Here is a 45,401-nt window from a genome sequence, read left to right as displayed (position 1 = left end):
CCAGGATATGTTCCAGCGCATTCACGGCGGGAACACCACGAAATGGGTGCTGATGGGCGGTCTGCTGGGCGGCATGTGCGGCGTACTCGGGTTTATCGAGCCGAATGCCGCAGGCGGCGGGTTCGGGCTGATTCCCATTGCGGCGGCAGGGAATTTCAGCGTGGGTCTGCTGCTGTTTATGTTTATCTCCCGGGTTATCACGACGGTACTGTGCTTCTCTTCCGGCGCGCCCGGGGGGATTTTTGCCCCGATGCTGGCGCTGGGCACGCTGCTGGGGACTGCGTTTGGGATGGCGGCTGAAGTGGGCTTTCCCGCCTATCACCTTGAAGCCGGGACGTTTGCGGTGGCCGGAATGGGCGCGCTGCTGGCCGCGTCCCTGCGTGCGCCGTTGACTGGCATCGTGCTGGTGCTGGAGATGACGGACAATTACCAGCTCATTTTGCCAATGATCATTACCTGTCTCGGCGCGACACTATTAGCCCAGTTCCTGGGTGGAAAACCGCTATACTCCACCATCCTTGCGCGTACCCTGGCAAAACAAGAGGCGGAGCGGGCCGCCACGCAGAATACTTGAATGAATTACCAGGGTATTAGATAATGAGACAAAGAATTGGGTGAATTTTACCCAATAGCAGTATTCATGGGAGCATAAGATGAGTGATGACGTAGTAGCTGTACCGCTCGAATTTACCGAAGCAGCAGCCAACAAAGTGAAAGTCCTGATTGCCGACGAAGACAATCCGGACCTGAAACTGCGTGTCTATATTACCGGTGGCGGCTGCAGCGGCTTCCAGTATGGTTTTACCTTTGACGATCAGGTTAACGATGGTGATATGACTATCGAGAAACAGGGCGTCGCGCTGGTGGTTGACCCGATGAGCCTGCAATATCTGGTGGGTGGTTCGGTGGATTACACCGAGGGTCTGGAAGGTTCGCGCTTTGTGGTCACTAACCCGAATGCGACAAGCACCTGCGGGTGTGGATCTTCGTTCAGCATCTAAGAGAGTGCGGGCTGATGCCGTTACTCCGTCCCTTTCTCACAGGGATAGGGCGTAAATACTCAAAACGGTAACCTTGCGGTTACCGTTTTGCTTTTACCTGCCATTATCATCCAGCGCAAACGTCGGCAGCTTCAGGTGCCAGCGTATCGCCGCTAAGCGTATCACCAGCGTCACGACCATCCCCAGCATCGCGGCATTTTCCAGCGGTAAGGCAAAGGTGTAGTACGCGGTAGCGTGAACAATCCCGCCCACGATGCAGGCCGTTGCGTAAATTTCAGTACGCAGGATCATCGGCACTTCACGCGCCAGAATGTCGCGAATGATCCCTCCGCCCACGCCGGTTAATACGCCCATGCAGATTGCCACCATCGGACCGGTACCGGCATTAAACGCCTTATTGACGCCAATACCGACAAACACGGCCAGACCCACGGCATCCAGTACCGGCAATATCCACTTGGGTAAGCGGCGGGGCTGGCGAATCAGCACAATGGTTAACAGGCAGGTGACCATCGCGACCACCAGATCGGTAGGATCTTTCACCCAAAACACCGGGCCATTTGCCAGCGCCATATCGCGGATAGTCCCGCCGCCGACAGCGGTCACGACGCCCAGCACCAGCACGCCAAACGGATCCATGCGTAGTTTTCCGGCGAGCAGAACGCCGGAGATAGCAAAAACGGCTGTGCCAAGAATATCCAGCCAATAAACGAGCATCGTTAAATCCTCGAAAAGGGTCTTATGTTAGTGACTCTCTGCCAGCGCGGCACAGAGCTGTTTTGCGGCGAGGATAATACGCGGGCTGGCGCGTTCAAACCAGTCGCTGTTGAGCGGGATTACCGGAATTTTTAGCTGCCTTTGCCAGAATTGTTCAATTTTAGGAATCTCGCTCGCATTTCCGACCACGACGATGGCCTGCGGCTGGCGCGCCAGGACCTGCTCGCGGCTCACCTGCGGCCAGGGTACCCGGCTGGCAGCAAAGATGTTTTCACCGCCGCAGACTTCCAGCACCTGGTTCTGAATCGACCCTTTTCCGGTGGTAAACAGCGGCTGGCTGCCAAACTGCAGGAAGATGCGCTTTTTAACAGGGGTATCGTATCGGGATTTCAGCGCGGCATAATCGCTCAGCATCTGTTTCGCCGCAGCCTCGGCTTTTTTGGGCGTAGGGCTATAGGGGGCCAGGGCGCGTAGCGCCTGAGCGACCTGCTCAATGCTGACGGCATCAATCCACATGACCTTTATGCCAAGCGAGGTGAGCTGGTTGACCTGCCGCTCGGCGTTGCCGCCGCGCCAGGCCAGCACGAGATCCGGTTTAAGCGCCACGATGCGCTCAAGGTTCATCCCCTGCCAGGTTGCCACCTGTTCAATACCCGCGGCCTGCGGTGGGTAATCCGAAAAGCTACTCACGCCAACGGGCGTGATCCCGGCGGCAAACGCCAGTTCCGTATTTGCGGGAGAGAGAGTAATCACGCGCGGTAACGCATAGAGCCACAGCGGTGCGAGAAGAAGCAGGGCGGCCAGCGCCCTGACGGTATGTTTAGCCACGTGCCAGATTCTGCACCAGGCGCTCCACCATCACGGTGGACTGTTTTGCCGCAACGGTCAGGAACTCGTCGAAGCTGATGTGGGACTGCTGGTCTGCCACGTCAGAGATGGCGCGAACCACCACGAAGGGTACGCTGAAGTTATGGCAGACATGAGCGATCGCGGTCGCTTCCATCTCAACGGCAACCGCCTGAGGGAAGTTATGACGGATTTTCGCCAGCCCAACTGAGCCGTTGATGAAGGCATCACCGCTGACAATCAGACCGCGTACCGCGTTGAGGTTGAGTTCTGCGATGCAGGTCTCTGCCGCCGCAATCAGCTTGTCGTCAGCTTTAAAACCAGCAGGGCAGCCCGGGAGCTGTCCGTACTCGTAACCGAACGCGGTGACGTCGGCATCGTGGTAACGCGCTTCGTCGGAGACAACGATATCGCCCACTTTCAGCGTCGGCGCCAGGCCGCCCGCAGAGCCGGTATTCACGATCACGTCCGGCTTGCAGCGCTCAAGCAGCAGGGTTGCACCCAGCGCAGCAGCCACTTTACCGATGCCTGATTTCAGCAGAGCCACGTCAACACCGTTCAGCTGGCCGGTGTAGATCTCACAACCTCCCAGAGAGAGGGTCTGACGGTTCTCAATTTTGTCACGCAGCAGCGTAACTTCTTCTTCCATTGCACCAATAATGCCGATTTTCATAGATTTACTCGCGATGTGCCTTGTTAAGATGCATAGTCTATCATGCGGTTAAGGGGAAACGCATTCTCACGCGGGGGAGCACATGTCACCAATCGATTTTCGTACCAAAATTAACTGGCACCGACGTTTCCGTTCGCCGCAGGGCGACAAGAGCGAACATGAGATCCTGCGTATCTTCGAGAGCGATCGCGGGCGGATCGTTAACTCGCCTGCCATCCGCCGTCTGCAGCAAAAAACTCAGGTGTTCCCGCTGGAGCGTAACGCCGCGGTGCGCACGCGCTTAACCCACTCGATGGAAGTGCAGCAGGTCGGGCGCTACATTGCCAAAGAGATTTTGAGCCGTCTCAAAGAGCAGCGTTTACTGGAAGCCTATGGTCTGGACGAGCTGACGGGGCCCTTCGAGAGCATCGTTGAGATGGCCTGCCTGATGCATGACATCGGCAATCCGCCTTTCGGCCACTTTGGTGAGGCGGCGATCAATGACTGGTTTAAGCAGCGGCTTTATCCTTCGGATGCGGTAAGCCAGCCCCTCAGCGATGACCGCTGCACCGTACGCGATTTACGCCTGCGTGAAGGTGAAGAGCGGCTGAACGATCTGCGTCGCAAAGTGCGCCAGGATTTGTGTCACTTCGAGGGCAACGCGCAGGGGATCCGGCTGGTCCATTCCCTGATGCGCATGAACCTGACCTGGGCACAGGTCGGCTGCATTCTGAAATATACGCGCCCCGCGTGGTGGATGGGGGATACGCCCCCGTCCCACAGCTATTTAATGAAAAAACCGGGCTATTACCTTTCCGAAGAGGCCTATATTGAACGGTTACGTAAAGAACTTTCATTGACGCCAAACGGCCGCTTTCCATTGACCTGGATTATGGAAGCCGCGGATGATATTTCCTATTGCGTGGCCGATCTGGAAGATGCCGTGGAGAAAAGAATCTTCAGCGTCGAGGAGCTTTATCAGCATCTTTATGCGGCCTGGGGCACCCATGAAAAAGGCTCGCTGTTTGCGCAGGTGGTCGAAAATGCCTGGGAAAAATCGCGCTCAAATACTTTAAGCCGCAGTACGGAAGACCAGTTCTTTATGTATTTGCGGGTCAATACATTAAATAAACTGGTGCCGTATGCGGCATCGCGTTTTATTGATAATTTGCCGCTCATTTTCAGCGGGGAATTCAACCACGCGCTGCTGGAAGATGACAGCAGTTTCAGTCAACTCCTTGAGCTTTATAAACATGTGGCGATGCGGCATGTATTCAGCCATCCGGATGTCGAGCAGCTGGAGCTGCAGGGCTATCGGGTAATTAGTGGGTTACTGGAAATTTATTCCCCGTTGCTTCAGCTGTCGGTCGATGAATTCAGCGAACTGGTGGAACACGAGCGCGTGCGCAGAATACCCATCGAATCGCGGCTTTATCAAAAACTCTCTACCCGGCATCGTCTGGCGTATGTTGAAGCGATTGGCAAGCTGGAACGCAACTCTCCCGAATGGCCGGTGATGGAATATTATTATCGCTGCCGTCTTATCCAGGACTATATCAGCGGCATGACGGATTTGTATGCCTGGGATGAATACCGCAAGCTGATGGCGGTGGAATAATTCCGGAGTTTTGTAAAGACGGCCAATAAATTTTTACCTTTTCCATAAACTTATCGCCGGAACTAAGCGGTATAAAACGAATCTGAGTTACACAGCAATTTTGCGTTACCTGTAAATCGAGATTGAGAAACATGAAAAAAACCACATTAGCAATGAGTGCACTGGCTCTGAGTTTAGGTTTAGCGCTGTCTCCTCTGACTGCTACTGCAGCCGAGACCGCGTCGTCGGCAGCAACCGCGCAGCAGATGCCAAGCCTGGCACCGATGCTCGAAAAAGTGATGCCATCGGTGGTGAGTATTAACGTTGAGGGCAGCACGACCGTCAATACGCCGCGTATGCCGCGTAACTTCCAGCAGTTCTTCGGCGATAACTCGCCGTTCTGCCAGGATGGTTCGCCATTCCAGAGTTCACCGTTCTGTCAGGGCGGCGGTGCCGGGGATGACAGCCAGGGCGGCGGCCAGCAGCAGAAATTCATGGCGCTTGGCTCAGGGGTAATTATTGATGCGGCGAAAGGCTACGTCGTCACTAACAACCACGTTGTCGATAACGCGAACAGCATTAAGGTTCAGCTGAGCGATGGCCGTAAGTTCGACGCCAAAGTAGTGGGTAAAGATCCGCGTTCCGACATCGCGCTGATCCAGATTCAGGATCCGAAAAACCTGACGGCGATTAAAATTGCCGACTCCGATGCGCTGCGCGTGGGCGACTATACCGTGGCGATCGGTAACCCGTTCGGTCTGGGGGAAACCGTGACCTCGGGTATCGTCTCTGCGCTGGGCCGTAGCGGCCTCAACGCTGAGAACTATGAAAACTTCATCCAGACGGATGCGGCGATCAACCGCGGCAACTCCGGCGGTGCGCTGGTGAACCTGAACGGTGAGCTGATCGGTATCAACACCGCTATCCTGGCACCGGACGGTGGCAACATTGGTATCGGTTTTGCTATCCCAAGTAACATGGTGAAAAACCTGACCTCGCAGATGGTGCAGTATGGCCAGGTGAAACGCGGCGAGCTGGGTATCCTCGGTACGGAGCTTAACTCCGAACTGGCTAAGGCGATGAAAGTTGACGCTCAGCGCGGGGCATTCGTCAGCCAGGTGATGCCGAATTCCTCCGCGGCGAAAGCGGGCATTAAAGCGGGGGATGTGATCACCTCCCTGAACGGTAAGCCGATCAGCAGCTTTGCCGCCCTGCGTGCCGAAGTAGGCTCAATGCCGATTGGCAGTAAAGTGACCCTCGGCCTGCTGCGAGACGGTAAGCCGGTTAACGTGAGCCTGGAGCTGCAGCAGAGCAGCCAGAATCAGGTGGATTCCAGCACCATCTTCAGCGGGATTGAAGGTGCCGAGATGAGCAACAAAGGCGCAGACAAAGGCGTGGTGGTGAACAACGTGAAAGCGAATTCACCGGCAGCCCGTATCGGCCTGAAAAAAGGCGATGTGATCATGGGCGCTAACCAGCAGCCGGTGAAAAACATCGCTGAACTGCGCAAAATTCTCGAGAGCAAGCCTTCCGTACTGGCGCTGAATATTCAGCGTGGTGATACCTCTCTTTATCTGCTGATGCAGTAATTCTCTTAAGCCCCTGTTCGCAGGGGCTTTCTCGTTTCTGTGATTCTTGCCACAACTCCATACTTCTCCCTCTCTCTTTGTGCATTCGCACAATGCAGCCGTCGCTGAACTTCTCTATGCTTGAGCTCTGCTCACAGGAGGGTTACATGGCTGGCTGGCATCTTGATACCAAAATGGCGCAGGATATCGTGGCGCGCACCATGCGCATCATTGATACCAATATCAACGTGATGGATGCCCGCGGGCGCATTATTGGCAGCGGCGATCGCGAGCGTATTGGGGAATTGCACGAAGGCGCGCTGCTGGTGCTTTCTCAGGGGCGGGTCGTGGATATCGACGATGCGGTAGCGAAACACCTGCACGGCGTACGCCAGGGCATTAATTTACCGCTGCGCCTTGAAGGCGAAATTGTGGGGGTAATCGGCCTCACCGGCGAGCCCGAGTCACTGCGAAAATACGGTGAGCTGGTCTGTATGACGGCTGAGATGATGCTGGAGCAGTCGCGCCTGATGCACCTGCTTGCCCAGGACAGCCGCCTGCGTGAAGAGCTGGTGATGAACCTTATTCAGGCGGAAGAGCATACGCCTGCGCTCAGCGAATGGGCGCAGCGTCTGGGGATCGATCTCAACCAGCCGCGCGTGGTAGCGGTCATTGAGGTCGATAGCGGCCAGCTTGGCGTGGACAGCGCGATGGCCGAGCTGCAGCAGCTGCAAAATGCGCTGGCGACGCCGGAGCGCGATAACCTGGTGGCGATCGTTTCTCTGACGGAAATGGTGGTCCTCAAACCGGCGCTCAATGCGTTTGGCCGCTGGGATGCCGACGATCATCGTCGTCGCGTGGAGCAGCTGATCTCCCGGATGGAGGAGAATGGTCAGCTGCGTTTTCGCGTTGCGCTGGGCAACTACTTTACCGGGCCGGGCAGTATCGCCCGCTCCTGGCGGACCGCACGCACCACCATGATGGTGGGTAAACAGCGTATGCCGGAAAGCCGCAGTTACTTCTATCAGGATTTGATGTTGCCGGTGCTGCTCGACAGCCTGCGCGGCGGCTGGCAGGCCAATGAGCTGGCGCGGCCATTAGTGCGCCTGAAAGCCATGGACAACAACGGCCTGCTGCGCCGCACATTGCAGGCCTGGTTCCGTCACAACGTGCAGCCGCTGGCGACCTCAAAGGCGCTGTTTATTCACCGCAATACCCTGGAGTATCGGTTAAACCGGATTTCGGAGCTGACGGGGCTGGATCTGGGGAATTTTGACGACAGGCTGCTGCTGTATGTGGCGCTGCAGCTGGATGAGCAGCGATGATGTTGTTTGCCGGGTGGCGGCTTCGCCTTACCCGGCCTACATGATGGTTTTCTCCCTCTCCCTGTGGGAGAGGGCCGGGGTGAGGGCATCAGGCCGCACCCAACTTATTTGTTGCGAGTTAATTTCTCAAGATCTGCTTCAATCTCGCTGATCTTATTCGTCACAACGCTTTCAAGGTGACGCAGATCGTCAAGGATCTTACGCTTAAGATCGACTTCGGTGCGGTCGCGCTGGCAGATCTGATCGAGTTCATCGATCACATAGCGTAGGTTAGGGCTGATTTCCTGTACTTCTTTGTAGCCCTGTCCTACACCGTCAGCCACAACGGTCTTACGCTGGCGTGGATATTTAAACTTCACGCTTTTGGCGAAAAACTCTCCTTTGTCCTTGTGAAAATAGATTTTCAGAATATCGTTATTGGCTTCCTGACGGAGGCTGTAACGATCAATTTCATCAGGATTGGTAATGCCCAGACTTTTCAGATTATCGTACATAGCGGGACCCTTGATCTCAACATAACCTTTGAATAATTAACGAAAAAATCTATTTTCGCCACCCTCAGATATAAAAAAAGCGGGGTTGCCCCCGCTTTTTGTTATACCCGATTAATCGATGGTGCGCAGCAATTCGTTGATGCCCACTTTACCGCGCGTTTTCGCATCCACTTTCTTCACGATAACCGCACAGTACAGGCTGTATTTGCCATCTTTAGACGGCAGGTTGCCGGAAACCACCACGGAGCCCGCCGGAACGCGGCCGTAGTGAACTTCGCCGGTTTCACGGTCATAAATACGGGTGCTCTGACCGATGTAAACGCCCATAGAGATCACGGAGCCTTCCTCAACGATCACGCCTTCAACCACTTCAGAGCGCGCGCCGATGAAGCAGTTGTCTTCGATAATGGTCGGGTTAGCCTGCAGTGGCTCCAGAACACCACCGATGCCCACGCCGCCGGACAGGTGAACGTTTTTACCGATCTGCGCGCAGGAACCTACGGTCGCCCAGGTGTCAACCATGGTGCCTTCGTCAACGTAGGCACCGATGTTCACGTAGGATGGCATCAGCACGGTGTTGCGCGCGATGAATGCACCCTGACGAACCGCCGCAGGCGGTACCACACGGAAGCCTTCTTTCTGAAAACGCGCTTCGTCGTAGTCAGCGAATTTCATTGGCACTTTATCGAAGTAGCGGCTATCAGCTCCGTCGATAACCTGGTTATCGTTGATGCGGAAAGAGAGCAGCACGGCTTTCTTCAGCCATTGATGAGTGACCCACTGACCGTCGATTTTTTCTGCCACGCGCAGCGCGCCGGAATCCAGAAGGGAAATCACCTGTTTTACCGCTTCACGGGTCACGGTATCCACATTTGCCGGGGTAATCTCGGCGCGACGCTCAAAAGCGGACTCAATAACGTTCTGTAACTGCTGCATTGTTCACTCTTTCCATTTCACTAAAAAACATATCACCCTTTATCGTTTGGATTGAGGGCTGCTGTCAACCGTTGTTGCACTTCAAGCTGCAGGTCATTATTAAGGGCACGCCGGTCCGCTGTCGCGATTATAAATAAATCTTCTACTCGCTCGCCAATGGTTGTAATTCGGGCCCCATGAAGCGAAATTCCCAGATCGGCAAAAACCTGGCCGACGCGGGCAAGCAGCCCTGGCTGGTCGAGCGCGATCAGCTCCAGGAACGATTTTCGGTCGGTGTGGGTCGGCAGGAAATTGACCTCGGTATCGACGGTAAAGTGGCGCAATTTCGCAGGCTGGCGACGCGGCTGCGGAGGCTGCCAGCTGCGCTGGGTAATCGCCTGCTCCAGACCAAAACGTATCCCTTCATGCCTGTCCGCCGAGAGCGGGCTGCCGTCCGGCTCAAGCACGATAAAGGTGTCCATCGCCATACCGTCGCGGGTGGTGAAAATCTGCGCGTCGTGAACGCTCAGATTACGCCTGTCCAGCTCGGCGCAGACCGCAGCAAACAAATAAGGCCGGTCCGGGCTCCAGATGAAAATCTCCGTTCCGCCGCGCGTGGCCTGCGGGCTTAGCAGGATCATCGGCTGGGACAGATCGTGCTTGAGCAGGTGCCGCGCATGCCACGCCAGCTGGTTTGGGCTATGGCGGACAAAATAGTTGGCGCGGCAACGGGCCCAAATCTGATGTAGCGCCTCTTCATCAATATTATCCATCCGCAGCAGTGCCAGCGCCTGAAGCTGGTGGTGACGTACGCGCTCGCGCATGTCCGGCGTGTTCTGCATCCCGCGACGCAGCTGTTTTTCTGTGGCGAAATACAGCTCGCGCAGCAGGCTCTGCTTCCAGCTGTTCCACAGGGTTTCGTTGGTGGCGCAAATATCCGCCACCGTCAGGCAGACCAGATAGCGCAGACGGTTTTCAGTCTGAACCTCTTCCGCGAACTGCTTAATGACCTCCGGGTCCTGAATATCCCGACGCTGCGCGGTGACCGACATCAGCAGGTGATGGCGCACCAGCCAGGCCACCAGCTGCGTTTCACGTGAGTTCAGGCCGTGCAGTTCGGCAAATTTCAGTACGTCCTGCGCGCCCAGCACCGAATGGTCACCGCCGCGACCTTTGGCGATATCGTGGAACAGGGCGGCAATCAGGATCAGTTCCGGATGGGTCAGGCGCGGCCACAGCTCCACGCACAGCGGGTGGCGGGAGCGCGTCTCTTCTTTCGCAAAGCTCTCCAGCTTGAGCATCACGCGGATGGTGTGTTCATCCACCGTGTAGGCGTGGAACAGATCGAACTGCATCTGCCCGACGATGTGCGACCACTGCGGCATATAGGCCCACAGCACGCTGTGACGGTGCATCGGCAGCAGGCCGCGGCTTACGGCACCCGGGTGGCGGAGCATGCTCAGGAACAGCGAACGGGCTTCCGGGATATAGCACAGCGGCTGCGTCAGATGACGGCGCGCATGGCGCAGATGGCGCAGGGTGGTGGAATAGATCCCGGTGATGGTGCTGTTGCGCACCATGGTATAGAACATCCGCAGGATCGCTTCCGGCTCGCGAATAAACAGCGTTTCGTCGCGCAGATCGATAAGCGTGCCGCGCAGCTGGAATTCGTCATCAATCGGGCGCGGTTTTTCGTCCGCCGTCAGAGCCAGAATGGCCTCGTCGAACAGCTGCAACAGCATCTGGTTCAGCTCGGTCACCCGGCGGGTGACGCGGAAGAAATCCTTCATCATGTGCTCAACCGGCTCGTTGCCTTCGCCCTGATAATTCAGACGCTGAGCCACGCTGAGCTGGCGGTCAAACAGCAGGCGGTTATCGTAGCGGGTGACTTCCAGATGCAGAGCAAACCGGATACGCCAGAGCAGGTGCAGGCACTCGTTCAGCTCGTTACGCTCGGCCTCGGTTAAAAAGCCGAAGCCGACCATCTCGTCCATCGAGGTGGCGCCAAAATGGCGGCGGGCGACCCACTGTAAAGTGTGGATGTCGCGCAGGCCGCCGGGGCTGCTTTTTATATCGGGTTCAAGATTATAGCTGGTGCCGTGGTAGCGCTGGTGGCGCTGATTTTGCTCCTCGACCTTCGCGGCGAAGAACTTTTCTGACGGCCAGAAGCCGTCGCTGAAGATGTGTTTTTGCAGCTCCAGGAACAGAGCGACGTCACCGATCAGCAGGCGGGTTTCAATCAGGTTGGTGGCGACGGTCAGGTCCGATAACCCTTCCAGCAGACACTCTTCCAGGGTGCGCACGCTGTGGCCGACTTCCAGCTTTACGTCCCAGAGCAGCGTCAGCAGTTCGCCAATTTTTTGCGCCTGTTCGTCCGGCAGCTTTTTGCGGCTTAGGATCAGGAGATCGATATCGGAAAGCGGATGCAGCTCACCGCGGCCATAGCCCCCGACGGCAACCAGAGCAACATCACTGATTTGCCCAAACCCGTAATCGATCCACAGGCGCTGCAGCAGCTGGTCTATAAATTCGGTGCGCGCTTCAATGAGCTGCTCGGCCGACACGCCTGCGTCGAACGCGCTGCCCAGCCAGCGATGGAAAACATCCATATGGGCTTTAATATGCGCGCAGGTCAGCTCGTGCGACGGCCAGACGCCCGGGTTATCGGGCTGGTCGGGGAGGGTGGGAAGTGCTGTGTTAGCATACTGTTCGGGTAAAAGATTACTCATCGTGCGCCACCCATAAGAAAAAGCTATAACCATTAAAAAAGCCGGCATTTGCCGGCTTTTTTATCATTCATCGTGCGTCAGTATCGCCGGGATGGTGTCATCCTTGCGCAACGTCATAATTTCGCAGCCGTTGTCTGTTACCACAATAGTATGCTCGTACTGTGCAGACAAGCTTCTGTCTTTGGTTTTCACCGTCCAGCCGTCTTTCATGGTACGGATGCGATAGTCACCCGCGTTGACCATCGGCTCAATGGTAAAGGTCATGCCTTTTTGCAGCACCACGCCGCCGTCATCTGCGTCATAGTGCAGGACCTGCGGTTCTTCATGGAAGACGCGACCAATGCCGTGACCGCAGTACTCGCGCACCACGGAGAAACCTTCTGCTTCCACAAACTTCTGGATTGCCGCACCGATGGTACGCAGGCGAATACCCGGTTTAACCATTTTCAGCGCCAGGTAGAGGCTGTCCTGGGTAACCTTGCAAAGACGCTCGCCAAGAATAGTCGGCTTGCCAACGATGAACATTTTTGAGGTGTCACCGTGGTATTCGTCTTTAATGACGGTCACGTCGATGTTAACGATGTCGCCGTCTTTCAGCAGTTTTTCATCGTCCGGAATACCGTGACACACCACTTCATTAATAGAGATGCAGACGGATTTCGGAAAACCGTGGTAGCCGAGGCAGGCGGAAACCGCGTGCTGCTCGTTTACGATATAGTCGTTACAGATACGGTCCAGCTCACCGGTGCTGACGCCCGGCTTCACAAACGGCTCGATCATTTCCAGCACTTCCGCGGCCAGACGACCGGCGACGCGCATCTTTTCAATTTCTTCAGGTGTCTTAATAGAGATAGCCATGTAATCTGTCCATCGGTGTCGATTTTTTCGACAATACTAGTCTAAGTGTCGTCAATGGTATCAGTCAGGCACGCTCCGTGCCAAATTGAGAATCATTAACAGCACACTCCGCCAACAACAGTTGGTTTCTGATCGTGTTTTGTGGTATAAAGCGCGCCGGACTTCCGATCCATCTCAGATACACAGGCTGGACGGAAGCGACAAATCTCACTTTGTGTAACAACACACACGTATCGGCACATATTCCGGGGTGCCCTTCGGGGTCGGTAATATGGGATACGTGGAGGCATAACCCCAACTTTCAATATAGAGGTTTTAAACATGGCAACTGTTTCCATGCGCGACATGCTCAAGGCTGGTGTTCACTTTGGTCACCAGACCCGTTACTGGAACCCGAAAATGAAGCCTTTCATCTTCGGCGCGCGTAACAAAGTTCACATCATCAACCTTGAGAAAACTGTACCAATGTTCAACGAAGCCCTGGCTGAACTGAACAAGATCTCTTCCCGTAAAGGTAAGATTCTGTTCGTTGGTACTAAGCGCGCTGCAAGCGAAGCTGTGAAAGATGCTGCTAACAGCTGCGACCAGTTCTTCGTGAACCATCGCTGGTTGGGCGGCATGCTGACCAACTGGAAAACTGTTCGTCAGTCCATCAAACGCCTGAAAGATCTGGAAACCCAGTCTCAGGACGGTACTTTCGACAAGCTGACTAAGAAAGAAGCGCTGATGCGCACTCGTGAACTGGACAAGCTGGAAAACAGCCTGGGCGGTATCAAAGATATGGGCGGCCTGCCAGACGCGCTGTTCGTAATCGATGCAGACCACGAGCACATCGCAATCAAAGAAGCTAACAACCTGGGTATCCCGGTATTCGCTATCGTTGATACCAACTCCGATCCGGACGGTGTTGACTTCGTTATCCCGGGTAACGACGACGCAATCCGTGCTGTTAGCCTGTACCTGAGCGCTGTAGCTGCTACCGTTCGTGAAGGCCGTTCCCAGGATCTGGCTTCTCAGGCGGAAGAAAGCTTCGTAGAAGCTGAATAATAAGGTTTTACCCCTTATTAGTACCGTGTATGAATAGGGGCCCATTACCGGCCCCTTTTTTCAATTTACACTGTTTGGCCCCCGGCCGGGCAGTTCACATCTCCCGAGGATTTAAGAATGGCTGAAATTACCGCATCCCTGGTAAAAGAGCTGCGCGAGCGTACTGGCGCAGGCATGATGGATTGCAAAAAAGCGCTGACTGAAGCGAACGGCGACATCGAGCTGGCAATCGAAAACATGCGTAAATCCGGTGCGATCAAAGCAGCTAAAAAAGCAGGCAACGTTGCTGCTGACGGCGTGATCATCACTAAGATCGACGGCAACTACGGCATCATTCTGGAAGTTAACTGCCAGACTGACTTCGTTGCTAAAGATGGCGGTTTCCAGGCATTTGCTAACAAAGTTCTGGACGCAGCTGTTGCGGGCAAAATCACTGACGTTGAAGTTCTGAAAGCACAGTTCGAAGAAGAACGTGTTGCGCTGGTTGCTAAAATCGGTGAGAACATCAACATCCGTCGCGTATCTTCTCTGGAAGGCGACGTTCTGGGCTCTTACCAGCACGGTGCACGTATCGGTGTTCTGGTTGCGGCTAAAGGCGCTGACGAAGAGCTGGTTAAACAGCTGGCAATGCACATCGCTGCAAGCAAACCAGAATTCGTTAAGCCAGAAGACGTGTCTGCTGAAGTGGTAGAGAAAGAGTACCAGGTTCAGCTGGACATCGCGATGCAGTCTGGTAAGCCAAAAGAAATCGCAGAGAAAATGGTTGAAGGCCGCATGAAGAAATTCACCGGCGAAGTTTCTCTGACTGGCCAGCCATTCGTAATGGACCCAAGCAAGTCTGTTGCTCAGCTTCTGAAAGAGCACAACGCTGACGTAACTGGCTTCATCCGCTTCGAAGTGGGCGAAGGCATCGAGAAAGTTGAGACTGACTTCGCAGCAGAAGTTGCTGCAATGTCCAAGCAGTCTTAATGATTGAAAAGGAGCCGCCTGAGGGCGGCTTCTTTTTGTCACCCGTCACAGGAAATCAGACAGGCTCCAGTATCGCTGTGCTGATTTGCGGCATATCATGTCGCCAGAATTAACCCCCATCTTAATCGTTGACAGTCTCAGGAAAGAAACATGGCTACCAATGCAAAACCCGTGTACAAACGCATTCTGCTTAAGCTGAGTGGCGAAGCGCTGCAGGGATCGGAAGGCTTCGGTATTGACGCAAGCATCCTTGATCGCATGGCACAGGAAATCAAAGAACTGGTCGAACTGGGTATCCAGGTTGGCGTGGTCATTGGCGGTGGCAACCTTTTCCGTGGTGCTGGTCTGGCGAAAGCGGGGATGAACCGCGTAGTGGGCGACCACATGGGCATGCTGGCAACCGTCATGAATGGCCTGGCAATGCGTGATGCACTGCATCGCGCCTATGTGAATGCCCGCCTGATGTCCGCGATTCCGCTGAATGGCGTTTGCGATAATTACAGCTGGGCAGAAGCCATCAGCCTGTTGCGCAATAACCGCGTGGTGATCCTCTCCGCCGGTACGGGTAACCCGTTCTTTACAACCGATTCCGCCGCCTGCCTGCGCGGTATCGAGATCGAAGCCGATGTGGTACTGAAAGCGACCAAAGTAGACGGCGTGTTTACTGCCGACCCGGCAAAAGATCCTTCTGCCACCATGTACGATCAGCTGAGCTACAGCGAAGTGCTGGATAAAGAGCTGAAAGTGATGGATCTTGCCGCCTTCACGCTGGCTCGCGACCACAAACTGCCGATCCGTGTCTTCAACATGAACAAGCCTGGCGCACTGCGTCGCGTGGTCATGGGCGAAAAAGAAGGCACTTTGATCACGGAATAATTTCCGTTGACGATAAATACAGGTAAGATTCTGCTTTATTTTGTAGTGGTATCTTACCCGGGCGCGCCTTTGGCGTTGTCATGAATTAAACGCGACTATACTTAGCACACCTGTAGCGCTGTGCTGGCGGATAGTCTGCCTGAGACAAGTTTTCAAGGATTCGTAACGTGATTAACGACATCAGAAAAGATGCTGAAGTACGCATGGACAAATGCGTAGAAGCGTTCAAAAACCAAATCAGCAAAATCCGTACTGGCCGTGCTTCCCCAAGCCTGCTTGATGGCATCATCGTAGAATACTACGGTACGCCAACGCCTCTGCGCCAGCTGGCGAGCGTGACGGTTGAAGATACCCGTACGCTGAAAATCAACGTCTTCGACCGCTCTATGAGCCCGGCCGTTGAGAAAGCGATTATGGCCTCTGACCTCGGACTGAACCCAAGCTCTGCGGGCGCAGACATCCGTGTTCCACTGCCTCCGCTGACGGAAGAGCGTCGTAAAGATCTTATCAAAGTGGTTCGTGGCGAAGCTGAGCAGGGTCGTGTATCCGTGCGTAACGTCCGTCGCGACGCGAACGATAAAGTGAAAGCACTGCTGAAAGAAAAAGAGATCAGCGAAGATGACGATCGTCGTTCTCAGGACGACATTCAGAAAATGACCGACGCGGCCATCAAGAAAATTGATGCGGCGCTGGCAGAAAAAGAAGCGGAACTGATGCAGTTCTGATTTCTGTCGTACACTGATAAACGCCGTTCAGAGGGACTTCGGGTCTTGCTGGCGGCGTTTTGCTTTTATCTGGTCTAACTTTTTTCGGGCATCTCATGAAGCATTTAACACTCCTCGGCTCAACCGGCTCTATCGGTTGCAGCACTCTCGACGTCGTTCGCCATAATCCTGAACTTTACACCGTGACAGCGCTGGTGGCCGGTAAGAATGTGCAGCGAATGGCCGAGCAGTGCCTGGAGTTTGCGCCCCGCTATGCGGTGATGGATGACGAAGAGAGCGCGCGTCTGCTGAAAGCACAGCTGCGTGAAAAGGGCTGCCGAACCGAAGTGCTGAGCGGCCATCAGTCGGCCTGCGAGATGGCGGCGCTGGACGAGGTGGATCAGGTGATGGCGGCCATTGTCGGCGCGGCAGGGCTGCTGCCGACGCTTGCCGCGATTGATGCCGGTAAGGATGTTTTGCTGGCCAATAAAGAGTCGTTGGTCACCTGCGGACGCCTGTTTATGGATGCGGTGAAGCAGCGCGGCGCGCGTCTTTTGCCGGTCGACAGCGAGCACAACGCGATTTTTCAGAGTTTACCGCAACCTTTTCAACAGAACCTGGGGTACGCTGACCTGGAGCAGAATGGCGTGGTGTCTATTCTGCTTACCGGGTCTGGTGGCCCGTTCCGCGAAACGCCACTGTCTGAACTGCGTGCGATGACACCGGATCAGGCGTGCCGTCATCCGAACTGGTCGATGGGGCGTAAAATCTCCGTTGATTCTGCCACCATGATGAACAAAGGTCTGGAATACATTGAAGCGCGCTGGCTATTTAATGCGTCAGCGAAACAGATGGAAGTACTGATTCACCCGCAATCGGTGATTCACTCGATGGTGCGTTATCAGGATGGCAGCGTGCTGGCACAGCTGGGCGAGCCGGATATGCGTACGCCGATTGCCCATTCAATGGCGTGGCCAAAACGAGTGAAATCTGGCGTGAAGCCGCTTGATTTCTGCAAGCTAAGTTCCCTGACGTTTAGTGAACCAGACTACGACCGCTATCCTTGTCTGAAGCTTGCGATGAATACCTTTGACCAGGGGCAGGCGGCGACGACGGCACTTAATGCAGCCAATGAAATTACCGTTGAGGCATTTCTGAATCAGCAAATTCGTTTTACCGATATCGCGTCGTTAAATTTATCGGTACTGGAGATGATGGATTTGCGCGAACCACAAAGCGTGGAAGAGGTGCTGGCAGTGGATGCAGCTGCGCGTAATATTGCGCGTCAACAGGTGACACGTCTCGCAAGCTGGTGATAAAGCAAGCACTAGTCGTCGTGCTATTTGTTAGCGTTGGGCTTCAGTGATATAGTCTGCGCCACCTGATCGCAGGTATTTGACTTAATGTGGTCAGGTGAGCCGTGGTTTGACACGGCTTTTTTATGTATAGGCTTCAGTATTCCTGAGTACCGTTAAATCCTTTTCAGGGACAAAAAACGCGTTATGTTGTCTGCGAATCAACCAATAAGCGAAAATTTGCCAGCTCATGGCTGCCGTCATGTAGCAATCATTATGGATGGCAATGGCCGCTGGGCGAAAAGACAAGGGAAGATACGAGCCTTTGGGCATAAAGCGGGGGCGAAATCCGTTCGCCGCGCCGTTTCTTTTGCCGCCAACAACGGCATTGATGCGTTAACGCTCTATGCTTTTAGCAGTGAAAACTGGAATCGACCTCTGCAGGAAGTGACTGCGTTGATGGAATTGTTTGTGTGGGCGCTAGACAGCGAAGTAAAAAGCCTGCACCGCCACAACGTCCGCCTGCGTATCATTGGCGATACCAGTCGTTTCAACTCACGTTTGCAGGAACGGATTCGTAAAGCAGAAGCGCTGACGGAAAATAATACCGGTCTTACGCTGAATATTGCGGCGAATTACGGTGGACGCTGGGATATTATCCAGGGCGTTCGGCATCTGGCCGAACAGGTTCAGGAAGGGCTGTTGAGACCCGACCAAATTGATGAAGAGGCGCTGAGCAAGCAAATCTGCATGAATGAACAGGCACCTGTGGATTTGGTAATTAGGACAGGGGGAGAACATCGCATAAGTAACTTTTTGATATGGCAAATTGCCTATGCCGAACTTTACTTTACAGATGTTCTTTGGCCCGATTTTGATGAACAAGACTTTGAAGGTGCGCTGCATGCCTTTGCCAATCGAGAGCGTCGTTTCGGCGGCACCGAGCCAGGTGGCGACAAAGCCTGATGGGGGTAGCTTTTGCTGAAGTATCGCCTGATTTCCGCTTTTGTATTAATACCTATTGTCATTGCGGCGCTGTTTTTACTGCCCCCGGTGGGATTCGCTATTGTCACGCTGGTGGTGTGCATGCTCGCCGCGTGGGAATGGGGACAGTTTAGCGGCTTTACCTCGCGCACTCAGCGAGTATGGCTTGCGGTACTTTGTGGCTTTATCCTGGCCATAATGCTGTTTACGTTGCCTGAATATCACCATGATATTCATCAGCCCCTGGTTGCCGGTTCCTTGTGGATATCGTTGGCCTGGTGGGTTGCCGCGCTGTTGCTGGTTCTTTTTTATCCGGGTTCAGCGGCATTATGGCGTAATTCAAAAGTGCTGCGACTGATTTTTGGCTTGCTCACAATTATTCCTTTTTTCTGGGGTATGGTTGCGCTGCGAGCCTGGCACTACGACGAAAACCACTACAGCGGTGCGATCTGGCTGCTTTATGTGATGATTCTGGTCTGGGGGGCTGACTCCGGGGCCTATATGTTTGGTAAACTGTTTGGCAAACATAAGCTGGCACCGAAGGTTTCCCCGGGCAAAACCTGGCAAGGATTCATCGGCGGCCTGTTTACGGCAGCGATCATCTCCTGGGGCTACGGCGTCTGGGCGAATCTTGAAGTAGCACCGTCAATACTGCTGGTGTGCTCGATTTTTGCTGCGCTTGCCTCCGTGCTCGGTGATTTAACCGAAAGTATGTTTAAGCGTGAAGCAGGGATTAAGGACAGCGGACACCTGATTCCAGGGCATGGCGGTATACTGGATCGCATTGATAGCCTGACAGCGGCTGTTCCAGTGTTTGCGTGTTTGCTTTTACTGGTATTCGGGACGATTTAACGGAAGGTTTTATGCTGAGCATTCTCTGGAATCTGGCGGCGTTCATTGTTGCACTGGGTGTACTGATTACCGTGCATGAATTTGGCCATTTCTGGGTTGCTCGCCGCTGTGGCGTGCGCGTAGAGCGGTTTTCCATCGGCTTTGGGAAATCACTCTGGACGCGCACCGACCGCCACGGCACGGAATTTGTCATCGCCCTTATCCCGCTGGGCGGCTACGTCAAAATGCTCGACGAACGCGTCGAGCCTGTCGCTCCTGAGCTGCGACACAGCGCATTCAACAATAAAACCGTTGGACAACGCGCCGCCATCATTGCTGCCGGACCGGTAGCCAACTTCATCTTTGCTATTTTCGCTTACTGGCTGGTGTTTATCATCGGCGTCCCTGGCGTACGTCCGGTGGTGGGTGAAATTGCCCCCAATTCCATCGCGGCGAATGCGCAAATTACATCCGGGATGGAACTTAAAGCGATTGATGGCATCGAAACCCCTGATTGGGATGCCGTGCGACTGCAGCTGGTAGCTAAAATTGGCGATCCGCAGACCACCATCAGCGTGTCGCCGTTTGGTTCAGATACGCGTCAGGACAAAGTACTCGATTTACGTCACTGGCGTTTCGAGCCAGACAAAGAAGATCCCGTCGCTGCGCTGGGCATTCGTCCACGCGGCGCGCAGATCGAGCCGGTATTAGCCGAAGTACAGGCAAATTCGGCGGCGAGCAAAGCGGGTTTGCAAGCGGGCGACAGGATCGTTAAAGTCGATGGTCAACCATTAACAGAGTGGATGACCTTTGTTACTCTGGTGCGCGATAATCCGGGAACGTCTCTCGCGCTGGAAGTTGAAAGGCAGGGTAGTCCGCTTTCGCTGACGCTGATCCCGGATACGAAGTCGGTCGGCAAAAAGGCAGAAGGGTTCGCAGGCGTTGTGCCAAAAGTGATCCCGCTGCCAGATGAGTACAAGACAATACGCCAGTATGGGCCGTTCAGCGCCATCCTTGAAGCCACGGATAAAACATGGCAACTGATGAAGCTGACGGTCAACATGTTGGGGAAATTGATAACCGGTGATGTGAAACTGAACAACCTCAGTGGGCCAATTTCGATTGCTCAGGGGGCTGGGATGTCAGCGGAATTCGGGGTGATTTACTATCTCATGTTCCTCGCGCTCATTAGCGTGAACCTTGGGATAATCAACCTGTTCCCGCTTCCCGTTTTAGACGGGGGTCATCTGCTGTTTTTGGCGATTGAAAAGCTAAAAGGCGGACCGGTATCCGAGCGAGTTCAAGACTTTAGTTATCGCATTGGCTCGATTTTGCTGGTGCTGTTAATGGGGCTTGCACTTTTCAATGATTTCTCTCGGTTGTAAGAGAGTGTTAGGAAGAACGCATAATAACGATGGCGATGAAAAAGTTGCTCATAGCGTCGCTGCTGTTTAGCAGCGCCACCGTATACGGTGCTGACGGGTTCGTAGTGAAAGACATTCATTTCGAAGGCCTCCAGCGTGTCGCCGTTGGTGCGGCCCTCCTCAGTATGCCTGTACGCCCCGGCGATACGGTTAATGATGATGATATCAGTAACACCATCCGTGCTCTGTTTGCCACCGGCAACTTTGAGGACGTCCGCGTCCTGCGCGATGGTGATACGCTGCTGGTACAGGTAAAAGAACGTCCGACGATCGCCAGTATCACTTTCTCCGGTAACAAGTCGGTGAAAGATGACATGCTCAAGCAGAACCTTGAAGCATCCGGTGTTCGTGTGGGTGAATCCCTGGACCGCACAACCCTTTCAGACATTGAAAAAGGTCTGGAAGACTTCTATTACAGCGTCGGTAAATACAGTGCCAGCGTGAAAGCGGTTGTCACTCCGCTGCCGCGTAACCGTGTTGACCTGAAGCTGGTCTTCCAGGAAGGTGTTTCTGCGAAGATCCAGCAGATCAACATTGTCGGCAACCACGCGTTCAGCACCGACGAACTGATCTCCACCTTCCAGCTGCGCGATGAAGTGCCATGGTGGAACGTGGTAGGCGATCGCAAATACCAGAAACAAAAACTGGCGGGCGACCTTGAAACCCTGCGCAGCTACTATCTCGATCGTGGCTATGCGCGTTTCAACATCGACTCGACTCAGGTCAGTCTGACTCCGGACAAGAAAGGCATCTACATTACGGTTAACATCACCGAAGGCGAGCAGTACAAGCTTTCTGGTGTTGAAGTGAGTGGTAACCTTGCGGGGCATTCTGCTGAAATCGAATCGCTGACCAAAATTCAGCCGGGCGATCTGTACAGCGGTTCCAAAGTAACCAAAATGGAAGACAGCATTAAGAAGCTGCTCGGCCGCTATGGTTATGCCTATCCGCGCGTACAGACTCAGCCGGAAATCAATGACGCGGATAAAACCGTTAAGCTGCACGTGAATGTGGATGCGGGCAACCGTTTCTACGTGCGTAAGATCCGCTTCGTCGGTAACGACACCTCCAAAGATTCCGTTCTGCGTCGCGAAATGCGTCAGATGGAAGGCGCATGGTTGGGAAGCGACCTCGTTGATCAGGGTAAAGAGCGTCTGAACCGTCTGGGCTATTTTGAAACGGTGGATACCGATACCCAGCGCGTACCGGGCAGCCCGGATCAGGTTGATGTCGTATATAAAGTGAAAGAGCGCAACACCGGTAGCTTCAACTTCGGTGTGGGTTACGGTACTGAAAGCGGCGTCAGCTTCCAGGTCGGCGTGCAGCAGGATAACTGGCTGGGTACGGGTTACTCTGTCGGTATTAACGGCACCAAAAACGACTACCAGACCTACTCTGAGTTCTCTGTGACTAACCCATACTTCACCGTAGACGGTGTGAGCCTGGGCGGTCGTATCTTCTATAACGACTTTAAAGCAGATGACGCGGACCTGTCTTCATACACCAACAAGAGTTACGGTGTAGACGGTACGCTTGGCTTCCCGGTTAACGAATACAACACCCTGCGTGCAGGCTTGGGCTACGTGCATAACGACCTGTCCAACATGCAACCGCAGGTGGCAATGTGGCGTTACCTGGACTCTATTGGTCAGTCGGCAAGTAAGTCCAGTGATAATAACGGTTTCTCTGCCGATGACTTCACCTTTAACTACGGCTGGACCTATAACCGCCTTGACCGTGGTTACTTCCCAACGGAAGGTTCTCGCGTCAACCTGAACGGTAAAGTTACCGTGCCGGGTTCCGATAACGAGTTCTACAAGGTCACGCTGGATACCGCATCCTACTTCCCGATTGATGACGATCATAAGTGGGTAGTCCTGGGTCGTACCCGTTGGGGCTATGGAGATGGTCTGGGTGGCAAAGAAATGCCATTCTACGAAAACTTCTATGCGGGTGGTTCCAGCACCGTTCGTGGCTTCCAGTCCAATAACATTGGTCCGAAAGCGGTCTACTACGGCGGGAACGACAAAGACAACTGTTATAAGTCTTCCTCCTCCGAAGTCTGTAGCTCTGATGATGCGGTGGGCGGTAACGCCATGGCCGTTGCCAGCCTGGAGTTCATCACGCCAACGCCGTTTATCAGTGATAAATACGCGAACTCTGTCCGTACGTCCTTCTTCTGGGATGCCGGTACGGTATGGGATACCAACTGGCAGAATACAGCCCAGATGCGTGCGGCAGGCGTTCCAGATTATAGCGATCCGAGCAATATTCGCATGTCTGCCGGTATCGCATTACAATGGATGTCACCGCTGGGGCCGTTGGTTTTCTCTTACGCCCAGCCGTTTAAGAAATATGATGGAGATAAGTCGGAGCAATTCCAGTTTAACATTGGTAAAACCTGGTAATAATCCGCAGCAAAGGAATGCGTTGGCAGTGTAGCGCTGACAACTGGCGATCGGTAACTCGGTCGCCTTGCCACGCAAAGAACGGTACCTTCTGGTGCCAATGGGATGGTAAGGAGTTAATTGTGAAAAAGTGGTTATTAGCTGCAGGTCTCGGTTTAGCGATGGCAACTTCTGCTCAGGCAGCAGACAAAATTGCAATCGTCAACATGGGTAATTTGTTCCAGCAGGTTGCACAGAAAACGGGTGTTTCTGCGACTCTGGAAAACGAATTCAAAGGCCGTGCAAGCGAACTGCAGGGTATGGAAAACGATCTTCAGTCCAAAATGCAGCGTCTGCAGCGTGATGGTTCTACCATGAAAGCAAGCGACCGCAGCAAGCTGGAAAAAGACGTAATGGCTCAGCGCCAGGCGTTCTCTCAGAAAGCGCAGGCTTTCGAGCAGGATCGTCAGCGTCGTTCTAACGAAGAACGCGGCAAGCTGGTGACTCGCATTCAGACCGCTGTTAAATCAGTGGCTGCCGATCAGAACATCGATCTGGTTGTTGATGCGAACGCTGTAGCTTTCAACGGCAGCGATGTTAAAGACATCACCGCTGATGTTCTGAAACAGGTTAAATAAGTAATGCCTTCAATTCGACTGGCTGATTTAGCTCAGCAGTTGGATGCAGAATTACACGGTGATGGCGATATCGTCATCACCGCTGTTGCGTCCATGCAATCTGCTAAAGCTGGCACGATTACCTTCATGGTAAGCCCTAAGTACCGTGAGCAACTGGCTCAATGCCAGGCGTCAGCTGTTGTTCTGACGCAGGACGATCTTCCATTTGCCACTGTAAGCGCGCTGGTAGTGAAAAACCCCTACCTGACGTATGCACGCATGGCTCAAATTCTTGATACTACGCCGCAGCCGGCCCAGGACATTGCTGCCAGTGCAGCGATTGACGCGACGGCCAGGCTTGGTAGCAACGTCGCCGTTGGCGCAAATGCGGTTATCGAATCCGGCGTTGTGCTGGGCGATAACGTCGTCATTGGCCCGGGCTGCTTCGTTGGGAAAAATACGAAAATCGGCGCCGGGACCCGTTTATGGGCCAATGTGTCCGTTTATCATGATGTTGAAATTGGCGAAAATTGCCTTGTCCAGTCCAGCACCGTAATTGGTTCTGATGGCTTTGGTTACGCTAACGATCGCGGTAACTGGGTTAAGATTCCGCAGCTTGGTCGCGTTATTATTGGCGATCGCGTAGAGATCGGCGCCTGTACCACCATTGACCGTGGCGCGCTTGACGACACGATCATTGGCAATGGTGTTATCATCGATAACCAGTGCCAGATTGCGCATAACGTTGTGATTGGCGACAATACCGCGGTTGCGGGTGGCGTCATCATGGCAGGCAGCCTGAAAATTGGCCGTTATTGCATGATTGGCGGTGCGAGCGTGATTAATGGCCATATGGAAATATGCGACAAGGTCACTGTGACGGGAATGGGCATGGTAATGCGTCCTATCACTGAACCTGGCGTCTATTCCTCAGGTATTCCGCTACAACCCAACAAGGTATGGCGTAAAACAGCAGCTCTGGTGATGAACATTGATGATATGAGCAAGCGCCTCAAGTCTCTTGAGCGTAAGATCGATCAACAAGATTAAGCGTCATCCGTTGAACGCTATTTTTCCCGGCCTGTCGGCTTTCTAATAAACCGGCAGGCCGTGTTATTATTGTTATCAGTACATTTTGACAGGAAGAGTATTTTGACTACTGACACTCATACTCTGCATATTGAAGAGATTTTAGAACTTCTGCCGCACCGCTACCCGTTTCTGCTGGTAGACCGTGTGCTGGATTTTGAAGAAGGTCGTTTTCTGCGCGCAGTGAAAAATGTTTCCGTGAACGAGCCGTTCTTCCAGGGGCATTTCCCTGGTAAGCCTATCTTCCCGGGTGTGTTGATTCTGGAAGCGATGGCTCAGGCTACCGGTATTCTGGCGTTTAAAAGCGTCGGCAAACTGGAGCCAGGTGAGCTGTATTACTTCGCGGGTATTGATGAAGCGCGCTTTAAGCGCCCTGTCGTGCCTGGTGATCAGATGATCATGGAAGTCACTTTTGAAAAAACGCGTCGTGGCCTGACTCGCTTCAAAGGCGTAGCGCTGGTTGACGGCAAAGTTGTTTGCGAAGCGACGATGATGTGTGCTCGTAGCCGGGAGTCCTGATACGTGATTGATAAATCCGCCTTTATTCATCCTACCGCTATTGTGGAAACCGGTGCCATCATTGGCGCTAACGTCCACATTGGCCCGTTTTGTATTGTTGGACCCCATGTCGAAATTGGTGAGGGTACAGTACTGAAATCTCACGTTGTCGTGAATGGTCACACGACCATTGGCTGCAATAACGAGATCTATCAGTTCGCTTCCATCGGCGAAGTTAACCAGGATCTGAAATATGCTGGTGAGTCGACCCGTCTGGAAATTGGCGATCGTAACCGTATTCGCGAAAGCGTCACCATTCATCGTGGAACAGTACAGGGTGGTGGGTTGACGAAGGTGGGCAGCGATAACCTGTTTATGGTTAATGCGCATATCGCGCACGACTGTACCGTGGGTGACCGCTGTATTCTTGCCAACAACGCAACGCTGGCAGGACACGTATCGGTTGATGACTTCGCAATTATTGGCGGCATGACCGCAGTCCATCAGTTCTGCATCATTGGTGCGCACGTGATGGTTGGCGGATGCTCCGGTGTGGCGCAGGACGTCCCACCGTATGTGATTGCGCAGGGCAACCATGCCACGCCGTTTGGCGTGAACATCGAAGGCCTCAAGCGTCGTGGTTTTAGCCGCGAAGCGATTACTGCCATCCGCAACGCGTACAAACTGCTGTACCGTAGCGGTAAAACGCTGGAAGAGGCGAAGCCGGAAATTGCCGAGCTGGCGAATAAGCACCCGGAAGTGAACGCGTTCATGGAATTCTTTGACCGTTCAACAAGGGGTCTGATTCGTTAATGGTCGACAGTCGTCCGCTTACGATAGCCCTGGTCGCCGGAGAAACCTCCGGCGATATTCTTGGTGCCGGTCTCATCCGCGCGCTTAAGGCGCGTGTACCCAATGCTCGCTTTGTCGGCGTTGCTGGCCCGCTGATGCAGGCCGAAGGCTGTGAAGCCTGGTACGAAATGGAAGAGCTCGCCGTGATGGGCATCGTTGAGGTGCTGGGACGGCTACGCCGTTTGCTGCACATCCGCGCCGATCTCACCCGCCGTTTTACCGAACTCAAACCCGATGTGTTTGTCGGTATTGATGCGCCTGATTTCAACATTACCCTCGAAGGGAATCTGAAAAAGCAGGGTATCAAAACGATTCACTACGTCAGTCCGTCCGTCTGGGCGTGGCGACAGAAACGCGTTTTCAAAATCGGACGGTCCACCAACCTGGTGCTGGCTTTCCTGCCTTTCGAAAAAGCGTTTTACGACAGATTTAATGTTCCGTGCCGTTTTATCGGCCATACCATGGCGGATGCGATGCCATTGGATCCGGATAAAAACGCGGCGCGCGACGCGCTGGGCATCCCGCATGATGTGCACTGTCTGGCACTGCTCCCAGGCAGCCGTGGTGCAGAAGTTGAGATGCTGAGCGCCGATTTCCTCAAAACAGCGCAAATTCTTCGCCAGACCTATCCGGATCTTGAAGTGGTTGTTCCGCTGGTAAATGCCAAACGCCGCGAGCAGTTTGAGCGCATCAAAGCGGAAGTCGCCCCGGATCTTCACGTCCGTCTTCTGGACGGGAAAGGGCGGGAAGCGATGTATGCGAGCGATGCCGCGCTGCTGGCCTCCGGTACGGCGGCGCTGGAATGCATGCTGGCGAAATGCCCGATGGTGGTCGGCTATCGCATGAAGCCGTTCACTTTCTGGCTGGCAAAGCGTCTGGTTAAAACGGACTATGTCTCCCTGCCAAACCTGCTTGCCGGGCGCGAGCTGGTGAAAGAGCTGCTGCAGGATGAGTGCCAGCCGCAGGCGCTTGCCGATGCGCTGCTGCCGCTGCTCGCCAACGGCAAGACCAGCCACCAGATGCACGATACCTTCCGCGAACTGCATCAACTGATCCGCTGTAATGCTGATGAGCAAGCGGCTGATGCGGTGCTGGAGCTAGCAAAATGATGGAATTTGTTTATCCTCACACTCGCCTTGTGGCGGGCGTGGACGAAGTGGGTCGCGGCCCGTTGGTCGGGGCAGTGGTGACCGCCGCGGTGATCCTCGATCCGGATCGCCCGATTATCGGGCTGAACGACTCTAAAAAATTGTCAGAAAAGCGCCGTCTGGCGCTGTTTAGTGAGATCCAGGAGAAGGCGCTGGCCTGGAGCCTGGGGCGCGCTGAACCGCATGAAATAGACGAACTGAATATTTTGCATGCCACGATGCTGGCGATGCAGCGTGCGGTAGCAGGTCTGAAAATTTCCCCGGAATATGTCCTGATTGACGGCAACCGCTGTCCGGCATTGCCCATGCCATCAATGGCGGTCGTTAAAGGCGATAGCCGGGTCGCAGAAATTAGCGCAGCTTCTATTATTGCCAAAGTGACGCGCGACGCCGAAATGGCCGCGCTGGACCTCACTTATCCTCAGTATGGTTTCGCCCAGCATAAGGGATATCCCACACCTTTCCATCTGGAGAGGCTGGCTGAACATGGCGCAACCGAACACCATCGGCGCAGTTTTGGCCCGGTGAAGCGCGCGCTGGGACGGGTGTCCTGAATCAATACGCAAGCAATTAAGTAACGCGGAATCTGAAGATGGCTGAACCACGTTTCGTACACCTGCGGGTGCATAGCGACTACTCCATGATCGATGGGCTGGCGAAGACCGGGCCGCTGGTAAAAAAGGCGGCCTCCCTTGGCATGCCCGCGCTGGCGATCACCGATTTTACCAACCTGTGTGGCCTGGTGAAGTTCTATGGAACGGCGCACGGCGCGGGGATAAAGCCCATCGTCGGGGCGGATTTTCATGTGCAGAGCGATCTTATCGGCGATGAAATGACGCAAATCTCCGTGCTGGCGATGAACAACACGGGCTATCAAAACCTCACTCTGCTTATCTCAAAAGCCTATCAGCGCGGATATGGCGCGCTGGGGCCGTGGATCGACCGTGACTGGCTGGCTGAACTGAACGAAGGGCTGCTGCTGATCTCGGGTGGCCGTATGGGTGACGTCGGCAAATGCCTGCTGCGCGGCAATAGCGCGCTGGTGGATCAATGCGTTTCGTTCTATGAAGAGTATTTCCCGGATCGTTATTATCTGGAGTTGATCCGCACCGGTCGTCAGGACGAAGAGAACTATCTGCATGCGGCGGTTGCACTTGCGGAAGAACGCGGTCTGCCTGTTGTCGCGACAAACGATGTGCGGTTCCTCGAGCCGGGAGATTTTGACGCTCACGAAATTCGCGTGGCGATCCACGATGGCTTCACGCTCGACGATCCGAAGCGGCCGCGTAATTACTCCGCGCAACAGTACATGCGCAGCGAGGAGGAGATGTGTGAGCTCTTCTCCGATATCCCCGAAGCGCTGGAAAACAGCGTAGAGATTGCCAAGCGCTGCAACGTCACCGTTCGCCTCGGCGAATACTTCCTGCCGCAGTTCCCGACGGGTGACATGACCACGGAAGATTTCCTGGTCGCGAAATCAAAAGAAGGCCTGGAAGAGCGTCTGGAATTCCTGTTCCCGGATGAAGAAGAGCGTAAAAAGCGTCGCCCTGAGTATGACGAACGCCTGGACATTGAACTCCAGGTAATCAACCAGATGGGCTTCCCGGGCTACTTCCTGATCGTTATGGAGTTCATCCAGTGGTCGAAGGATAACGGCGTGCCGGTTGGACCGGGCCGTGGCTCCGGTGCGGGCTCGCTGGTGGCGTACGCGCTGAAAATTACCGACCTCGATCCGCTGGAATTCGACCTGCTGTTCGAACGTTTCCTTAACCCGGAACGTGTCTCGATGCCCGACTTCGACGTCGACTTCTGCATGGAGAAACGCGATCAGGTCATTGAGCACGTGGCCGATATGTACGGCCGTGATGCGGTATCGCAGATTATTACCTTCGGTACGATGGCGGCGAAAGCGGTTATCCGCGACGTGGGCCGCGTGCTGGGCCACCCGTACGGGTTTGTCGATCGTATTTCTAAGCTGGTGCCGCCCGATCCGGGCATGACGCTGGCAAAAGCGTTTGAAGCCGAACCTCAGCTGCCGGAAATCTACGAAGCTGACGAAGAGGTCAAAGCGCTGATAGACATGGCGCGCAAGCTGGAAGGCGTCACGCGTAACGCCGGCAAGCATGCGGGGGGCGTGGTTATCGCCCCAACTAAAATTACGGATTTTGCACCGCTTTACTGTGACGAAGCGGGCCAACACCCGGTAACCCAGTTTGACAAGAACGACGTAGAATACGCCGGGCTGGTGAAGTTCGACTTCCTGGGTCTGCGTACGTTGACCATCATCAACTGGGCGCTGGAGATGATTAACGCCCGCCGCGAGAAGAACGGCGAACCGCCGCTGGATATCGCGGCCATCCCGCTGGATGACAAGAAAAGTTTCGATATGCTGCAGCGCTCGGAGACCACCGCCGTCTTCCAGCTTGAATCCCGCGGCATGAAAGACCTGATTAAACGTCTGCAGCCCGACTGCTTCGAAGATATGATCGCACTGGTCGCCCTGTTCCGTCCGGGCCCGCTGCAGTCAGGGATGGTAGATAACTTTATTGACCGTAAGCACGGTCGAGAAGAGATTTCTTACCCGGACGTTCAGTGGCAGCACGAAAGCCTGAAGCCGGTGCTGGAGCCCACCTACGGCATTATCCTGTATCAGGAACAGGTCATGCAGATTGCTCAGGTGCTTTCCGGCTATACGCTCGGCGGCGCGGACATGCTGCGTCGTGCGATGGGTAAGAAAAAGCCGGAAGAGATGGCTAAGCAGCGTTCCATCTTTGAAGACGGGGCGAAGAAAAACGGCGTTGACGGCGAGCTGGCGATGAAAATCTTCGATCTGGTGGAGAAATTCGCCGGGTACGGGTTTAACAAATCCCACTCCGCCGCCTATGCTTTGGTGTCGTATCAAACGCTGTGGCTGAAGGCGCACTATCCTGCTGAATTTATGGCGGCGGTAATGACGGCCGATATGGACAACACCGAGAAGGTGGTTGGCCTGGTGGACGAGTGCTGGCGCATGGGGCTGAAGATCCTGCCGCCGGATATTAACTCAGGGCTCTACCACTTCCACGTCAACGACGACGGAGAGATCGTTTACGGGATCGGCGCGATCAAAGGCGTGGGCGAAGGTCCGATCGAGGCGATCATCGAAGCGCGTAACAACGGCGGATATTTCCGCGAGCTGTTCGATCTTTGCGCTCGTACCGACACCAAAAAACTGAACCGTCGCGTGCTGGAAAAACTGATCATGTCCGGCGCGTTTGACAGACTCGGGCCGCATCGCGCCGCGCTGATGAATTCCCTCGGCGACGCGCTGAAAGCGGCGGATCAGCATGCAAAAGCGGAAGCCATTGGTCAGGCGGATATGTTCGGGGTGCTGGCGGAAGAGCCAGAGCAGATCGAGCAATCTTATTCCAACTGCCAGCCGTGGCCAGAACAGGTGGTACTGGATGGGGAGCGTGAGACGTTAGGCTTGTACCTGACTGGGCACCCGATCAACCAGTACATCAAAGAAATTGAGCGCTATGTCGGCGGCCACAGGCTTAAAGACATGCATCCGACAGAACGTGGTAAAATTACCACGGCTGCGGGGCTCGTGATTGCCGCAAGGGTTATGGTCACCAAGCGTGGCAATCGTATCGGCATCTGTACGCTGGATGACCGTTCCGGGCGTCTGGAGGTGATGTTGTTCACCGACGCGCTGGATAAATACCAGCAATTGCTGGAAAAAGACCGCATACTTATCGTCAGCGGACAGGTCAGCTTTGATGACTTCAGTGGGGGGCTTAAAATGACCGCCCGCGAAGTGATGGACATTGACGAAGCCCGGGAAAAATATGCTCGCGGGCTTGCTATCTCGCTGACGGACAGGCAAATTGATGACCAGCTTTTAAACCGACTCCGTCAGTCTCTGGAACCCCACCGCTCGGGGACAATTCCAGTACATCTCTACTATCAGAGGGCGGATGCACGCGCGCGGTTGCGCTTTGGTGCAACGTGGCGTGTCTCTCCGAGCGATCGTTTACTGAACGATCTCCGTGGCCTCATTGGTTCGGAGCAGGTGGAACTGGAGTTTGACTAATACAGGAATACTATGAGTCTGAATTTCCTTGATTTCGAACAGCCGATTGCTGAGCTTGAAGCGAAAATCGATTCTCTGACAGCGGTAAGCCGTCAGGATGAAAAACTGGATATTAACATCGACGAAGAAGTGCATCGTCTGCGCGAGAAAAGCGTAGAGCTGACGCGCAAAATCTTTGCCGATCTCGGCGCATGGCAGGTGGCCCAGCTGGCTCGCCATCCACAGCGTCCGTACACCCTGGATTATGTCCGCCTGGCGTTTGACGAATTTGACGAACTGGCAGGCGATCGCGCATACGCTGACGATAAAGCTATCGTTGGCGGTATCGCGCGTCTGGACGGACGCCCGGTGATGATCATTGGTCATCAGAAAGGTCGTGAAACCAAAGAGAAAATCCGTCGTAACTTCGGTATGCCAGCACCAGAAGGCTACCGTAAAGCCCTGCGCCTGATGGAGATGGCTGAGCGTTTCAACATGCCAATCATCACCTTCATCGACACCCCGGGTGCATACCCTGGCGTGGGCGCGGAAGAGCGCGGTCAGTCTGAAGCTATCGCGCGCAACCTGCGCGAGATGTCTCGCCTGAAGGTGCCGGTCATCTGTACCGTTATCGGTGAGGGTGGTTCCGGCGGTGCGCTGGCAATTGGCGTGGGCGATAAAGTGAATATGCTGCAGTACAGCACCTATTCCGTTATCTCTCCGGAAGGCTGCGCGTCCATTCTGTGGAAAAGCGCCGACAAAGCGCCGCTGGCTGCAGAAGCCATGGGCATCATTGCGCCGCGCCTGAAAGAGCTTAAGCTGATCGACTCCATCATCCCGGAACCGCTGGGTGGTGCGCATCGTAAGCCGGAAGTGATGGCGGCTTCTCTGAAAGCGCAGCTGCTGGCTGACCTGGCAGATCTGGACGTGCTGAGCAAAGAAGATCTGCTCAACCGCCGTTACCAGCGTCTGATGACCTACGGTTACGCGTAAGCCTCACAATTATCTGAAAAGCCGCACAATGTTGCGGCTTTTTTTATAGCTGCCGTTTACCTTAACTATGCTTAGCTAATGTTTTTCAAGGAGGTAAACCGTGAACATCATTGCCATTATGGGGCCGCACGGCGTCTTCTATAAAGACGAGCCCATCAAGGAGCTTGAGCAAGCCCTGCAGTCGCGCGGGTATCAGCTAATCTGGCCGCACAACAGCGCCGACCTGCTGAAGTTCATCGAGCATAACCCGCGTATTTGCGGCGTGATCTTCGACTGGGACGAATACGATCTCGAACTGTGCAGCGATATCAACAAGCTGAACGAATATCTCCCGCTGTACGCGTTTATTAATACCCACTCAACCATGGACGTCAGCGCCAACGATATGCGTATGGCGCTGTGGTTCTTTGAATATTCCCTCGGCGTGGCGGAAGATATTGCGACCCGAATTCAGCAATATACGAATGAATATCTCGATAACATCACTCCGCCGTTTACCCGCGCGCTCTTCACCTACGTGAAGGAGGGCAAATATACCTTTTGTACGCCAGGTCATATGGCGGGAACGGCCTATCAAAAAAGCCCGGTGGGCTGCCTGTTCTATGATTTCTTCGGTGGCAACACGCTGAAAGCGGACGTGTCGATTTCAGTCACCGAACTAGGCTCTCTGCTGGATCACACCGGCCCGCATCTGGAAGCCGAAGAGTATATCGCCCGCACCTTTGGCGCCGAACAGAGCTATATGGTGACCAACGGCACGTCGACCTCGAACAAAATCGTCGGGATGTACGCTGCGCCTGCTGGCAGCACCTTGCTGATTGACCGTAACTGCCATAAATCGCTGGCACATCTGCTGATGATGAGCGACGTCGTACCGCTCTGGCTGTCGCCCACGCGTAACGCGCTCGGTATTCTTGGCGGTATTCCGCGCCGGGAGTTCACCCATGACGCCATTGAACGTAAGGTTGCGGCAATTCCTGGCGCAAGCTGGCCTGTCCATGCGGTGATCACCAACTCCACCTACGACGGTCTGCTGTACAACACGAACTGGATCAAACAGACGCTGGACGTGCCGTCGATCCACTTCGATTCCGCATGGGTGCCATACACTAATTTCCATCCGATTTACGCCGGCAAAAGCGGCATGAGCGGTGAACGCGTGCTGGGTAAAGTGTTCTTCGAAACGCAGTCGACCCATAAAATGCTGGCGGCGTTTTCCCAGGCTTCGCTTATTCACATCAAAGGCGAGTACGACGAAGACACGTTCAACGAAGCCTTTATGATGCATACCACCACCTCACCGAGCTATCCGCTGGTAGCCTCCATAGAAACGGCCGCGGCGATGCTGCGCGGCAATCCGGGCAAACGACTCATCAACCGTTCGGTAGAACGCGCGCTGCATTTCCGCAAAGAGGTTCAGCGACTGAAAGATGAAGCCGACGGCTGGTTCTTTGATATCTGGCAGCCGGAAGAGATTGATGAAGCAGAATGCTGGCCCGTCTCGCCCGGAGAAGACTGGCATGGCTTCCGGGATGCCGATAGCGACCATATGTTCCTCGACCCGGTAAAAGTGACGATCCTGACGCCGGGCATGGATGAGCAGGGCAAGATGAGCGATGAAGGTATTCCGGCCGCGCTGGTCGCGAAATTCCTTGATGAACGTGGCGTGGTGGTGGAGAAAACCGGTCCCTATAACCTGCTTTTCCTGTTCAGTATTGGTATTGATAAAACCCGGGCGATGGGGCTGTTGCGCGGCCTGATGGAGTTTAAGCGCGCCTACGATCTCAACCTGCGGGTGAAGAACATGCTGCCGGATCTCTACGCGGAGGATCCTGACTTCTATCGAAATATGCGCATTCAGGATCTGGCTCAGGGGATCCACAGGCTGATCCGTCAGCACGATCTGCCGCGTCTGATGCTTCAGGCGTTCGATGTCTTACCGGAGATGAAGTTTACCCCGCACAAAGCATGGCAGCGCCAGGTGAAAGGGGAGGTCGAAACCGTCGAGCTGGAAAACCTGGTCGGGCGCGTATCGGCTAACATGATCCTGCCTTACCCGCCGGGCGTTCCGCTCCTGATGCCGGGAGAGATGATTACCGAAGAGAGTCGGGCCGTGCTCGATTTCCTGCTGATGCTCTGTTCGGTTGGGCGGCACTATCCCGGTTTTGAGACGGATATCCACGGTGCGAAGCGCGACGAGAACGGCGTTTACTGGGTGCGAGTCCTAAAATAAGGGTGACTGCTTGCCAGGTGCGGGTTTTCGGTTGTAACGTTCAGGCATCATAAAAAGGAGAAGCTATGCTGGGTTTAAAAGCTGTTCATCATATTGCGATCATTGTGACCGACTACGCGAAAAGTAAGGCCTTCTACTGCGACATCCTCGGCTTTACGCTCATGAGCGAGGCCTACCGCGAGGAGCGTGACTCCTGGAAGGGCGACCTGGCGTTAAACGGGCAATATGTGATTGAGCTGTTCTCTTTTCCTTTTCCGCCTGCGCGTCCGTCCCGCCCGGAAGCCTGTGGCCTGCGTCATCTTGCCTTCAGCGTCGATGACCTGGATAGCGCGGTAAAACATCTGGAAGCGCACGGCGTGACGTGCGAAGCGATACGCGTCGATCCGTTCACCGACAAGCGTTTTACCTTTTTCAACGACCCGGACGGCCTGCCCCTGGAGCTTTATCAGCAGTAATGGTTGTCCTGTGTGATAATGCCCGCTCAGTTCGGGCATTTTTTATGTGTAATCTCCTATGACCTTACCCGCTATCGCACAAGCCGTTTCACCGTACCGCCAGCTGCTGGTGGGGTTTAGCGGTGGCCTCGATTCTACCGTGTTGCTGCATCGCCTTAAGATTTGGCGCGATCGGGAACCTGACGTCCAGCTTCGGGCGATGCATATTCACCACGGATTAAGTCCTCACGCAGAGGCGTGGGTGGCGCACTGCGAAGCCTTATGTGCGGCCTGGGCGATCCCGCTCATCGTGGAGCGAGTGACGCTTGCGGAGGAAGGGCTGGGCATCGAGGCTCAGGCGCGGAAAGTCCGCTATGCCGCGTTTGCCGGGGCATTACTTGCTGGAGAAGCGCTGGTCACGGCTCAGCATCTTGATGACCAGTGTGAAACTTTTCTGCTGGCGCTTAAGCGGGGCAGCGGGCCGGCGGGACTTTCTGCCATGCCGGCGCGTTCTGAATTTGCCGGCACAACATTACTGCGTCCGCTGCTTGGCGAGACGCGAGCCTCGCTGGAAGCCTGGGCGCGAGAACATCAGCTGAACTGGATCGAAGATGAGAGTAACCAGGATGACGGCTATGACCGTAACTTCCTGCGCCTGCGCGTCCTCCCGCTTTTGGGCGAGCGCTGGCCGCATTTCGCCGACGCGACGGCAAGAAGCGCCATGCTGTGCGCCGAACAAGAGTCGTTGCTGGATGAACTGTTGAGCGACGAACTGGCTGGGCTGATTTCTGCCGACGGGGCGTTGGCAATCGCACCGATGAAAGCGATGAGTCCGGTACGTCGCGCCGCGCTGCTACGACGCTGGCTGGCCTTTCATCGCGCCGCGATGCCGTCGAGGACAATGCTGAGCCGTATCTGGGAAGAAGTCGCTCTGGCGCGGGATGATGCCTCCCCGTGTGTCCACCTGAACGGTTTTGAGGTTAGACGCTATAAGGGGGAGCTCTGGTGGATAAAATCCATGCCCTCGCTGACCGATGTGGTGCTCGACTGGCTTTCTCCTGACGCACCGCTGATATTGCCCTGTGAGGCAGGACGCGTTTCTCTCCTGTCGTCTGGTCATGTGCGGCTGCCGAAGCCCGGTGAACCGGTCACCGTGCGCTTTAAGGCTGGTGGCATGCTCCATATCGTCGGGCGCAACGGGGGACGGAAGCTGAAGAAAATATGGCAGGAGTGTAACGTGCCGCCGTGGCTGCGTGACACCACGCCGCTACTGTTCTACGGTGAAACGTTTATCGCTGCGGCAGGGGTTTTCATCACGGAAGCGGGGTGGTCAGAAGAGGGTGTCCGTTTTGAGTGGCAAAAAGCGTAACGGGCAGCCAGGCTGCCCGTTAGTGTCATCAGGATTCGCTCACCACGACGGTGCCGATTTGCGGGTGGCTGAAGCTGGCTATTTTGTCCAGACGCAGCTCACGCGTCGCACCGGCATCTTCCACTATCAGGTATTCCACATTCTTACGTGAAACCAGATCGCTGGCCTTCGCCTTCAACACTTCGCCATCTTTTAGCTCCAGCGTCAGTAATAAATGATGCTGGCAGGCGAGTTCGAGGTTGTCATAGTCATCACAATTGATGGGTTGATAAGTATCATTCATCGACATAATCGCTCACCAGTAAATTCGCCGCAGCATACGCTGCTTTTTCCCTGACCGACTCTGAAAGGCTCTCATCAGAGGCCACTTCATTAAGCACTTTCAATACACAGCCCAACGCGTCCGGGACATACCCCAGATCTCCGCTGGCGATTTCCGCATACCGTTTGCGAATTAACTCACAATAATTATTCACATCCCCTCCCGCCAGCGCACTGACTTACTGTGAGATATCATTAAGCCTACGAAGATAAACTCGGTTTAGCAAGGTGACTATACCATACTCATTTAAGCAATATCAGGGCCTTGATAGCGGTGTATTTAACACCCTGTAACAGCCTTTTGCCGCGGTTTTCGCTACAATGTGCGCCTGATTCGAATGGAGTTCTCTCATGGCGCTGAAAGCGACAATTTATAAAGCAGTGGTCAATGTGGCCGATCTGGATCGCAACCAGTTCCTCGACGCGTCGCTTACGCTGGCACGCCACCCCTCCGAAACCCAGGAGCGCATGATGCTGCGCCTGCTGGCGTGGATTAAGTACGCTGACGAGCGTCTGCAGTTTACCCGTGGGTTAAGCGCAGAAGACGAGCCTGAAGCCTGGCTGCGCAACGATCATCTGGGTATCGATTTGTGGATAGAACTCGGCCTGCCGGACGAGCGCAGAATTAAAAAGGCCTGCACCCAGTCCGCTGAAGTGGCCTTATTCACATATAATCAGCGCGCTGCGGAGATTTGGTGGCAGCAAAACAAGAGCAAGTGCGGACAGTTTAAAAATCTCACGGTCTGGTATCTGGATGATGAGCAGCTGGCGCAGCTGAGCGACTTTGCCAGCCGGACCATGGTGTTGCAGGCGACGATTCAGGATGGCGCCATCTGGCTCTCTGATTCTCAGAATAATCTGGAAATTCATTTGACGGCGTGGCAACCCGCGTCATGATCGTCTTGTCCCGAAACGTCAGCATCCCTGACAACGAGCTGGAGATCACCGCCATCCGTTCGCAGGGGGCTGGCGGGCAGCACGTCAACAAGGCGTCGACGGCTATCCATTTGCGTTTTGACATTCGGGCCTCAAGCCTGCCAGAGTATTATAAAGAAAGCCTGCTTGCCGCCAGCCATCACCTGATCACCAGCGATGGCGTGATTGTGATCAAAGCCCAGGAGTACCGCAGCCAGGAGCTCAACCGGGAAGCGGCGATAGCCAGGCTGGTGGCGGTCATCAAAGAGTTAACGACGGTACAAAAAAGCCGCCGGGCAACGCGGCCAACCCGCGCATCGAAAGAGCGTCGGTTGTCCTCGAAGGCCCAAAAATCCACAGTGAAAGCACTACGCGGTAAAGTTCGTCGCCCGACAGAGTGACGAAAGGGAACACACTTTTCATAAGGAATTCATTGTGAAAAAAGTATTATGGTCAGCGCTGGCAGCGAGTACGCTGTTTGCGCTTTTTGGGTGTAATAACCGCTCCGAAACGCAGGTTTTACAACCCACGCAAACGGAAGAATTAAAACCGATGCAGCAGAGCTGGCGCGGCGTATTGCCTTGCGCGGACTGCGAAGGCATTGAAACGTCTCTGTTCCTGCAAAAAGACGGCACCTGGGTGATGAACCAGCGCTATCAGGGCGCAAAAGAGCCTTCTTCTTTTGCAACTTATGGAACATGGGCGCGTACGGCCGAGAAGCTGGTCCTGACGGACACCACCGGTGAGAAAACCTTTTTCCGCGCCAAAGGTGAGGGGATGGAGATGCTTGACCGCGAAGGCAACCCGATTGAATCCCAGTTCAACTACACGCTTGCGCCGGTAAAAGCGGCTCTGCCTGCCACGCCGATGGCAATGCGGGGGATGTACTTCTATATGGCGGATGCGGCGATCTTTACCGACTGCGCAACCGGCAGGAAGGTTAGCGTGGCAAACAATGCGCAGCTTGAACGTGATTACGCAGTGGCACGCGGTAATGACAGCAAGCCGGTATTGCTGACGGTTGACGGTCACTTTACGCTGGAGCCAAACCCGGATAGCGGGGAGATGGTGAAAACGCTGGTGGCAGATAAAGACGCGAAGTTTGTTGCGGGTAAAGACTGTAACAGTAAATAAGCTGACGCTGAGCCATTAAAAAACCCCGCCTGAGCGGGGTTTTTTGTTTAGCCTTTGATGGCTTTCACCAGGTAATCAAGAATGTCGCCGGTCTTGATCATCTGTTTTTCGCCGCTGCGACGGTATTTGTATTCAATCTCATCGCTGTCGAGGTTGCGGTCGCCGATGACGACGGTGTGCGGGATACCGATCAGTTCCATATCGGCGAACATTACGCCTGGACGCTCTTTACGGTCATCCATCAGCACTTCGATACCCTGAGCGCGCAGCTCGGCATACAGCTTCTCGGCCAGCTCCTGCACGCGGTAAGACTTGTGCATGTTCATTGGCAGAATGGCCACCTGGAACGGCGCAATATTGTCCGGCCAGACGATGCCGCGTTCGTCGTAGTTCTGCTCAATCGCCGCAGCCACCACGCGCGTCACCCCGATACCGTAGCAACCCATGGTCAGGATCTGGTTACGGCCATCTTCACCCTGAACAGCCGCGTTCAGCGCGCGAGAGTATTTATCACCCAGCTGGAAGATATGACCCACTTCGATGCCGCGCTTAATCATCAGGGTACCCTGGCCGTCCGGGCTTGGATCGCCTGCAACCACGTTACGGATGTCAGCCACTTCCGGCGTCGCCACGTCGCGATCCCAGTTGATGCCGAAGTAGTGTTTACCGTCGATGTTCGCACCTGCAGAGAAGTCGCTCATTGCAGCAACCGTGCGGTCAATAACAACCGGCACCGGCAGATTGACTGGACCCAGTGAACCTGGACCCGCATTCACCACGGCGCGGATTTCCGCTTCCGTTGCGAAGGTCAGCGGACTGGCTACCTGCGGCAGCTTCTCGGCTTTCACTTCGTTCAGCTCATGATCGCCACGCACCAGCAGGGCAACCAGCGGATAAGCGCTACCTTCAGTGGATTTCACCAGCAGGGTTTTCACGGTTTTTTCGACAGGCAGATTGAACTGTTCAACCAGCTCGGCAATGGTTTTCGCATTTGGCGTATCAACCAGCGTCATCTCTTGCGTTGCCGCGCCGCGCGGTTCTTTTGGCGCCAGCGCTTCTGCAAATTCGATATTCGCCGCGTAGTCTGAAGAGTCAGAGAAGATCACATCGTCTTCACCGCTCTGCGCCAGTACCTGGAACTCATGGGATGCGCTACCGCCGATGGAGCCGGTATCAGCCTGCACAGCGCGGAAATCCAGACCCATGCGGGAGAAGATCTTGCTGTATGCCGCGTACATTGCGTCGTAAGTCTCTTGCAGTGATTCCTGAGAGGTATGGAAAGAGTAAGCATCTTTCATCAGGAATTCGCGAGAGCGCATGACGCCGAAACGTGGGCGAACTTCGTCACGGAACTTGGTCTGGATCTGGAAGAAGTTCAGCGGCAGCTGTTTGTAAGAGCTCAGCTCGTTACGAATCAGGTCGGTAATGACTTCTTCATGCGTTGGGCCGAGAACGAAAGGACGCTCGCCGCGATCGACAAAGCGCAGCAGTTCAGGACCATATTGCTCCCAACGGCCGCTCTCCTGCCACAGGTCAGCGGGCTGAACCACAGGCATGGACACCTCGATAGCACCGGCGTTGTTCATCTCTTCACGCACGATGTTTTCGACTTTTTTCAGGACGCGCACGCCGGTCGGCAGCCAGGTGTATAACCCGGAGGCCAGCTTGCGGATCATCCCGGCGCGCAGCATCAGCTGATGGCTGATCACTTCGGCGTCGGCAGGCGTCTCCTTCAGAGTGGAGAGCAGATATTGGCTAGTACGCATGTTGTTACGGTTCCATTTCGACGATTGGAACAGGCTGAAACACCAGCCTGACACAAAAAAAGTGGTTTAGTTTACCAGTGTGGCAAAGATGCCAAAAGAGAGGAGAACAAAATTACCTGGGTTCAAGGGCAAACACTTCAAAACCTGCCCCGGTGACGCGCCAGCGAACGTTGAAATCAAGCAGCCAGACGGCGTACGTTTTTCCTTCTTCCTCTTCTTTACGGTAGGCCGGACGAGGGTCCTGTGCCAGAACTTCAGTGATGAAATCCCGTAAGCGAGGATAGCGTTTCTCCAGCTGACCGAGCTGCGCGGTTATCTCTGGCGTAAAATAAACAGGCATGTCCGCCTGCGGTGCGTCCTGAGCATAACTTGCACGCGCGTCCGGGAGCGCTTCGGCGAAGGGCAAATAGGGTTTGATGTCGATTACCGGCGTGCCGTCTACCAGGTCCAGACTACCTAACTCCAGTATCACCCGATCTTTCTGGCAGCGTATGCCTTTCAGTTCAACCAGCGACATTCCAACCGGGTTTGGGCGAAAGGTCGAGCGAGTCGCAAACACGCCCATTCTCGCATTTCCGCCAAGACGAGGAGGCCGCACGGTAGGCCGCCAGCCGCCTTCCATCGTCTGGTGAAACACGAACACCACCCATAAATGGCTGAAAGCCTCGAGCCCGCGTACAGCATCGGCCTGATTGTAAGGCGCAATCAGGTGAAGCTCACCGCTTCCGCTGGTGACCAGACCGGGCTGGCGGGGGACGGCGAACTTCTCTTTATAAGGAGAGTGGATAACGCCTATCTGCTCGAACTGAAATGCACTCATTTAGCCGTGATGTTCAGCGCAGAACCGATGCAAACCGCCTGACGATAGCAGCCCGGCGTGCCGCTGGTGACTTCGCAGCTGTGCAACAGAACCGCGTTGGCTTTCATTTTTGCGGCATTAATCTGCATACGTTTACGCGCTGTCGGAATATTCGGTGGTGAGTCCTGATTGGTCGCCTGACAGGATTCGCCGCTTACTTCGCCCAGTTCACGGAACGGTTTACCGACGAGTTCGTCTGCTTTCGTGATAATGCGAACCGGTGCAGGGCGAACCACTTTCGGTTTCGTAGGCTCTGTTTTTGGCGGGGTTGCCGTGCTTTGAACAGGTTCAACGGGAGATCTGCTTAGCATAGAACAGCCGCTCAGCATGAGTGCTAAAAGACAGATCGGTAAAGCACGCATAATAGTTCCTCAATGGATGATCAAAACGTCAGATATTGAATCAGTTGACTGCACAAATGACAAGACGGGCATAAGCCCGTCCTGATGATATTACACTGAGGTGAGATTACCAGCCTTTAACAGCGCCGCCGTTAAACACTTTGTTGGCTTCCTGGTAAACTTCATCAGACTGATAAGCCTGAACGAATTTCTTCACGTTTTCCGCGTCCTTGTTGTCTTCGCGAGTCACGATCAGGTTAACGTACGGTGAGTCTTTATCTTCTACGAAGATACCGTCTTTGGCTGGCGTCAGGCCAATCTGGCTGGCGTAAGTGGTGTTGATAACGGCCAGGGCAATCTGCGCATCGTCCAGAGAACGCGGCAGCTGCGGTGCTTCCAGTTCAACAATTTTCAGATTTTTCGGGTTCTCGGTAACATCCAGAACGGTTGGCAGCAGGCCAACACCGTCTTTCAGTTTGATCAGGCCCACTTTCTGCAGCAGCAGCAGGGAACGGCCAAGGTTGGTTGGGTCGTTAGGCACGGCAACCTGAGAGCCCGGCTGCAGCTCGTCCAGCGATTTAATTTTCTTAGAGTAACCGGCAATTGGATAAACAAAGGTGTTACCGACGCCCACCAGTTTATAGCCACGATCTTTGATCTGCTGATCAAGGTATGGCTTATGCTGGAAGGCGTTAGCGTCGATATCGCCTTTGCTCAGCGCTTCGTTCGGCAGAACGTAATCGTTGAAGGTCACCAGCTCAACGTCCAGGCCATACTTCTCTTTCGCCACTTTCTGAGCAACTTCAGCAACCTGTTGTTCTGCACCCACGATAACGCCCACTTTAATGTGGTTTGGATCTTTTTCGTCCTGACCGCAACCCACCAGTGCCAGAGAGCCGATCAGCGCGCCTACTGCTGCAAAGGTCTTTAATTTAAACGCCATGTTTTATCCTTAACTCGTAGAGTTTGTGTTGTGTGTAACGTTATTTGTGAGTAACGGTCCGGACGATGCGATCGCCAGAGAACTGGATTAAATAAACCAGAACAACCAGCAATACCAGAACGGTATTCATCACGGTAGCGTTATATCCAATATAGCCGTACTGGTAACCAATCTGGCCTAAACCGCCGGCGCCAACTGCGCCACCCATTGCGGAATAACCGACCAGCGTGATGAGCGTGATGGTTGCCGCGTTCACCAGGCCCGGCAGTGCTTCCGGGAGCAGAACTTTGCGGACGATCTGCATCGGTGTTGCGCCCATCGCGCGTGAGGCTTCGATCAAACCGGTTGGAATTTCCAGAAGGGCGTTTTCCACCATACGAGCGATAAACGGCGCAGCCCCCACGGTCAGCGGAACAATGGCCGCCTGCAGTCCGATAGACGTTCCGACGATCACGCGGGTAAACGGAATCATCCACACCAGCAGAATAATGAAGGGAATAGAACGGAAGATGTTCACCAGCGCAGAGAGCGTACGGTACAGTTTCGCGTTCTCAATGATTTGACCTGGACGCGTCACGTACAGCAATACGCCAACCGGCAGGCCAATCAAAAAACCAAAGAAGCCAGAGACAAAGGTCATTGCCAGCGTTTCCCAAACGCCGCGAACCAGCAGCCACATCATCGGCTCAGACATAACCCAGTACCTCTACTTTTACGTGGTGTTCTTGCAGCCAGGCAATCGCGGCCTGGGTTTCTTCTTGTGTGCCGTGCATTTCTGTCAGCATGATGCCGAACTTCACGCCACCTGCGTAATCCATCTGCGCGCTGATGATGTTGTTGTTCACGTTAAAGCGACGCGCGGTTTCGGAAAGCAGGGGAGCGTCAACGGACTGACCGGTGAACTCCATACGCAGCATCGGGACGCTGTCTGCTGCGGGTTCGGTTTTCAAACGCTCCAGATAATCTTCCGGAATATCCAGATGCAGCGTGGACTGGATGAACTGCTGTGCCAGCGGCGTCTTCGGATGCGAGAACACTTCACTTACCGTGTCCTGCTCGATCAGTTCACCGTTGCTGATGACCGCCACGCAGTCGCAGATGCGTTTCACCACGTCCATCTCATGCGTAATAAGGAGGATCGTCAGGCCCAGGCGACGGTTAATGTCTTTCAGCAGTTCCAGAATTGAACGCGTGGTTGCCGGATCCAGTGCGCTGGTGGCTTCATCACACAGAAGTACCTTAGGGTTGCTTGCCAGCGCGCGGGCAATGGCCACACGCTGCTTTTGCCCACCGGACAGATTTGCCGGGTGGCTATCATGCTTGTCGCCCAGACCCACGAGGTCGAGCAGCTCGGTAACGCGACGCTTTACTTCTTCTTTCGGCGTGTTATCCAGCTCAAGCGGCAGGGCAACGTTGCCGAACACGGTGCGGGAAGCCAGCAGGTTAAAGTGCTGGAAGATCATGCCAATCTGACGACGCGCTTTGGTGAGTTCTTTCTCTGAGAGGGCGGTAAGTTCCTGGCCGCCAACTTCTACGCTGCCCTGGGTTGGGCGCTCAAGCAGGTTAACACAACGAATCAGCGTGCTTTTACCTGCACCCGATGCGCCAATGACGCCATAAATTTGACCAGCAGGAACATGCAGGCTGACGTTGTTCAGCGCCTGAATGGTTCGGTTCCCCTGCTGGAACACTTTGGTGATATTGGAAAGTTTAATCATTAGATTATTTTTATCGTATGTAAGTTAGCCGTGGCATTTTCTTCTGCCAGATACGGGTGATGACCGTAAACAAAATGGATGTTAAGGCATCCAGACGTCTAAATCAATCCAACTCTGTACGATGAGCACTTTATTGCGCTGCGATTCATGAGATACTAGTCGAACATGCCTTTTTCAGGAGCAAACCGGTGGCAAAATCAGTACCCGCAATTTTTCTCGATCGTGACGGCACTATTAATGTGGATCACGGTTATGTCCATGAGATTGATGAGTTCGAGTTTATCGAGGGCGTAATAGATGCCATGCGCCAGCTGAAAGAGATGGGTTATGCGCTGGTGGTTGTGACGAACCAGTCCGGTATTGCACGCGGTAAATTCACCGAAGCGCAGTTCGAGACGCTGACGGAATGGATGGACTGGTCGTTGGCCGACCGAGGTGTGGATCTCGACGGCATCTACTATTGTCCGCACCACCCGCAGGGAACGGTAGAAGCGTATCGCCAGACCTGTGACTGCCGTAAGCCGCATCCGGGGATGTTCATCTCTGCACAGGAGTTCCTGCACATTGATATGTCTGCTTCTTATATGGTGGGCGATAAACTGGAAGATATGCAGGCAGCAGCGGCAGCAGGTGTAGGAACCAAAATATTAGTTCGCACCGGTAAGCCAGTGACGCCAGAAGCAGAAAATGCAGCGGATTTGGTGATTAATAGCCTGGCCGACCTGCCAAAAGAGATTAAAAAGCACCAAAAATAGCCTTTTTGGTGAAAAGGTGAGCGGTTGAAATAAAAATGCATTTTTCCGCTTGTCATTCCTCGGCGGCCCCCTATAATGCGCCTCCATCGACACGGCGGATGTGAATCACTTCACACAACAAGCGGTTCGGTTGAAGAGAAAAA

Annotated in this window: 44 protein-coding genes; 29 read left to right on the top strand and 15 right to left on the bottom strand. The window is 54.5% G+C overall.

The features are described 5' to 3' along the window. Nucleotides 1-574 (top strand): chloride channel protein (locus DEO48_RS14290; RefSeq protein WP_181367014.1); only part of this gene is annotated, 574 nt, incomplete at its 5' end. Nucleotides 575-653: 79 nt separating this feature from the next. Continuing rightward, nucleotides 654-1,001: an iron-sulfur cluster insertion protein ErpA gene (gene erpA, locus DEO48_RS14285; protein ID WP_023310446.1), complete on the top strand. Its 348-nt coding sequence runs from the start codon at nucleotides 654-656 to the stop codon at nucleotides 999-1,001. Between the two features lie 93 nt (nucleotides 1,002-1,094). On the opposite strand, the gene DEO48_RS14280 is transcribed toward erpA, so the two are convergent. Genes DEO48_RS14280 through mtnN form a run of 3 tightly spaced genes read right to left on the bottom strand, consistent with a single transcriptional unit; the run spans nucleotide 1,095 to nucleotide 3,237 of the window. Beyond that, nucleotides 1,095-1,718 (bottom strand): TRIC cation channel family protein, encoded by a 624-nt coding sequence (locus tag DEO48_RS14280; RefSeq protein ID WP_047742782.1) that lies wholly within the window; start codon nucleotides 1,716-1,718, stop codon nucleotides 1,095-1,097. 27 nt (nucleotides 1,719-1,745) lie between these two features. Continuing rightward, on the bottom strand, nucleotides 1,746-2,546 hold the full coding sequence (btuF, locus tag DEO48_RS14275; protein ID WP_045355180.1) for a vitamin B12 ABC transporter substrate-binding protein BtuF: 801 nt from the start codon (nucleotides 2,544-2,546) through the stop codon (nucleotides 1,746-1,748). Beyond that, a complete protein-coding gene (gene mtnN, locus DEO48_RS14270) occupies nucleotides 2,539-3,237 on the bottom strand; it encodes a 5'-methylthioadenosine/S-adenosylhomocysteine nucleosidase (RefSeq protein ID WP_014882620.1) in 699 nt (232 codons plus the stop codon). The genes btuF and mtnN overlap by 8 nt, the downstream gene beginning before the upstream one ends. A gap of 82 nt (nucleotides 3,238-3,319) precedes the next feature. Between mtnN and dgt the strand changes: the two genes are divergently transcribed. The 3 genes from dgt to DEO48_RS14250 all read left to right on the top strand — a co-directional run bounded on the left by dgt (nucleotide 3,320) and on the right by DEO48_RS14250 (nucleotide 7,706). Continuing rightward, the gene (dgt, locus tag DEO48_RS14265; RefSeq protein WP_109845541.1) at nucleotides 3,320-4,834 is read left to right on the top strand and encodes a dGTPase; all 1,515 of its coding nucleotides are present in this window, start codon (nucleotides 3,320-3,322) and stop codon (nucleotides 4,832-4,834) included. Between the two features lie 131 nt (nucleotides 4,835-4,965). Continuing rightward, nucleotides 4,966-6,402, top strand: coding sequence for a serine endoprotease DegP (gene degP, locus DEO48_RS14255; protein WP_023310451.1), 1,437 nt, complete (start codon nucleotides 4,966-4,968; stop codon nucleotides 6,400-6,402). Between the two features lie 146 nt (nucleotides 6,403-6,548). Beyond that, on the top strand, nucleotides 6,549-7,706 hold the full coding sequence (locus tag DEO48_RS14250) for a CdaR family transcriptional regulator (protein ID WP_109845540.1): 1,158 nt from the start codon (nucleotides 6,549-6,551) through the stop codon (nucleotides 7,704-7,706). Between the two features lie 104 nt (nucleotides 7,707-7,810). Here DEO48_RS14250 and DEO48_RS14245 read toward each other — a convergent pair whose 3' ends face one another. The 4 genes from DEO48_RS14245 to map form a co-directional block, all read right to left on the bottom strand. Beyond that, nucleotides 7,811-8,200, bottom strand: coding sequence for a DUF3461 family protein (locus tag DEO48_RS14245; RefSeq protein WP_008501916.1), 390 nt, complete (start codon nucleotides 8,198-8,200; stop codon nucleotides 7,811-7,813). A gap of 111 nt (nucleotides 8,201-8,311) precedes the next feature. After that, the gene (gene dapD, locus DEO48_RS14240; RefSeq protein WP_109845539.1) at nucleotides 8,312-9,136 is read right to left on the bottom strand and encodes a 2,3,4,5-tetrahydropyridine-2,6-dicarboxylate N-succinyltransferase; all 825 of its coding nucleotides are present in this window, start codon (nucleotides 9,134-9,136) and stop codon (nucleotides 8,312-8,314) included. 32 nt (nucleotides 9,137-9,168) lie between these two features. Beyond that, a complete protein-coding gene (glnD, locus tag DEO48_RS14235; protein WP_109845538.1) occupies nucleotides 9,169-11,844 on the bottom strand; it encodes a bifunctional uridylyltransferase/uridylyl-removing protein GlnD in 2,676 nt (891 codons plus the stop codon). A gap of 63 nt (nucleotides 11,845-11,907) precedes the next feature. Then, nucleotides 11,908-12,702: a type I methionyl aminopeptidase gene (gene map, locus DEO48_RS14230; RefSeq protein WP_029741203.1), complete on the bottom strand. Its 795-nt coding sequence runs from the start codon at nucleotides 12,700-12,702 to the stop codon at nucleotides 11,908-11,910. Between the two features lie 321 nt (nucleotides 12,703-13,023). Here map and rpsB point away from each other — a divergent pair, with 321 nt between their 5' ends. From rpsB to tilS, 20 genes are all read left to right on the top strand, one after another. Continuing rightward, entirely contained in the window at nucleotides 13,024-13,749 is a 726-nt protein-coding gene (gene rpsB / locus DEO48_RS14225) for a 30S ribosomal protein S2 (protein ID WP_003856207.1), read from the top strand. A gap of 117 nt (nucleotides 13,750-13,866) precedes the next feature. Beyond that, nucleotides 13,867-14,718 (top strand): translation elongation factor Ts, encoded by an 852-nt coding sequence (gene tsf, locus DEO48_RS14220; protein WP_014882627.1) that lies wholly within the window; start codon nucleotides 13,867-13,869, stop codon nucleotides 14,716-14,718. A 150-nt stretch (nucleotides 14,719-14,868) separates the two neighbouring features. Then, nucleotides 14,869-15,594: a UMP kinase gene (gene pyrH, locus DEO48_RS14215; protein ID WP_008501910.1), complete on the top strand. Its 726-nt coding sequence runs from the start codon at nucleotides 14,869-14,871 to the stop codon at nucleotides 15,592-15,594. Nucleotides 15,595-15,761: 167 nt separating this feature from the next. Next, on the top strand, nucleotides 15,762-16,319 hold the full coding sequence (gene frr, locus DEO48_RS14210) for a ribosome recycling factor (protein WP_003856180.1): 558 nt from the start codon (nucleotides 15,762-15,764) through the stop codon (nucleotides 16,317-16,319). Nucleotides 16,320-16,414: 95 nt separating this feature from the next. Beyond that, on the top strand, nucleotides 16,415-17,614 hold the full coding sequence (gene ispC / locus DEO48_RS14205) for a 1-deoxy-D-xylulose-5-phosphate reductoisomerase (protein ID WP_109845537.1): 1,200 nt from the start codon (nucleotides 16,415-16,417) through the stop codon (nucleotides 17,612-17,614). Nucleotides 17,615-17,800: 186 nt separating this feature from the next. After that, a complete protein-coding gene (gene ispU, locus DEO48_RS14200; protein WP_024907522.1) occupies nucleotides 17,801-18,559 on the top strand; it encodes a (2E,6E)-farnesyl-diphosphate-specific ditrans,polycis-undecaprenyl-diphosphate synthase in 759 nt (252 codons plus the stop codon). A gap of 12 nt (nucleotides 18,560-18,571) precedes the next feature. Next, nucleotides 18,572-19,429: a phosphatidate cytidylyltransferase gene (cdsA, locus tag DEO48_RS14195; protein ID WP_023310457.1), complete on the top strand. Its 858-nt coding sequence runs from the start codon at nucleotides 18,572-18,574 to the stop codon at nucleotides 19,427-19,429. Nucleotides 19,430-19,440: 11 nt separating this feature from the next. After that, a complete protein-coding gene (gene rseP, locus DEO48_RS14190) occupies nucleotides 19,441-20,793 on the top strand; it encodes a sigma E protease regulator RseP (protein WP_109845536.1) in 1,353 nt (450 codons plus the stop codon). Nucleotides 20,794-20,822: 29 nt separating this feature from the next. Beyond that, the gene (bamA, locus tag DEO48_RS14185) at nucleotides 20,823-23,240 is read left to right on the top strand and encodes an outer membrane protein assembly factor BamA (protein WP_109845535.1); all 2,418 of its coding nucleotides are present in this window, start codon (nucleotides 20,823-20,825) and stop codon (nucleotides 23,238-23,240) included. A gap of 122 nt (nucleotides 23,241-23,362) precedes the next feature. Beyond that, nucleotides 23,363-23,857, top strand: coding sequence for a molecular chaperone Skp (gene skp, locus DEO48_RS14180; RefSeq protein WP_029741200.1), 495 nt, complete (start codon nucleotides 23,363-23,365; stop codon nucleotides 23,855-23,857). A gap of 3 nt (nucleotides 23,858-23,860) precedes the next feature. After that, the gene (gene lpxD / locus DEO48_RS14175) at nucleotides 23,861-24,886 is read left to right on the top strand and encodes a UDP-3-O-(3-hydroxymyristoyl)glucosamine N-acyltransferase (protein ID WP_029741199.1); all 1,026 of its coding nucleotides are present in this window, start codon (nucleotides 23,861-23,863) and stop codon (nucleotides 24,884-24,886) included. 102 nt (nucleotides 24,887-24,988) lie between these two features. Continuing rightward, nucleotides 24,989-25,444, top strand: coding sequence for a 3-hydroxyacyl-ACP dehydratase FabZ (fabZ, locus tag DEO48_RS14170; RefSeq protein ID WP_010426706.1), 456 nt, complete (start codon nucleotides 24,989-24,991; stop codon nucleotides 25,442-25,444). Nucleotides 25,445-25,447: 3 nt separating this feature from the next. Next, complete coding sequence (gene lpxA / locus DEO48_RS14165; protein ID WP_023310462.1) at nucleotides 25,448-26,236, top strand: acyl-ACP--UDP-N-acetylglucosamine O-acyltransferase; 789 nt, start codon at nucleotides 25,448-25,450, stop codon at nucleotides 26,234-26,236. Next, the gene (lpxB, locus tag DEO48_RS14160) at nucleotides 26,236-27,384 is read left to right on the top strand and encodes a lipid-A-disaccharide synthase (RefSeq protein ID WP_023334578.1); all 1,149 of its coding nucleotides are present in this window, start codon (nucleotides 26,236-26,238) and stop codon (nucleotides 27,382-27,384) included. Before lpxA ends, lpxB begins: the two co-directional genes overlap by 1 nt. Continuing rightward, on the top strand, nucleotides 27,381-27,977 hold the full coding sequence (gene rnhB, locus DEO48_RS14155; protein WP_023310464.1) for a ribonuclease HII: 597 nt from the start codon (nucleotides 27,381-27,383) through the stop codon (nucleotides 27,975-27,977). Before lpxB ends, rnhB begins: the two co-directional genes overlap by 4 nt. Before the next feature lie 38 nt (nucleotides 27,978-28,015). Next, the gene (gene dnaE, locus DEO48_RS14150; RefSeq protein WP_109845534.1) at nucleotides 28,016-31,498 is read left to right on the top strand and encodes a DNA polymerase III subunit alpha; all 3,483 of its coding nucleotides are present in this window, start codon (nucleotides 28,016-28,018) and stop codon (nucleotides 31,496-31,498) included. 12 nt (nucleotides 31,499-31,510) lie between these two features. Beyond that, the gene (gene accA, locus DEO48_RS14145; RefSeq protein WP_008501895.1) at nucleotides 31,511-32,470 is read left to right on the top strand and encodes an acetyl-CoA carboxylase carboxyl transferase subunit alpha; all 960 of its coding nucleotides are present in this window, start codon (nucleotides 31,511-31,513) and stop codon (nucleotides 32,468-32,470) included. A 100-nt stretch (nucleotides 32,471-32,570) separates the two neighbouring features. Next, nucleotides 32,571-34,703, top strand: coding sequence for a lysine decarboxylase LdcC (locus DEO48_RS14140; RefSeq protein ID WP_109845533.1), 2,133 nt, complete (start codon nucleotides 32,571-32,573; stop codon nucleotides 34,701-34,703). Nucleotides 34,704-34,768: 65 nt separating this feature from the next. Further along, nucleotides 34,769-35,158, top strand: a complete 390-nt coding sequence (locus DEO48_RS14135; protein WP_109845532.1) for a VOC family protein — start codon at nucleotides 34,769-34,771, stop codon at nucleotides 35,156-35,158. 58 nt (nucleotides 35,159-35,216) lie between these two features. After that, complete coding sequence (gene tilS, locus DEO48_RS14130) at nucleotides 35,217-36,506, top strand: tRNA lysidine(34) synthetase TilS (RefSeq protein ID WP_109845531.1); 1,290 nt, start codon at nucleotides 35,217-35,219, stop codon at nucleotides 36,504-36,506. Between the two features lie 28 nt (nucleotides 36,507-36,534). Here the strand turns inward: tilS and rof are convergent, their stop codons facing one another. Next, nucleotides 36,535-36,795 carry a Rho-binding antiterminator gene (gene rof, locus DEO48_RS14125; RefSeq protein WP_008501890.1) on the bottom strand — a complete coding sequence of 87 codons (261 nt, stop codon included), beginning with the start codon at nucleotides 36,793-36,795 and terminating at the stop codon, nucleotides 36,535-36,537. Next, nucleotides 36,782-36,982: a YaeP family protein gene (locus tag DEO48_RS14120; protein ID WP_008501889.1), complete on the bottom strand. Its 201-nt coding sequence runs from the start codon at nucleotides 36,980-36,982 to the stop codon at nucleotides 36,782-36,784. Before DEO48_RS14120 ends, rof begins: the two co-directional genes overlap by 14 nt. Nucleotides 36,983-37,178: 196 nt before the next feature. Between DEO48_RS14120 and DEO48_RS14110 the strand changes: the two genes are divergently transcribed. The 3 genes from DEO48_RS14110 to nlpE are packed head-to-tail and all read left to right on the top strand — an operon-like array spanning nucleotide 37,179 to nucleotide 38,876. Further along, nucleotides 37,179-37,724, top strand: coding sequence for a YaeQ family protein (locus tag DEO48_RS14110; protein WP_109845530.1), 546 nt, complete (start codon nucleotides 37,179-37,181; stop codon nucleotides 37,722-37,724). Continuing rightward, the gene (gene arfB / locus DEO48_RS14105; protein ID WP_109845529.1) at nucleotides 37,721-38,143 is read left to right on the top strand and encodes an alternative ribosome rescue aminoacyl-tRNA hydrolase ArfB; all 423 of its coding nucleotides are present in this window, start codon (nucleotides 37,721-37,723) and stop codon (nucleotides 38,141-38,143) included. Before DEO48_RS14110 ends, arfB begins: the two co-directional genes overlap by 4 nt. A gap of 34 nt (nucleotides 38,144-38,177) precedes the next feature. Continuing rightward, on the top strand, nucleotides 38,178-38,876 hold the full coding sequence (gene nlpE, locus DEO48_RS14100; RefSeq protein WP_032660574.1) for an envelope stress response activation lipoprotein NlpE: 699 nt from the start codon (nucleotides 38,178-38,180) through the stop codon (nucleotides 38,874-38,876). Between the two features lie 47 nt (nucleotides 38,877-38,923). Here nlpE and proS read toward each other — a convergent pair whose 3' ends face one another. The 6 genes from proS to metN form a co-directional block, all read right to left on the bottom strand. Beyond that, nucleotides 38,924-40,642 (bottom strand): proline--tRNA ligase, encoded by a 1,719-nt coding sequence (gene proS / locus DEO48_RS14095; RefSeq protein ID WP_033144681.1) that lies wholly within the window; start codon nucleotides 40,640-40,642, stop codon nucleotides 38,924-38,926. Between the two features lie 112 nt (nucleotides 40,643-40,754). After that, nucleotides 40,755-41,462: a tRNA (N6-threonylcarbamoyladenosine(37)-N6)-methyltransferase TrmO gene (gene tsaA, locus DEO48_RS14090; RefSeq protein ID WP_023310474.1), complete on the bottom strand. Its 708-nt coding sequence runs from the start codon at nucleotides 41,460-41,462 to the stop codon at nucleotides 40,755-40,757. Beyond that, a complete protein-coding gene (gene rcsF, locus DEO48_RS14085; protein ID WP_063440181.1) occupies nucleotides 41,459-41,863 on the bottom strand; it encodes an Rcs stress response system protein RcsF in 405 nt (134 codons plus the stop codon). Before rcsF ends, tsaA begins: the two co-directional genes overlap by 4 nt. Before the next feature lie 106 nt (nucleotides 41,864-41,969). Then, a complete protein-coding gene (gene metQ, locus DEO48_RS14080) occupies nucleotides 41,970-42,785 on the bottom strand; it encodes a methionine ABC transporter substrate-binding lipoprotein MetQ (protein ID WP_014168729.1) in 816 nt (271 codons plus the stop codon). Nucleotides 42,786-42,825: 40 nt separating this feature from the next. Next, the gene (locus DEO48_RS14075) at nucleotides 42,826-43,479 is read right to left on the bottom strand and encodes a methionine ABC transporter permease MetI (protein WP_109845528.1); all 654 of its coding nucleotides are present in this window, start codon (nucleotides 43,477-43,479) and stop codon (nucleotides 42,826-42,828) included. Next, the gene (metN, locus tag DEO48_RS14070) at nucleotides 43,472-44,503 is read right to left on the bottom strand and encodes a methionine ABC transporter ATP-binding protein MetN (protein ID WP_109845527.1); all 1,032 of its coding nucleotides are present in this window, start codon (nucleotides 44,501-44,503) and stop codon (nucleotides 43,472-43,474) included. The genes DEO48_RS14075 and metN overlap by 8 nt, the downstream gene beginning before the upstream one ends. Nucleotides 44,504-44,691: 188 nt before the next feature. On the opposite strand from metN, the gene gmhB reads away from it, so the two are divergent. Continuing rightward, nucleotides 44,692-45,258: a D-glycero-beta-D-manno-heptose 1,7-bisphosphate 7-phosphatase gene (gene gmhB, locus DEO48_RS14065; RefSeq protein WP_109845526.1), complete on the top strand. Its 567-nt coding sequence runs from the start codon at nucleotides 44,692-44,694 to the stop codon at nucleotides 45,256-45,258. The last annotated feature ends 143 nt before the right edge of the window (nucleotides 45,259-45,401 follow it).

It is taken from the genome of Enterobacter sp. CGMCC 5087, assembly GCF_003144775.1.
Classification (GTDB): domain Bacteria; phylum Pseudomonadota; class Gammaproteobacteria; order Enterobacterales; family Enterobacteriaceae; genus Enterobacter; species Enterobacter cloacae_M.
The sequence above is the reverse complement of the archived record's forward strand: the minus strand, read 5'-3'. Positions and strand labels throughout refer to the sequence as shown.

What these genes read in the sequence shown, in the direction of transcription:
- proS (WP_033144681.1), bottom strand. Translation starts at nt 40,642, where the DNA reads ATGCGTACTAGCCAATATCTGCTCTCCACTCTGAAGGAGACGCCTGCC.
- lpxD (WP_029741199.1), top strand. Translation starts at nt 23,861, where the DNA reads ATGCCTTCAATTCGACTGGCTGATTTAGCTCAGCAGTTGGATGCAGAA.
- DEO48_RS14245 (WP_008501916.1), bottom strand. Translation starts at nt 8,200, where the DNA reads ATGTACGATAATCTGAAAAGTCTGGGCATTACCAATCCTGATGAAATT.
- accA (WP_008501895.1), top strand. Translation starts at nt 31,511, where the DNA reads ATGAGTCTGAATTTCCTTGATTTCGAACAGCCGATTGCTGAGCTTGAA.
- metQ (WP_014168729.1), bottom strand. Translation starts at nt 42,785, where the DNA reads ATGGCGTTTAAATTAAAGACCTTTGCAGCAGTAGGCGCGCTGATCGGC.
- rcsF (WP_063440181.1), bottom strand. Translation starts at nt 41,863, where the DNA reads ATGCGTGCTTTACCGATCTGTCTTTTAGCACTCATGCTGAGCGGCTGT.
- arfB (WP_109845529.1), top strand. Translation starts at nt 37,721, where the DNA reads ATGATCGTCTTGTCCCGAAACGTCAGCATCCCTGACAACGAGCTGGAG.
- ispU (WP_024907522.1), top strand. Translation starts at nt 17,801, where the DNA reads ATGTTGTCTGCGAATCAACCAATAAGCGAAAATTTGCCAGCTCATGGC.
- DEO48_RS14250 (WP_109845540.1), top strand. Translation starts at nt 6,549, where the DNA reads ATGGCTGGCTGGCATCTTGATACCAAAATGGCGCAGGATATCGTGGCG.
- DEO48_RS14135 (WP_109845532.1), top strand. Translation starts at nt 34,769, where the DNA reads ATGCTGGGTTTAAAAGCTGTTCATCATATTGCGATCATTGTGACCGAC.
- mtnN (WP_014882620.1), bottom strand. Translation starts at nt 3,237, where the DNA reads ATGAAAATCGGCATTATTGGTGCAATGGAAGAAGAAGTTACGCTGCTG.
- dgt (WP_109845541.1), top strand. Translation starts at nt 3,320, where the DNA reads ATGTCACCAATCGATTTTCGTACCAAAATTAACTGGCACCGACGTTTC.
- tilS (WP_109845531.1), top strand. Translation starts at nt 35,217, where the DNA reads ATGACCTTACCCGCTATCGCACAAGCCGTTTCACCGTACCGCCAGCTG.
- metN (WP_109845527.1), bottom strand. Translation starts at nt 44,503, where the DNA reads ATGATTAAACTTTCCAATATCACCAAAGTGTTCCAGCAGGGGAACCGA.
- erpA (WP_023310446.1), top strand. Translation starts at nt 654, where the DNA reads ATGAGTGATGACGTAGTAGCTGTACCGCTCGAATTTACCGAAGCAGCA.
- tsaA (WP_023310474.1), bottom strand. Translation starts at nt 41,462, where the DNA reads ATGAGTGCATTTCAGTTCGAGCAGATAGGCGTTATCCACTCTCCTTAT.
- DEO48_RS14110 (WP_109845530.1), top strand. Translation starts at nt 37,179, where the DNA reads ATGGCGCTGAAAGCGACAATTTATAAAGCAGTGGTCAATGTGGCCGAT.
- bamA (WP_109845535.1), top strand. Translation starts at nt 20,823, where the DNA reads ATGGCGATGAAAAAGTTGCTCATAGCGTCGCTGCTGTTTAGCAGCGCC.
- ispC (WP_109845537.1), top strand. Translation starts at nt 16,415, where the DNA reads ATGAAGCATTTAACACTCCTCGGCTCAACCGGCTCTATCGGTTGCAGC.
- pyrH (WP_008501910.1), top strand. Translation starts at nt 14,869, where the DNA reads ATGGCTACCAATGCAAAACCCGTGTACAAACGCATTCTGCTTAAGCTG.
- degP (WP_023310451.1), top strand. Translation starts at nt 4,966, where the DNA reads ATGAAAAAAACCACATTAGCAATGAGTGCACTGGCTCTGAGTTTAGGT.
- rnhB (WP_023310464.1), top strand. Translation starts at nt 27,381, where the DNA reads ATGATGGAATTTGTTTATCCTCACACTCGCCTTGTGGCGGGCGTGGAC.
- DEO48_RS14075 (WP_109845528.1), bottom strand. Translation starts at nt 43,479, where the DNA reads ATGTCTGAGCCGATGATGTGGCTGCTGGTTCGCGGCGTTTGGGAAACG.
- rof (WP_008501890.1), bottom strand. Translation starts at nt 36,795, where the DNA reads ATGTCGATGAATGATACTTATCAACCCATCAATTGTGATGACTATGAC.
- dnaE (WP_109845534.1), top strand. Translation starts at nt 28,016, where the DNA reads ATGGCTGAACCACGTTTCGTACACCTGCGGGTGCATAGCGACTACTCC.
- rpsB (WP_003856207.1), top strand. Translation starts at nt 13,024, where the DNA reads ATGGCAACTGTTTCCATGCGCGACATGCTCAAGGCTGGTGTTCACTTT.
- dapD (WP_109845539.1), bottom strand. Translation starts at nt 9,136, where the DNA reads ATGCAGCAGTTACAGAACGTTATTGAGTCCGCTTTTGAGCGTCGCGCC.
- rseP (WP_109845536.1), top strand. Translation starts at nt 19,441, where the DNA reads ATGCTGAGCATTCTCTGGAATCTGGCGGCGTTCATTGTTGCACTGGGT.
- lpxB (WP_023334578.1), top strand. Translation starts at nt 26,236, where the DNA reads ATGGTCGACAGTCGTCCGCTTACGATAGCCCTGGTCGCCGGAGAAACC.
- glnD (WP_109845538.1), bottom strand. Translation starts at nt 11,844, where the DNA reads ATGAGTAATCTTTTACCCGAACAGTATGCTAACACAGCACTTCCCACC.
- tsf (WP_014882627.1), top strand. Translation starts at nt 13,867, where the DNA reads ATGGCTGAAATTACCGCATCCCTGGTAAAAGAGCTGCGCGAGCGTACT.
- DEO48_RS14280 (WP_047742782.1), bottom strand. Translation starts at nt 1,718, where the DNA reads ATGCTCGTTTATTGGCTGGATATTCTTGGCACAGCCGTTTTTGCTATC.
- map (WP_029741203.1), bottom strand. Translation starts at nt 12,702, where the DNA reads ATGGCTATCTCTATTAAGACACCTGAAGAAATTGAAAAGATGCGCGTC.